General features: G+C 72.0%; 55 protein-coding genes, 1 tRNA gene and 1 other RNA gene. 18 read left to right on the top strand and 39 right to left on the bottom strand.

Annotated elements, in window-relative coordinates:
- The first annotated feature begins 28 nt into the window (after nucleotides 1-28).
- The 3 genes from ABZS77_RS26370 to ABZS77_RS26360 all read left to right on the top strand — a co-directional run bounded on the left by ABZS77_RS26370 (nucleotide 29) and on the right by ABZS77_RS26360 (nucleotide 4,174).
- Nucleotides 29-1,819, top strand: coding sequence for an NAD+ synthase (locus ABZS77_RS26370; RefSeq protein ID WP_354828052.1), 1,791 nt, complete (start codon nucleotides 29-31; stop codon nucleotides 1,817-1,819).
- A gap of 159 nt (nucleotides 1,820-1,978) precedes the next feature.
- The gene (panB, locus tag ABZS77_RS26365) at nucleotides 1,979-2,824 is read left to right on the top strand and encodes a 3-methyl-2-oxobutanoate hydroxymethyltransferase (RefSeq protein WP_354828049.1); all 846 of its coding nucleotides are present in this window, start codon (nucleotides 1,979-1,981) and stop codon (nucleotides 2,822-2,824) included.
- 99 nt (nucleotides 2,825-2,923) lie between these two features.
- The gene (locus ABZS77_RS26360; protein ID WP_354828047.1) at nucleotides 2,924-4,174 is read left to right on the top strand and encodes a DUF222 domain-containing protein; all 1,251 of its coding nucleotides are present in this window, start codon (nucleotides 2,924-2,926) and stop codon (nucleotides 4,172-4,174) included.
- 405 nt (nucleotides 4,175-4,579) lie between these two features.
- Here the strand turns inward: ABZS77_RS26360 and npdG are convergent, their stop codons facing one another.
- The 4 genes from npdG to ABZS77_RS26340 form a co-directional block, all read right to left on the bottom strand.
- Entirely contained in the window at nucleotides 4,580-5,278 is a 699-nt protein-coding gene (gene npdG / locus ABZS77_RS26355) for an NADPH-dependent F420 reductase (protein ID WP_354828044.1), read from the bottom strand.
- Between the two features lie 96 nt (nucleotides 5,279-5,374).
- Nucleotides 5,375-6,805: an RNB domain-containing ribonuclease gene (locus ABZS77_RS26350; RefSeq protein ID WP_354828041.1), complete on the bottom strand. Its 1,431-nt coding sequence runs from the start codon at nucleotides 6,803-6,805 to the stop codon at nucleotides 5,375-5,377.
- 89 nt (nucleotides 6,806-6,894) lie between these two features.
- Nucleotides 6,895-7,776: a histone gene (locus tag ABZS77_RS26345; protein ID WP_354828038.1), complete on the bottom strand. Its 882-nt coding sequence runs from the start codon at nucleotides 7,774-7,776 to the stop codon at nucleotides 6,895-6,897.
- Between the two features lie 82 nt (nucleotides 7,777-7,858).
- Nucleotides 7,859-8,062 (bottom strand): hypothetical protein, encoded by a 204-nt coding sequence (locus ABZS77_RS26340; protein ID WP_139583286.1) that lies wholly within the window; start codon nucleotides 8,060-8,062, stop codon nucleotides 7,859-7,861.
- Between the two features lie 203 nt (nucleotides 8,063-8,265).
- Between ABZS77_RS26340 and ABZS77_RS26335 the strand changes: the two genes are divergently transcribed.
- Complete coding sequence (locus ABZS77_RS26335) at nucleotides 8,266-8,763, top strand: NUDIX domain-containing protein (RefSeq protein WP_354828036.1); 498 nt, start codon at nucleotides 8,266-8,268, stop codon at nucleotides 8,761-8,763.
- 45 nt (nucleotides 8,764-8,808) lie between these two features.
- Nucleotides 8,809-9,447: a GrpB family protein gene (locus ABZS77_RS26330; RefSeq protein WP_354828033.1), complete on the top strand. Its 639-nt coding sequence runs from the start codon at nucleotides 8,809-8,811 to the stop codon at nucleotides 9,445-9,447.
- Here ABZS77_RS26330 and ABZS77_RS26325 read toward each other — a convergent pair.
- Entirely contained in the window at nucleotides 9,444-10,013 is a 570-nt protein-coding gene (locus ABZS77_RS26325; protein WP_354828031.1) for a GNAT family N-acetyltransferase, read from the bottom strand. The two genes, ABZS77_RS26330 and ABZS77_RS26325, sit on opposite strands and share 4 nt — an antisense overlap.
- A 65-nt stretch (nucleotides 10,014-10,078) precedes the next feature.
- On the opposite strand from ABZS77_RS26325, the gene ABZS77_RS26320 reads away from it, so the two are divergent.
- Entirely contained in the window at nucleotides 10,079-10,954 is an 876-nt protein-coding gene (locus ABZS77_RS26320; RefSeq protein ID WP_354828028.1) for a transglutaminase-like domain-containing protein, read from the top strand.
- Nucleotides 10,955-11,002: 48 nt separating this feature from the next.
- Here the strand turns inward: ABZS77_RS26320 and ABZS77_RS26315 are convergent, their stop codons facing one another.
- The 3 genes from ABZS77_RS26315 to ABZS77_RS26305 all read right to left on the bottom strand — a co-directional run bounded on the left by ABZS77_RS26315 (nucleotide 11,003) and on the right by ABZS77_RS26305 (nucleotide 14,183).
- On the bottom strand, nucleotides 11,003-11,944 hold the full coding sequence (locus tag ABZS77_RS26315; RefSeq protein ID WP_354828026.1) for a redoxin family protein: 942 nt from the start codon (nucleotides 11,942-11,944) through the stop codon (nucleotides 11,003-11,005).
- Nucleotides 11,945-13,171: an epoxide hydrolase family protein gene (locus ABZS77_RS26310; RefSeq protein WP_354828023.1), complete on the bottom strand. Its 1,227-nt coding sequence runs from the start codon at nucleotides 13,169-13,171 to the stop codon at nucleotides 11,945-11,947.
- Between the two features lie 232 nt (nucleotides 13,172-13,403).
- Nucleotides 13,404-14,183: an SDR family oxidoreductase gene (locus ABZS77_RS26305; protein WP_354828020.1), complete on the bottom strand. Its 780-nt coding sequence runs from the start codon at nucleotides 14,181-14,183 to the stop codon at nucleotides 13,404-13,406.
- A 145-nt stretch (nucleotides 14,184-14,328) separates the two neighbouring features.
- On the opposite strand from ABZS77_RS26305, the gene ABZS77_RS26300 reads away from it, so the two are divergent.
- Entirely contained in the window at nucleotides 14,329-14,973 is a 645-nt protein-coding gene (locus ABZS77_RS26300) for a TetR/AcrR family transcriptional regulator (protein WP_354828017.1), read from the top strand.
- A 14-nt stretch (nucleotides 14,974-14,987) separates the two neighbouring features.
- On the opposite strand, the gene ABZS77_RS26295 is transcribed toward ABZS77_RS26300, so the two are convergent.
- The gene (locus ABZS77_RS26295) at nucleotides 14,988-15,821 is read right to left on the bottom strand and encodes an SDR family oxidoreductase (protein WP_354828015.1); all 834 of its coding nucleotides are present in this window, start codon (nucleotides 15,819-15,821) and stop codon (nucleotides 14,988-14,990) included.
- Between the two features lie 117 nt (nucleotides 15,822-15,938).
- Between ABZS77_RS26295 and ABZS77_RS26290 the strand changes: the two genes are divergently transcribed.
- Nucleotides 15,939-16,541, top strand: coding sequence for a TetR/AcrR family transcriptional regulator (locus ABZS77_RS26290; protein WP_354828012.1), 603 nt, complete (start codon nucleotides 15,939-15,941; stop codon nucleotides 16,539-16,541).
- A 54-nt stretch (nucleotides 16,542-16,595) separates the two neighbouring features.
- Here ABZS77_RS26290 and ABZS77_RS26285 read toward each other — a convergent pair whose 3' ends face one another.
- A complete protein-coding gene (locus tag ABZS77_RS26285) occupies nucleotides 16,596-17,123 on the bottom strand; it encodes a cupin domain-containing protein (protein WP_354828009.1) in 528 nt (175 codons plus the stop codon).
- Nucleotides 17,124-17,272: 149 nt separating this feature from the next.
- On the opposite strand from ABZS77_RS26285, the gene ABZS77_RS26280 reads away from it, so the two are divergent.
- On the top strand, nucleotides 17,273-18,190 hold the full coding sequence (locus ABZS77_RS26280) for an expansin EXLX1 family cellulose-binding protein (protein WP_354828006.1): 918 nt from the start codon (nucleotides 17,273-17,275) through the stop codon (nucleotides 18,188-18,190).
- Nucleotides 18,191-18,687: 497 nt separating this feature from the next.
- Here ABZS77_RS26280 and ABZS77_RS26275 read toward each other — a convergent pair whose 3' ends face one another.
- A complete protein-coding gene (locus ABZS77_RS26275; RefSeq protein WP_354828003.1) occupies nucleotides 18,688-19,545 on the bottom strand; it encodes an SDR family oxidoreductase in 858 nt (285 codons plus the stop codon).
- A 128-nt stretch (nucleotides 19,546-19,673) separates the two neighbouring features.
- Between ABZS77_RS26275 and ABZS77_RS26270 the strand changes: the two genes are divergently transcribed.
- Entirely contained in the window at nucleotides 19,674-20,078 is a 405-nt protein-coding gene (locus ABZS77_RS26270) for a helix-turn-helix domain-containing protein (protein WP_354828001.1), read from the top strand.
- A gap of 405 nt (nucleotides 20,079-20,483) precedes the next feature.
- Here the strand turns inward: ABZS77_RS26270 and rnpB are convergent.
- An RNA gene (gene rnpB / locus ABZS77_RS26265) (RNase P RNA component class A) lies at nucleotides 20,484-20,899 on the bottom strand.
- A gap of 127 nt (nucleotides 20,900-21,026) precedes the next feature.
- Between rnpB and ABZS77_RS26260 the strand changes: the two genes are divergently transcribed.
- The gene (locus ABZS77_RS26260; RefSeq protein WP_354827999.1) at nucleotides 21,027-21,791 is read left to right on the top strand and encodes a sulfite exporter TauE/SafE family protein; all 765 of its coding nucleotides are present in this window, start codon (nucleotides 21,027-21,029) and stop codon (nucleotides 21,789-21,791) included.
- Nucleotides 21,792-21,804: 13 nt separating this feature from the next.
- On the opposite strand, the gene ABZS77_RS26255 is transcribed toward ABZS77_RS26260, so the two are convergent.
- On the bottom strand, nucleotides 21,805-23,037 hold the full coding sequence (locus tag ABZS77_RS26255) for an MFS transporter (protein WP_354827996.1): 1,233 nt from the start codon (nucleotides 23,035-23,037) through the stop codon (nucleotides 21,805-21,807).
- A gap of 54 nt (nucleotides 23,038-23,091) precedes the next feature.
- On the opposite strand from ABZS77_RS26255, the gene ABZS77_RS26250 reads away from it, so the two are divergent.
- On the top strand, nucleotides 23,092-23,550 hold the full coding sequence (locus tag ABZS77_RS26250; protein WP_354827993.1) for a MarR family transcriptional regulator: 459 nt from the start codon (nucleotides 23,092-23,094) through the stop codon (nucleotides 23,548-23,550).
- Nucleotides 23,551-23,957: 407 nt separating this feature from the next.
- Here ABZS77_RS26250 and mctP read toward each other — a convergent pair whose 3' ends face one another.
- The 7 genes from mctP to ABZS77_RS26215 form a co-directional block, all read right to left on the bottom strand.
- Entirely contained in the window at nucleotides 23,958-25,607 is a 1,650-nt protein-coding gene (gene mctP, locus ABZS77_RS26245) for a monocarboxylate uptake permease MctP (RefSeq protein ID WP_354827990.1), read from the bottom strand.
- The gene (locus ABZS77_RS26240; protein ID WP_354827987.1) at nucleotides 25,607-25,849 is read right to left on the bottom strand and encodes a DUF3311 domain-containing protein; all 243 of its coding nucleotides are present in this window, start codon (nucleotides 25,847-25,849) and stop codon (nucleotides 25,607-25,609) included. Before ABZS77_RS26240 ends, mctP begins: the two co-directional genes overlap by 1 nt.
- A 154-nt stretch (nucleotides 25,850-26,003) precedes the next feature.
- Nucleotides 26,004-27,176 (bottom strand): bifunctional RNase H/acid phosphatase, encoded by a 1,173-nt coding sequence (locus tag ABZS77_RS26235; RefSeq protein ID WP_354827984.1) that lies wholly within the window; start codon nucleotides 27,174-27,176, stop codon nucleotides 26,004-26,006.
- Between the two features lie 3 nt (nucleotides 27,177-27,179).
- Nucleotides 27,180-27,917, bottom strand: a complete 738-nt coding sequence (locus tag ABZS77_RS26230) for a C4-type zinc ribbon domain-containing protein (RefSeq protein ID WP_354827981.1) — start codon at nucleotides 27,915-27,917, stop codon at nucleotides 27,180-27,182.
- The gene (locus ABZS77_RS26225) at nucleotides 27,907-28,779 is read right to left on the bottom strand and encodes a Nif3-like dinuclear metal center hexameric protein (protein WP_354827978.1); all 873 of its coding nucleotides are present in this window, start codon (nucleotides 28,777-28,779) and stop codon (nucleotides 27,907-27,909) included. Before ABZS77_RS26225 ends, ABZS77_RS26230 begins: the two co-directional genes overlap by 11 nt.
- A 95-nt stretch (nucleotides 28,780-28,874) precedes the next feature.
- A complete protein-coding gene (locus ABZS77_RS26220; RefSeq protein ID WP_354827975.1) occupies nucleotides 28,875-29,447 on the bottom strand; it encodes a flavoprotein in 573 nt (190 codons plus the stop codon).
- Nucleotides 29,448-29,463: 16 nt separating this feature from the next.
- Nucleotides 29,464-30,693, bottom strand: coding sequence for a helix-turn-helix domain-containing protein (locus ABZS77_RS26215; protein ID WP_354827972.1), 1,230 nt, complete (start codon nucleotides 30,691-30,693; stop codon nucleotides 29,464-29,466).
- A gap of 250 nt (nucleotides 30,694-30,943) precedes the next feature.
- Here ABZS77_RS26215 and ABZS77_RS26210 point away from each other — a divergent pair, with 250 nt between their 5' ends.
- Nucleotides 30,944-31,615 (top strand): bifunctional DNA primase/polymerase, encoded by a 672-nt coding sequence (locus tag ABZS77_RS26210; RefSeq protein WP_354828098.1) that lies wholly within the window; start codon nucleotides 30,944-30,946, stop codon nucleotides 31,613-31,615.
- A gap of 372 nt (nucleotides 31,616-31,987) precedes the next feature.
- Here the strand turns inward: ABZS77_RS26210 and ABZS77_RS26205 are convergent, their stop codons facing one another.
- Genes ABZS77_RS26205 through ABZS77_RS26185 form a run of 5 tightly spaced genes read right to left on the bottom strand, consistent with a single transcriptional unit; the run spans nucleotide 31,988 to nucleotide 38,274 of the window.
- Nucleotides 31,988-32,710, bottom strand: coding sequence for an FAD:protein FMN transferase (locus tag ABZS77_RS26205; RefSeq protein ID WP_354828095.1), 723 nt, complete (start codon nucleotides 32,708-32,710; stop codon nucleotides 31,988-31,990).
- 49 nt (nucleotides 32,711-32,759) lie between these two features.
- The gene (locus ABZS77_RS26200; protein WP_354827969.1) at nucleotides 32,760-33,371 is read right to left on the bottom strand and encodes an FMN-binding protein; all 612 of its coding nucleotides are present in this window, start codon (nucleotides 33,369-33,371) and stop codon (nucleotides 32,760-32,762) included.
- 12 nt (nucleotides 33,372-33,383) lie between these two features.
- Nucleotides 33,384-34,799 carry a ferredoxin reductase family protein gene (locus tag ABZS77_RS26195; protein WP_354827966.1) on the bottom strand — a complete coding sequence of 472 codons (1,416 nt, stop codon included), beginning with the start codon at nucleotides 34,797-34,799 and terminating at the stop codon, nucleotides 33,384-33,386.
- Nucleotides 34,796-36,178, bottom strand: coding sequence for a DUF1501 domain-containing protein (locus tag ABZS77_RS26190; RefSeq protein WP_354827963.1), 1,383 nt, complete (start codon nucleotides 36,176-36,178; stop codon nucleotides 34,796-34,798). Before ABZS77_RS26190 ends, ABZS77_RS26195 begins: the two co-directional genes overlap by 4 nt.
- 8 nt (nucleotides 36,179-36,186) lie before the next feature.
- Nucleotides 36,187-38,274: a DUF1800 domain-containing protein gene (locus ABZS77_RS26185; protein WP_354827960.1), complete on the bottom strand. Its 2,088-nt coding sequence runs from the start codon at nucleotides 38,272-38,274 to the stop codon at nucleotides 36,187-36,189.
- A gap of 432 nt (nucleotides 38,275-38,706) precedes the next feature.
- On the opposite strand from ABZS77_RS26185, the gene ABZS77_RS26180 reads away from it, so the two are divergent.
- On the top strand, nucleotides 38,707-38,964 hold the full coding sequence (locus ABZS77_RS26180) for a DUF3040 domain-containing protein (RefSeq protein ID WP_139586530.1): 258 nt from the start codon (nucleotides 38,707-38,709) through the stop codon (nucleotides 38,962-38,964).
- A gap of 4 nt (nucleotides 38,965-38,968) precedes the next feature.
- Here ABZS77_RS26180 and ABZS77_RS26175 read toward each other — a convergent pair whose 3' ends face one another.
- Nucleotides 38,969-39,877, bottom strand: coding sequence for an SWIM zinc finger family protein (locus ABZS77_RS26175; RefSeq protein ID WP_354827958.1), 909 nt, complete (start codon nucleotides 39,875-39,877; stop codon nucleotides 38,969-38,971).
- Nucleotides 39,877-42,993, bottom strand: a complete 3,117-nt coding sequence (locus tag ABZS77_RS26170) for a DEAD/DEAH box helicase (protein ID WP_354828092.1) — start codon at nucleotides 42,991-42,993, stop codon at nucleotides 39,877-39,879. The genes ABZS77_RS26175 and ABZS77_RS26170 overlap by 1 nt, the downstream gene beginning before the upstream one ends.
- Before the next feature lie 165 nt (nucleotides 42,994-43,158).
- Between ABZS77_RS26170 and ABZS77_RS26165 the strand changes: the two genes are divergently transcribed.
- Complete coding sequence (locus ABZS77_RS26165) at nucleotides 43,159-44,031, top strand: carbohydrate kinase family protein (RefSeq protein WP_354827955.1); 873 nt, start codon at nucleotides 43,159-43,161, stop codon at nucleotides 44,029-44,031.
- Nucleotides 44,032-44,044: 13 nt separating this feature from the next.
- On the opposite strand, the gene ABZS77_RS26160 is transcribed toward ABZS77_RS26165, so the two are convergent.
- Entirely contained in the window at nucleotides 44,045-44,563 is a 519-nt protein-coding gene (locus ABZS77_RS26160; protein WP_354827952.1) for a DinB family protein, read from the bottom strand.
- 82 nt (nucleotides 44,564-44,645) lie between these two features.
- Here ABZS77_RS26160 and ABZS77_RS26155 point away from each other — a divergent pair, with 82 nt between their 5' ends.
- Nucleotides 44,646-44,852, top strand: coding sequence for a hypothetical protein (locus tag ABZS77_RS26155; protein ID WP_354827949.1), 207 nt, complete (start codon nucleotides 44,646-44,648; stop codon nucleotides 44,850-44,852).
- A gap of 10 nt (nucleotides 44,853-44,862) precedes the next feature.
- Here ABZS77_RS26155 and ABZS77_RS26150 read toward each other — a convergent pair whose 3' ends face one another.
- From ABZS77_RS26150 to ABZS77_RS26140, 3 genes are all read right to left on the bottom strand, one after another.
- Nucleotides 44,863-46,005: a polysaccharide pyruvyl transferase family protein gene (locus ABZS77_RS26150; RefSeq protein WP_354827946.1), complete on the bottom strand. Its 1,143-nt coding sequence runs from the start codon at nucleotides 46,003-46,005 to the stop codon at nucleotides 44,863-44,865.
- A gap of 79 nt (nucleotides 46,006-46,084) precedes the next feature.
- On the bottom strand, nucleotides 46,085-46,573 hold the full coding sequence (locus ABZS77_RS26145) for a GNAT family N-acetyltransferase (RefSeq protein ID WP_354827944.1): 489 nt from the start codon (nucleotides 46,571-46,573) through the stop codon (nucleotides 46,085-46,087).
- 49 nt (nucleotides 46,574-46,622) lie between these two features.
- Complete coding sequence (locus ABZS77_RS26140) at nucleotides 46,623-47,267, bottom strand: HAD-IA family hydrolase (RefSeq protein WP_354827942.1); 645 nt, start codon at nucleotides 47,265-47,267, stop codon at nucleotides 46,623-46,625.
- A gap of 107 nt (nucleotides 47,268-47,374) precedes the next feature.
- Between ABZS77_RS26140 and ABZS77_RS26135 the strand changes: the two genes are divergently transcribed.
- Nucleotides 47,375-48,118 carry an SDR family oxidoreductase gene (locus tag ABZS77_RS26135; RefSeq protein WP_354827939.1) on the top strand — a complete coding sequence of 248 codons (744 nt, stop codon included), beginning with the start codon at nucleotides 47,375-47,377 and terminating at the stop codon, nucleotides 48,116-48,118.
- 54 nt (nucleotides 48,119-48,172) lie between these two features.
- On the opposite strand, the gene ABZS77_RS26130 is transcribed toward ABZS77_RS26135, so the two are convergent.
- Nucleotides 48,173-48,721 carry a hypothetical protein gene (locus tag ABZS77_RS26130; RefSeq protein WP_354827936.1) on the bottom strand — a complete coding sequence of 183 codons (549 nt, stop codon included), beginning with the start codon at nucleotides 48,719-48,721 and terminating at the stop codon, nucleotides 48,173-48,175.
- A 119-nt stretch (nucleotides 48,722-48,840) separates the two neighbouring features.
- On the opposite strand from ABZS77_RS26130, the gene ABZS77_RS26125 reads away from it, so the two are divergent.
- Nucleotides 48,841-49,752 (top strand): hypothetical protein, encoded by a 912-nt coding sequence (locus ABZS77_RS26125; RefSeq protein ID WP_354827934.1) that lies wholly within the window; start codon nucleotides 48,841-48,843, stop codon nucleotides 49,750-49,752.
- 22 nt (nucleotides 49,753-49,774) lie between these two features.
- Here ABZS77_RS26125 and ABZS77_RS26120 read toward each other — a convergent pair whose 3' ends face one another.
- From ABZS77_RS26120 to ABZS77_RS26090, 7 genes are all read right to left on the bottom strand, one after another.
- Complete coding sequence (locus ABZS77_RS26120; protein ID WP_354827931.1) at nucleotides 49,775-49,993, bottom strand: hypothetical protein; 219 nt, start codon at nucleotides 49,991-49,993, stop codon at nucleotides 49,775-49,777.
- 30 nt (nucleotides 49,994-50,023) lie between these two features.
- A complete protein-coding gene (locus ABZS77_RS26115; RefSeq protein ID WP_354827928.1) occupies nucleotides 50,024-50,716 on the bottom strand; it encodes a nucleoside monophosphate kinase in 693 nt (230 codons plus the stop codon).
- 714 nt (nucleotides 50,717-51,430) lie between these two features.
- A complete protein-coding gene (locus ABZS77_RS26110) occupies nucleotides 51,431-51,793 on the bottom strand; it encodes a nuclear transport factor 2 family protein (protein WP_354827925.1) in 363 nt (120 codons plus the stop codon).
- Nucleotides 51,794-51,909: 116 nt separating this feature from the next.
- A tRNA-Val gene (locus ABZS77_RS26105) sits at nucleotides 51,910-51,984 on the bottom strand.
- 77 nt (nucleotides 51,985-52,061) lie between these two features.
- Nucleotides 52,062-52,526 (bottom strand): peroxiredoxin, encoded by a 465-nt coding sequence (locus ABZS77_RS26100; RefSeq protein WP_354827923.1) that lies wholly within the window; start codon nucleotides 52,524-52,526, stop codon nucleotides 52,062-52,064.
- An 86-nt stretch (nucleotides 52,527-52,612) separates the two neighbouring features.
- Complete coding sequence (locus ABZS77_RS26095; protein WP_110565654.1) at nucleotides 52,613-53,050, bottom strand: DUF3052 domain-containing protein; 438 nt, start codon at nucleotides 53,048-53,050, stop codon at nucleotides 52,613-52,615.
- Between the two features lie 112 nt (nucleotides 53,051-53,162).
- The coding region (locus ABZS77_RS26090; protein ID WP_354827920.1) for a thiamine pyrophosphate-dependent enzyme at nucleotides 53,163-55,228 on the bottom strand (2,066 nt) is incomplete at its 5' end.

Raw genomic sequence — 55,228 nt, 5'->3', positions numbered from 1 at the left:
CCCGACGCCGCTGGGGCAAGATGAGGACATGCCCACCCTGCGTCTCGCCCTGTCCCAGGTCAACCCGAGCGTCGGCGACCTCGCCGGCAACGCCGACCTGGTCCGCAGCTGGACTCGCCAGGCCGCCGATGCCGGTGCCCAGCTGGTGCTCTTCCCGGAGATGATGCTGACCGGCTACCCGGTCGAGGACCTGGTGTTCCGGCGGTCCTTCGTCGCCGCGTCCCGGGCCGCCCTGGAGCGGCTCGCCGCCGACCTCGCCGCGGACGGCCTCGGCGAGGTGCCGGTGGTGGTCGGCTACCTCGACGCCGACGGCCCGCCGCAGGTCAGCGGGGACGCGGAGCCCGGCCACGGTGCCCGCAACGCCGCCGCGCTGCTGCACGGGGGCGCGGTGGTCACCCGCTACTTCAAGCACCACCTGCCCAACTACGGCGTGTTCGACGAGGACCGCTACTTCGTCCCCGGCGAGACGCTGACCGTGGTGCGCATCGCCGGGGTTGACGTGGCGCTGACCATCTGCGAGGACCTGTGGCAGGCCGGCGGTCCGTTCGCCGCCGCCCGGGAGGCGGGCGTCGGCCTGGTCGTCAACATCAACGGCTCGCCGTACGAGCTGAACAAGGACGACATCAGGCTGCCGCTGGTCCGCCGCCGGGCCGCCGAGGCGAACGCCACCATCGCGTACGTCAACATGATCGGCGGTCAGGACGAGCTGGTCTTCGAGGGCGACTCGATGATCGTCAGCGCCGACGGGGAGCTGCTCACCCGCGCCCCGCAGTTCGTCGAGCACCTCCTCGTACACGACGTCGACCTGCCGGCCGCGACCGAGCCGCCGGCTGCGACCGACCTGCCGGCCGCGACCGAGCCGCCGGCCGCCCGGACCGCCGCCGGCCTGCGGGTGGTACGCGGCGCCCTGGACGGCGTTCCGCCCACGCCCTCGGGTCCGCCCGCCGTCGGCGGGCTGATCGAGCCGGTGGCCGACGAGGCCGAGGCGTGGCAGGCGCTGGTGCTGGGCCTGCGCGACTACGTCAACAAGAACCGCTTCCCGTCGGTGGTGCTCGGCCTCTCCGGCGGCATCGACTCGGCGGTGGTGGCCGCCCTGGCCGTCGACGCCCTCGGCGGGGACCGGGTCGTCGGTGTGTCGCTGCCCAGCCAGCACTCCTCGGAGCACTCCCGCGAGGACGCCGCCGACCTGGCCAAGCGCACCGGCCTGGACTACCGTGTCGAGCCGATCCAGCCGATGGTGGACGGATTCCTGGCCAACCTGTCGCTGTCCGGGGTGGCGGTGGAAAATCTTCAGGCCCGGGTCCGCGGCGTCATCCTGATGGCGTTGTCGAACCAGGAGGGGCACCTGGTGTTGACCACCGGCAACAAGAGCGAGCTGGCGGTGGGTTACTCCACGCTGTACGGCGACTCGGTGGGCGGCTTCAACCCGATCAAGGACGTGTGGAAGACCCTGGTGTGGCGGCTGGCGAAGTGGCGCAACACGGACGCCACCCGCCGGGGCGAAACCCCGCCGATCCCGGAGAACTCGATCGGCAAGCCACCCAGCGCCGAGCTGAGCCCCGGGCAGTTGGACAGCGACAGCCTGCCCGACTACGACGTCCTCGACCCGATCCTGATCGGCTACGTCGACGGCGACCTGGGCCGGGACGGGCTCGTCGAGTCGGGCCACGACCCGGCGGTGGTGGACAAGGTGCTGCGGCTGGTGGATACCGCCGAGTACAAGCGACGGCAGTCCGCCCCGGGGGCGAAGATCTCCATGAAGGCGTTCGGCCGGGACCGTCGACTGCCGATCACCAACCGGTGGCGCGAGCACGGCTGAGCCGACGCGGTGGACGCCGGACCGGTCCCCCGGTCCGGCGTCCCGCAGCGGAACCCGAGTGACATCTTCCACTGGGCCCTGCCGTCACCCCGTTCTCCGGTGCGACGATCGCGACGGAACCCGGGGACCGCGCAGGCGGCCTCGAGGAAGGAGACAGTCATGGTGGAGTCCACCGCGAACGAGGTGACCGCCCTGTACGGCGGTCCGGTCACCCGGCGGGTCCGTACCCGCGACCTGATCGCCGCCAAGGAACGCGGCGAACGGTGGCCGATGCTCACCTCGTACGACCAGTACACGGCGGGGATCTTCGACCAGGCCGGGGTACCGGTGCTGCTGGTCGGCGACTCGGCCGCGAACAACGTGTACGGCTACGAGACGACCGTTCCGGTCACCGCCGACGAACTGCTCCCGCTGGTGCGGGCGGTGGTGCGGGCCACCCGGCACTCGCTGATCGTCGGCGACCTGCCCTTCGGCTCGTACGAGGAGGGTCCGGTCCAGGCGCTGCGTACCGCCGTCCGGTTCATGAAGGAGGGTGGCTGCCACGCCGTGAAGTTGGAGGGCGGCCGCCGCTGCGCCGCGCAGATCGCCGCGATCGTCGGCGCGGGCATCCCGGTGATGGCCCACATCGGCTTCACCCCGCAGAGCGAGCACACCCTGGGCGGCTACCGGGTGCAGGGCCGGGGCGACGCGGCCGACGAGGTGCTCGCCGACGCGCGGGCGGTCGCCGAGGCGGGCGCGTTCGCGGTGGTCCTGGAGATGGTGCCCGGCGAGGTGGCCAAGCAAATCACCCACGAGCTGCCCATTCCGACCGTGGGTATCGGTGCCGGCCCGGACACCGACGCGCAGGTCCTGGTCTGGCAGGACATGGCCGGCCTGCGCACCGGCAAGGCGCCCCGCTTCGTCAAGCGGTACGCGGACCTGGCTGGCGCCCTCACCGACGCCACCCGCCGCTTCGCCGACGAGGTCCGCGGTGGCGAGTTCCCGGCCGCCGAACACACCTTCTAGGGCGGGCGCTCAGGTGGTCGGTCGTCGGCGGACCCTCCACCTCGGCCACCATCGATCTTGGTAAGTGAAGTTGTCGTACACCTGTTCTACTGTCGGGTCATGAGGGAGGCGTTGGCGCAGGCGGAGGAGGCGATCGCCGCCTGCGCCGACGCACCCACCTGGGCCGCGGCAGAGCCTGACCTGATCGCGGCACTCGACGCCGCACACCGCATCGAGCAGCGCCTCGCCGCCGCCAAGCTGGCGGTGATCCGCGAGCTCGACGGTCGTGGCACGCCGATCGCCCAGGGCGCAACCTCCACCGCCGTCTGGCTCCGCGAACGGCTGCGCCTCACCGTCCCGGCCGCCCGCCGGCTGGTCGACCTCGCCGCCGCCCTCGACACCGGCAATCCGGGGGTACGGCAGGCCCTGGCCGACGCGGACATCACCGTCGACCAGGCCCGGGTCATCGCCGACACCGTCGCCACCGTGCAGGGCGTCGCCGGCACGCAGGCCGCCGACAAGGCCGTCGGGGTGCTCGTCGACTGGGCAGGGCGGTTCGACCCCAATCTGCTGCGCACACTCGGCACCCGGATCCTCGACCACGTCGCCCCCGACATCGCCGACGCCGCCGCCAAGGCCGCGCTGGCCGCCGAAGCCCGCCGCGCCACCCGCGACCGACACCTCACCCTCTCCGAGCAGACCGACGGCCGGCTGCGGCTCAGCGGCACACTCGACACCGAGGCCGCCGCCCTGCTGCGCGCCGCCATCGACCCGTTGACGGCCCCGTCCAGCCCCGACGACGAGCGCAGCCCCGGGCAGCGCCGCCACGACGCCCTCGCCGACATCTGCCGACTCGCCCTGCGCACCGGCGAGCTACCCGAGCACGGCGGCGACCCCGCCCAGCTCGTGATCACCACCGGCTACGACGCGTTGACCCGCCAGCTGGGCGCCGGCGCCCTCGACACCGGCCTCCACCTCACCCCGGAGGTCGTGCGGCGGCTCGCCTGCGACGCCGCCGTCCTGCCCACCGTCCTCGGCGGCGCCGGCCAGGTCCTCGACGTCGGCCGGCAACGCCGCCTCGTCACCGGCCCGCTCCGACGCGCCCTCGTCCTGCGCGACCGCGGCTGCGCCTTCCCCGGCTGTGACCGCCCACCCCGGTGGTGCGACGCCCACCACATCCGGCACTGGGCCGACGGTGGCGACACCAGCCTCGCCAACGCGGTCCTGCTCTGCGGCCACCACCACCGCCACCTCCACCACAGCGAGTGGACGGTGCGACTCGCGGGCGACGGCCATCCGGAGTTCATCCCGCCCGCCTGGCTCGACCCGGAGCAGATCCCCCGCCGAAACCACTACCACCGGCGCACGTAGGCCACAGCCCGCGGCCCGATCGGACAGACGATCCGAGCCCTCGCCGCAACCACTACCACCGACAGACGTAGGCCACAGCCTGCGGCCCGATCGGGCAAATGATCCGAGCCCGGCTGCCACTCACGCCATCGAGCGGTGATCCGCCCGCGAGCGCACGCGCCGGCGGGACTGCGCCGGGGCAATCGACTGCGCCCACGCGGCCCACCAGCACAGGGACAGGTCGGCGCGGACCGCACAACGACGGCCGGTCAGCACACGACAGCGGACCAGCGCACGACGGCCGGCCAGCGCACGACAGCAGGTCAGCGCACGACGGCCGGCCAGCGCACGACAGCGGGCCAGCGCACGACGGCCGGCCAGCGCACGACAGCGGGTCAGCGCGCGAACCGCAAAGCCCAGCGTGGGTCAGAGGTCGGTGACGCGGATGCCGGCGTGTGCCTTGTAGCGCTTGTTGATGGCGATCAGGTTGGCGGTGAACGCCTCGATCTGGTGGGCGTTGCGGAGCCGACCGGCGTAGATGCCGCGCATCCCGGGGATCCGGGCGGCGAGCGCCCCGACCACGTCGACCAGTTCGCGGTCCTCCGTGCAGATCAGCACGTCCAGGTCGATGCGGTCGACGTCGGGGTCGGCGAGCAGCGGGGCGCTGACGTGGTTGAACGCGGCGCAGACCCGGGAGTCCGGCAGGAGCGCGGCGGCCTGCTGAACGGCGCTGCCCTCGGTGACGGTGAGGGCGTACGGGCCCTGCTTGTCGAAGCCGAGCGGGTTGACGCAGTCGACGACGATCCGGCCGGCGAGCGGCTCGGCGAGGGAGGCGACCGTGGCGGCGTGACCGTCCCACGGCACCGCGATGATCACGACGTCGCTGCGCCGGGCCACCTCCTCGTTGGCCGCGCCGGTGATGCTGGCGTCGGCCGGCATTCCTGGCAGGGCGGCGATCTCGGCGGCGGACTCGGCGGCCCGTTCCGCGGACCGGGAACCGATCAGCACCGTCTGCCCGGCCCGCGCGAACCGGTAGGCGAGGCCGCGCCCCTGGTCGCCGGTGCCACCGATGATGCCGACGGTCAGCCCGGACACGTCGGGCAGCGTGCTCGCGTCGTATGCCATGCGCTCATCCTTCCAAACCACCGGCGCGGCAGCAGCGCCGCGTGCTGTGACAATCCCCGCTGCCGGCCCGGACCAGCGCCAGCGTCGGCGCCAGCGTCAGGCCACCTCGAACAGAACCGTGCGGGCCGCCGGGTCGGCGGTGACCAGGCGCACCCGGACCCGTTCGCCGAGCGGCAGGTCGCCGAGGCAGCGGGCGCGTACCGGTGGGGTGTCCAGGGCGACGGTGCCACCCTGCGGCCGCGGGCGGGACTTGCCGTTGGGCGGGGCGTCGACGTCCAGGACCGCCGCGTCGAAGGTCTCGCCGACCCGGTGCGCCAGCAGCACCGCCTCGGCCAGCTCGACGGCGCCCCGGCTGGCCGCCGAGGCGGTCCGGTCGGTGCTGGCCATCACCTCGGGCAGCCGGGACAGGGCGGCGCGGGCCCAGTCCGGCACCGGCCGGCCCGCGTGCAGGGCCAGGCAGACCTCGGTGGCGTACCGGTCGGCGAGGCGCCGCAGCGGCGCGGTGACGTGGGCGTACGCGGCGGCGACCCCGCCGTGCTGCGGCTGCTCGGGCAGCGTGCCGTCGAAGGCGGTGTACGCGGCGCCGCGCATCAGCTCGGCCGCCTGGTCGATGAACGCGGCGGCACGCGGCTGGGCGGGGTCCAGCCCGGCGATGACCTCGCCCGGGTCGGCGCCCTCCGGCCAGTGCACGCCCAGCGGCGCGGCGGCGGCGCGCAACCGCTGCACCGCCTCCGGTTTCGGCGCCGGCATGGTGCGCAGCAGGCCGACCTGGCCGGCCAGCATGATGTCGGCGGCGGCCATCCCGGTCAGCAGTGAGATCTGCGCGTTGTACTCCTCCATGGGCGCCGGGCCGCGCAGCACCAGCCGCCAACCGTCGCCGTCGGGTTCGACGTCCTGCTCGGGCAGCGGCAGGTTGATGGCGCCGCGGCGCAGCCCGCGTGCGGTCAGCCGGTCGCCGATCTCGGGCAGCAGCGCGATCGGGTCGGGCAGCCGCCCGGCGTCGGCGGCGGACTGCACCCCGGTGTAGTCGAGTTTGGCCCGGCTGCGCACCAGGGCCCGTTCGAGTTCGACGGCCACGGTGCCACCGTCGGCGTCCAGGTCGATGGTCCACACCACGGCGGCCCGGTCGTCGTCGGGCAGCAGACTGGCCGCGCCCTCGCTGAGAGTCAGCGGGTGCAGCGGCACGTGGCCGTCGGGCAGGTAGACGGTCTGTCCACGCCGCCACGTCTCCGTCTCCAAGGCGCCGCCCGGGGCGACGTGCGCGGCGACGTCCGCGATCGCGTACCGCACCCGGTAGCCGCCGCCCGCGCGCCGGGCGAGGTGCATCGCCTGGTCCAGGTCACGGGAGCTGGCCGGGTCGACCGTGACGAACGGTACGTCGGTGCGGTCGACGGACGGCCGCGGTGGTGCCGCGGCCGCCTCGTCGGCCTCCCGCTGCGCGTCGGCCGGGAAGCCCTCGGGCAGGCCGAGTTCGCGGCGCAGCGCGCCGAAGTCGATGCGGGGCGCGAGTACGCGTCGGATGACCACGGGTCAATCCTGACAGCGCCGCCGGTGATCCGCTTCCGGTGACCGGCCGAGATCTTCCGACAGCCCGCGGTCGACGGGCTGACGTGCGCTCAGCCGGTCGCCTTCCGGGCGGTGCTGCGCGTACCCCGGGAGGTGGCGCTGCGGGCGGTGGTGGCCCGCGCGGCGGCCGGGCGGGCCGGCGACTTGCGGGCGGTCACCTTGCGGGCCGGGGCCTTCGCCGCGACGGTCTTCTTCGCGGGTGCCTTCTTCGCCGCCGACTTGCGGGCCGCCGCCGACGAGGTGCCCGTCGACTTCGCGGCCGGAGCCTTCTTCGCCGGTGCCTTGCGGGCACCGCCGCTGGGGCGGGTGGAGGCCGTCTTCTTCGCTGTCGTCTTCTTCGCCGGAGCCTTCTTGGCGGGCGCCTTCTTCGCGGCGGTCTTCTTCACGGCGGCCGCCGTGGTCGCGGCCTTACGCGCCGGAGCCTTCTTCGCGGCGGTGGTCTTCTTCGCCGCCGACGAGGTGGTCTTCTTCGCGGCGCTCACGGTCTTCTTCGCGGCGCCGGAGGTCTTCCTCGCCGCACCCGTGCTCTTCGCCGCACCCGTGCTCTTCGCCGCACCCGTGCTCTTCGCCGCACCGGTGGTCTTCGTCGCGGCGGTGGTGCTCTTGCGCGTCGCGGACGCCGGGGTCCGCTTCGCGGCGGTGGTCGTCTTGCGGGTGGTGGTCTTCTTCGCGGGGGCCTTCTTGGCCGCCGTCGTGGTCCTGGTGGTGGTCTTCTTCGCGGGGGCCTTCTTCGCCGCCGTGGTGGTCTTCTTCGCCGGGGCGCGCCCCGCGCCGCCGGCCGCCTTGCGGGCCGGCGCCTTCGCGGCGCCCGTGGTGGACTTGCGCACGGGGGTGGTCCGACTCGCCGCCGTGTTGCGCTCCGCCGCGGCGGTCTTCTTCGCGGTGGTACGTCGGGCGGGCGGGCGGGTGGTGGCCTGCTGTGCTTCGGCCATCGTGGTTCCCTCCTTGGGGGCGTGCTCTCGCGTGCGTCCTCGCGGAGCACGAAATGCCTCGGCGCGGGCCGTCCCGCGCCGCCTACCTGTCCTCCCCGGCCCAACGGGCGTCCTCGGCATCCCACGCTTCGTTGCGCTCCTGCACGCGTTGCAGGGCGTTCTCCGCGTCGGCCGCCGAGTCGTACGGACCGAGGACGTGCTTCGCCGGGCACACGTCGGCGTCCGTCTCGACCCGGTGGTGCCGGGTGCACCAGTAGTACTTCCCACCACGCTCACTGTCCGTCATGGGAATCACTGTGCACCGACTACCGGCCGGCCGCCACCGGATCACGCAAGTCACCGACCCTCTCCACAGTAGATATGCTTTCCGTCTGCGGGAGCAAAACACCAGAAAACGGCCAAGACTGTCAGCCGGTACCCGCGTTCACCCGGGCTGGAGCACGGCGGCGGCGTGGTTCTGGCGGCCGGATCGCGGCCTATGATCGCCCGGTGGCGATACCGGACTACATCGTGGGGATGCGCAGACACGTCGGGCACGACCTGCTCTGGCTGCCCAGTGTCAGCGCGGTGATCCGCAACGACGCCGGTGAACTGCTGCTGGGTCAGCGCGCCGACGACGGACGCTGGTCGGTGATCAGCGGATTCGTCGAGCCCGGCGAGCAGCCGGCCACCGCGCTGGTGCGTGAGGTCCACGAGGAGACCGGCCTCGACGTGGCGCCGGTGCGGATGTCGAGCGCCGTCACGCACCCGCACACCTACCCCAACGGCGACCGTTGCGAATACCTCAACCTGGGCTTCCTGTGCCGGGTGGTGGCCGGCACGGCACGGGTCAACGACGACGAGTCGCTGGCGGTCCGGTGGTTCGCGATGGATCGGCTGCCCGAGCTGGACAAGCACGCCCTGCTGGTCCTCGCCTACGCCCTGCGGGACAACCCGGCTGCCGGCTACCTGCCGCCGGGCACCGGCTGGGACGACGTTCCGGACTGAGTCCGCGTACGCTGGCGGACTTTGCTTCTCCGGGAGGGGTCTGCCGTGGCCGAACATCCGCAGGACGTCGTACGCCGATTCCACGCCACCCCGGATCAGGTGGACGCGGGCCTGGTTGGCGAGCCGCCCCGGACGTGGCGCTCGGTCGTCGTCGAGGACCACGACCCGGCGTGGGCGCTGCGGTACGCGAGCGTCCGTGCGCTGCTCACCGAGGCGCTCGGCGACGTGGCGCTCGGTGTGGAGCACGTCGGGTCGACTGCCGTGCCGGGCCTCGCGGCCAAGCCCGTCATCGACATCGACCTGCTCGTCGAGGACACCGACGACGAGTCCGGCTACCTTCCCGCCCTGGAACGGCTCGGCTTCCGACTGGTGCTGCGCGAGCCGTGGTGGCACGGGCACCGGATGCTCCTGAGCGCGGCGGAGGACGTCAACCTGCACGTCTGGCCGAGGGGCGCGCCCGAGCCCGTCCGGCACCGGCTGTTCCGCGACTGGTTGCGGGCGAATCCGGACGACCGTGAGCGGTACGCCACGGCCAAGCGACGCCTCGCTCGGGAGACCGCGCACCGGCCCCGCGACTACAGCCTGGCGAAGAACCACGTCATCGACTCCATCTACGCGCGCATCTTCGCGGCCGCGCCGGCGACCGGGCAGGCGGGCGGAGGGTCCGCGCCGACGGACGGCTAGTGCTGGAGCATGATCCAGGTGGGCACCGGCTCGGCCATCGAGCCCAGCACCTCCCAGCCGGCGCGGCGGTACAGGTCGACGTTCACCGGGTTGCTGGTCTCCAGGATCGCCGGCAGGCCGTCGGCGGCCGCCCGGTCCAGCCCGGCCCTCATCACGGCGCGGCCCCAACCCCGTCCGGCGCTGTCGGGGTGGGTGCCCAGGACGCCGAGATACCAGAACGGGAAGGTCGGCAGTGCGGCGTGCACGGCGTTGTCGTAGCCCTCGACGCGGGCCAGCACGTCGTCCGGGTACTGGACGGCGGAGAACCCGTCGCCGGACGACACGTGCCCGACTGCCGGCGGTTCCCAGATCGCCACTGACGCCCCGCCGTCGATCGTCCAGATGGACGACCGGTGCACCCGCTTGTCGAAGAGGTGCCCGAAGAAGGCTGCGGCGTACCGGGGGTAGGTGTCCTCGTCGGGGAACAGCCACCGCAGGACCGGGTCCTTGACGAAGGCGGCAACCAGGGAACCGACGACCGCGTCGCGGTCTGCCGGGGTGGCGATGGTGATCTCAGGATTCGTCATGGCAGTCGACGAGATTGTAGGCCCGCAGCCCTCACCGCCCCACAGCAGGAAGGCAGACTCGTCGCATGACCCTCGATGACTACCGGCAACACTCTCCGTACAGCGATCCCGGTCGGCACGCCGCGCTGCTCGACGCTGTCCCGGCCGACATCGCCTCGGTGGCGGCGACCGTCCGCAACGTGATCGTCCACTACCGCGCCGGCGGCGTCGAGTTGCCTCCCGACCGGCTGGAGGAGGTGAACTGCCGCTGGGTGGACCGCATCCTCGACGCCGACCAGTCCCGATTTCCGCTGCCCCTGGCCGCCGAGCGTCCGGCCGTGGACCGGGTGGCCGGCTGCTGCCGGGACCACACGCTGCTCTCGGTGGCGATGCTGCGACAGCACGGCGTTCCCAGCCGCAGCCGGGTCGGTTTCGCCTCGTACTTCGTGCCCGGCTGGCACCACGACCACGTCCTGGTGGAGTACTGGGACGGCCACCGGTGGGTCTGGGCCGACCCGGAGCTCGACCTGGCCGGCGACTGGGGTTTCGACGGCTACGACATCGACCCGAAGGCCGGCCTCTTCGACTCGGCGGCACGGGTGTGGTCGGCGTACCGGGCCGGGACGATCGACCCCGAGGTGTACGGCGTCAGCCCGGAGCTGCCGATCCGTGGCGACTGTTTCATCCACGACTTTGTCCTGATCGAACTGGCCCACCGGCAGAAGGACGAGTTGCTGCTCTGGGACGGCTTCGGCGCGATGACCGACGACCTCAGCACCGCCGACCTCACCCTCGTGGACGAGATCGCCGCGCTGCTGCTCGCCGCCGACGAGGGCGACGAGGCCGCGGAGAAGGCGCTCGCCGACAGGTACGCCGGCGACGCCCGGCTCCGCCCCGGCTCGCGGGTGCGCAGCATCTCACCGGTCTCCGACACCGTCAGCGTGGTCGACCTGCGCCGCTGAGCGGACCCAGGGCATGTGCCGACACCGCCGACGACCTGCGCACCCGCGCTATCCGAACGTGAAGGCGTACGCCGCCGCGCCCGGCTCGTCGAACGTGATCTCCAGGGTCCGCTCCCGGACCGCGCCGTCCTGGCGGATCAGCTGGTAGAGCCGGCCGTCCTGGACTACGCCGTTGCCGTCCTCGTCGACGTCGACGCCGTGTGACAGGCCGGGTGCGTCACCGTCGAGCAGCACGCGGAACGGGATGGACCGCCCCGCCCCGGGGGCCAGCACGAGATGGGCGTCGCGGGCGTGGAACCGGACGGCGATGCCGCCGCCGGCCCCCTCCAGCACGACGTTCTCCGACCCGATCGTCCACTCCCCCGCCAGTGCCCACTGGTTGAGGCCGAGGCTCGCCGGCACCTGGTAGGCGCGGCGTTCGTCGAGCGCCGGGCCGTCGGGCGACGCGAAATGTTCGCCGCGACTGAAGCCGAGGTACGTCTCGGGTGTGCGCAGGTCGCCCCAGTCGGCTTCCGCCTCCGGGCCGAGACCCCGCACGTGTACGGGATCCCGCTCGATGCCGAGCAACTGCTGGAGCGTCCGCTCGGACTGTTCGTAGCGCCCCTCGCCGAAGTGCTCGTCACGGATGACGCCGTCGGTGTCGACGAAGTACAGCGCCGGCCAGTACTGGTTGTCGAAGGCGCGCCAGATCGCGTAGTCGTTGTCGACCGCCACCGGGTAGTCGATCGATCGCGCCGCGACCGCCCGCCGCACCTGGTCGACCTCGTGCTCGAATCCGAACTCCGGCGTGTGCACCCCGACGACGACCAGCCCGTCGTCGCGGTACGCCTGCGACCAGGCCCGGACGTACGGCTCCTGACGCAGCCAGTTGATGCAGGTGAGCGTCCAGAAGTTCACCAGGACGACGCGCCCGCGCAGGTCGGCGGGGCCGAGTGGCTCGGAGTTGAGCCACTCGGCCGCCCCGTTCAGCGGGGGCAGGTGCACGGCCATCTAGCGCAGCGACCGGAAGGCGGTCCGCAGCTCCTCGGAGAAGAGCTTCGGCTGCTCCCAGGCCGCGAAGTGCCCGCCCACGTCGAGCTTGTTGTAGTAGATGAGGTTCGAGTACGCCTGTTCGGCCCAACTCTGCGGCGCCTCGTACAGCTCGTCGGGGAAGACGCTGACGGCGACCGGGACGTCGACACCCTTGGCGGCGAAGAACGAGAGCTTGTTCTCCGCGTACAGGCGGGACGCGGAGACCGCGGTGTTCGTCAGCCAGTAGAGCGAGATGTTGTCCAGGATGTCGTCGCGGGTGAGGCCGGCTTTCGCCCCGTCGAAGACCTGCGCGATCAGGGCCAGACTCTTCGCGTCGTGGTCGAGCAGGAAGGACGCCAGACCGACCGGTGAATCCGCGAGCCCGGTCAGTGTCTGCGGACGCGTCGCCATCATGAGGGCGTACGCGACGTGCTTCCAGACGTAGTTGGCTTCCTCGGCGGCCCGCATCTCGTCGTCGGAGAGACCGGACGGCAGCGAGCCCATGGCGTTGTTCGCGCCCGTGGTGTCGCCCTGGAACAACAGGTCGATCTCGGGTGGGATCGCACCTGGCATGTTGGTGTGGATGCCGAGCAGTTCCGGGGGCGCCTGGATGCCCATCTGGTCCACGATGACCGCACCCCAGTCGCCGCCCTGGGCGACGAACCGCGAGTAGCCGAGACGTTTCATCAACTCGGTCCAGGCTGTCGCGATTTTCTGCGGATTCCAGCCCGACTCGGTCGGCTTGCCGGAGAAGCCGTGGCCGGGCAGCGACGGGATCACCAGGTGGAAGGCGTCCGACGCGCTGCCGCCGTGTGCGGTGGGATCGGTGAGCGGCTCGATGATCTTCATCTGCTCGATCACCGACCCGGGCCAGCCGTGGGTGACGATGAGCGGCAGCGCGTCCTCGTGCTTCGAGCGCACGTGGATGAAGTGGATGTCCACGCCGTCGATGGTGGTCATGAACTGCGGTACGGCATTCAGTCGCGCCTCGACCTTTCGCCAGTCGTACTCCTTTTCCCAGTAGCGGGCGACGGCCTGGATCGTCGCGAGTGGCACGCCCTGCGACTGGTCGTCAACCGTTTCCTTGTCCGGCCAGCGGGTGGCCTTGATGCGCCTCTTCAGGTCATCGAGGTCGGCCTGGGGAATGTCGACCGAGAAGGGCCGAATCTCCGTGGTGCCCGGACGGGTCTTGGTTTTGACAGCCATGCGTTTTTCCTCTCCGTCTAGGTTTGCGCCTCGCGAGGAGAAATAGGCTCTGCCCGGACTTATGTGCCAACGATGGGCACGCCGCCGCCATATCTCGGAGCCTAGTGTTGGCCGACCGCGATGGTCGGCGAAGTTGACACTTGCTCGGCGGCCCTGCGGACATCGGTCGTCGTGGTCCGAACACCGTCGGTCTCGAGCAGGTTTCCGCGGTGCGGTGGAGAGTCGAGGGTGCTCATGCGGGCTGGGCCTGAAGGGCGGGGCCGAGGAGGAGTCCACCGTCGATGACGTACTCCGACCCCGTGATGAACGACGCCTCCGATGACGTGAGGAACAAAAGGAGGCGGCTGACGTCGGTCGGCTCCCCGAGCCGGGGGATGGCGAACGGCTCGGGTGAGTAGAAGTCCGCGATCGGCGCGACTGCGCCAGCTGCCGGTTCGTGGATGAAGGGGGTCGATATCACTCCAGGGCTGATGGTGTTCACCCGGATGTGGTCGCGGCCGAGCTCGAGTGCCGCCGTTCGGGTGAGGCCTCGCACGGCCCACTTGCTCGCGACGTACGGCGCGTAGTGAGCCGTGCCGCCCAGGCCCATGGTCGAGGCGACGTTGACGATCGCTCCCCCTGCCGCACGGCGCAGGGCGGGGGCTGCGACCTTGATGCCGAGGAAGGTCCCCGTGAGGTTGACGTCGAGGATGCGCGACCACGTGGCCTGCTCCGTGTTTTCGATCGTCGCGGGCGGATTCTGCACGCCCGCGTTGTTGACGAGCACGTTCAGGGCGCCGAAGGCGTTCTCGGCGGTCAGCACAGCGGCGGACCACAAGCTCTCGTCGGTGACGTCGAGGTGGGCGAAGCGAGCGCGGGCGCCGAGTTCGTCGGCGAGGGCGGCGCCGCGGTCCGCGTCGATTCCGCCGATCACCACGTTCGCTCCCTCGGCGTGGAAGGCGCGGACGTGGCTCGCGCCCTGGCCGCCGGTCCCACCGGTCACGAGCACTGTCTGGTTGTCGAAGCGGGGCATTGGATGGCCCTTCGGTACGGGGGTGAATGACCGGGATCACCAGTGGTGAGCGGGCGGCCAGTGGTGAGCCGGACGACTCACCACTGCCCCGACACTAGGGTGGCGGCAGTGGTGAGTCAAGCCACTCACCTCGTATGCTCGGCCCGTGAGCAGGTTCGTGACGACGTATCACCAGCGCGTCGCCCAGGAGAAACGCGCGCTGATCGTGGCGGCCGCGACCGCACTGTTTCTCGAGTTGGGCTACGACCGGACGTCGCTGGCGCGGATCGCCGAGTGCTCGGGCGTCTCGCGGGCCACCCTGTTCAAGCAGTTCCCGAGCAAAGCCGCCCTGTTCGACGCCATCGTGGCCGAGTCCTGGTCGACCGCCGACGAGGAGGATCCCCCGCCGGCAGGCAACGTCGTCGACGGACTCACCATCATCGGTCGGCGTTACGCCGAACTGCTGGGCCGCGCCCAGATGACCGACCTGTTCCGGATCGTCATCGCCGAGCTGCCGCGGTTCCCTGAGCTGGCCCACGCGCAGTTCTCACACGGCAAGATGCCCTACTTCGAGTCCGTACGCAGCTACCTCCTGGCTGAACACGAGGCGGGAACGGTGCGGGTCGAGGACGTGGAGCTCGCGGCCACCCAGTTCCTGGGCATGATCTCCAACTACGTCTTCTGGCCGACGCTCCTGGTGCCGGGCTGGGAGGTGAGTGCCGAACGCGTCGCCCAGGTGGTCGACGAGGCCGTCCGCACCACCGCCGCCCGGTACGCCACGACCGGACCAGGGGCATCCACCAACGACTGACCCCCAGCGACCGGTCACGACGGCTCGGGGGCCGCGACCGCGTGCTCGGCGGCACGGCTGACCTGCTCCCAGCTCGCCCAGGTGTCCATCCGTCGGCGAGAGATGTCGAACGCCAGGTCGTAGACCATGCTCCCGAGCAGGAGCCGCAGCGGCGGGTCGTCGCTGTCGACCAGGCGCAGCAGCGCCTCGGCGGCCAGCCGTGGTTCGCTGTCGATCGAGCCCTCCGCCCACTGTCGCTCCAGCTCCGCGCGCAGTGGCGCGTACGCGTCGAGCGGGGTGGTGGCGCTCAGACTCGTGTAGAGGTCGGTCCAGTATCCGCCGGGCTGCACGATGCTGACCGTGATGCCGAAGGCCGCCGCCTCCATCGCCAGCGCCTCGCTCATGCCCTCCAGGGCGAACTTGCTCGCGCTGTACAGGCCGGTGCTCGGGAAGCCGCCGAGCGCGGCGATGCTGGAGATCTGCACGATGTGGCCGGAGCGTTGGGCGCGCAGGTGCGGCAGCACTGCCTGACTGACCCAGAGCGCGCCGAAGAGGTTGACCTCGAAGGCCGCGCGCGCCTCACCCTCGGTGAACTCCTCGATCATGCCCATGGACAGGGTGCCGGCGTTGTTGACGACGATGTCGAGCCGGCCGAAGTGCGCGACGGCGGTGTCCACGGCGGCGATGACGGCAGCCCGGTCGGTCACGTCGAGGGTCAGTGCCAGCAGCCGGTCGGTGTACCTCTCGTCGAAGTCGCCCTGGGCGATGGTCCGGGCGGCGGCGACCACCCGGTCGCCCCGGTCGAGTGCGGCGTCGGCGAAGGCGCGGCCCAGGCCACGGCTGGCGCCGGTGATGAACCAGGTACGCATGCGCTTCTCCCCACTTCGAGACGAGACGGTTCGTCTCGTAGTGGCCCGAGACTAGGGCGCGACGACGCCAGCGTCAAGACGAGACGGTTCGTCTCGTCGGCTGGTACCGTGCTGCCCATGACGCCCAACACGGCCCGCCGGCGCGAGACCTCCCGACGCGCCATCCTCACCGCGGCCTTCGACCTGCTCCAGGAGATGGGGTACGCGAAGCTCAGCATCGAGGGCATCGCCGCGCGGGCCGGCGTCGGCAAACAGACCATCTACCGCTGGTGGCCGTCGAAGGGCGCTGTCGTCTTCGACGCGTTCCTCATGCTCAGCGAGGCCACCGAGGGTGGACCGCCGACCCTGCCGGACACCGGCGATCTCGCGGCGGACCTGACAGTGGTGCTGCGTGCGACAGTCGAGGAGATGAACGACCCCCGGTACGAGCAACCGATGCGCGCGCTGGCCACCGAGATCGCGCTCGACCCCGAGCTGGCCGAGGCGTACGCCGAACGGTTGGACGGGCCGTTGAAGGAGGCCAAGCGGCAGCGCCTGCGCAGCGCCCAGCGGGCGGGTCAGATCGCCGACGACGTCGACCTCGACGTGGCTGTGGACCTGATCTGGGGTCCGTTGTTCAGCCGCTGGCTGCAACGCAGCGGCCCCCTCACCGCCGGGTACGCCGACATGGTCGTCGCCACCGCCCTCAACGGACTGCGCCCCCGCCGATCTGCCGATTGACCAGCCCGGCCGACCCGGAAGGCCGGAGCCGCCGGGTCGGCACTCGCCGAACTGTCAGAGCATTTCGGTGCGGTAGGCGGGAGCCAGCTCGGCTGCGCGCTGCCGGCGCTCCGCCCTCTCCTCGTCAGTGAGCCGCGGCGGCGGCGCGTCCCTGCTCGCGACCTCGTCGCCGACGCGCAGGAAGTATTCGTCCTGACCCGCCGGGGTGCACATGCACAGCATGCGCGCGGGAGCGCCGGAGACGTTGCGAAAGTTGTGCGGGGCGTTGGCCGGGATGTTCACTGTCGAGCCGGCCCGCACGGTGCGCTTCTCGTCGCGGAAAGAGAACTCGATCTCGCCCTCGAGGAGGGTGAACATCTCCTCGAAGTCGTGCCGGTGTGGTGGCGGGCCGCCGCCGTCGGGCACGCGCATGTCGATGAGGCAGTACTGCCCGTTGGTCTGCTTGCCCGTGATCAGAAGGGCGTAGGTGCCCCCGGCGAGGGAGATGCAGGTGGTCGCGGGGTCGTCGGGGTTGGCCACCGTCAGCGTTCGGGTCGGGTCGTCGTCCGGGATGCCAGCGGCGGCACCATTGAAGTCGGTCATGCTGCTTGTCCCCTTGGCGCTGCAGTCATGACTCGCATCCTAGGGACTCCGTTACGGCGAGGTACCGCAACCGGACCGACCGGAGCGGTCCGCGTGGCCGTTGTTGCGTTGTTGCGTTGCTGCGAGGTGCTGCGGCAACATCAGCCGCCGTGACGGCACCAGGCACGGCCCCCGACACCGACACCCCGGCCAGCACGCCTCGGTCGAGCAGACGGGTCCGGCACTGGTTGGCCGGCGCCGGAGTCACCGCCCTGGCCGCCGTCCTCGGCCTCACCCTCGCCGTACGCGGCGGCGCCACCCCGGCCTGCGCCGCGCCGCCGACCGGCAACGCCGTGCACAAGGTGGAAGCCAGCTTCTACGACGCCGGCCGCTCGGGCGGCAACTGCTCCTTCCCAGGCCCGCCGGCGGACCGGCTCTACGTGGCCCTCGGTTCCGCCCCGTACTCCGGATCGGCGGCCTGCGGCAGCTACCTGGAGGTGAGCGGCCCGAAGGGCACGGTCCGGGTCATGGTGATGGACCGGTGCGGCGGCTGCGGAACCAGCAAGATCGACCTTTCCACCGAGGCGTTCAGCAGGATCGCCGACCGGTCCCAGGGCATCGCGTCAGTGACGTACCGGGCGGTGGTGAACCCGCCACTCGACGGCGGCCTCACCTTCCGGATGAAGGGCGGCGCCTCGAAGTACTGGTTCGCGGTGCAGGTCGGCAACCACGGCAATCCACTCCACTCGGTCGAGGCGAAGGGGCCGGCGGGCGGCTTCCGCACGGCCGCCCGGCAGAGCGACAACCACTGGACCATCGAGGGCGGGCTCGGCCCCGGGCCATACAGCATCAGGGTCACCGACGTGTACGGACGCCAGGCGACCGCCACCGGCATCCGTATGGTCACCAAGCAGGTGCAACGCAGCACGGCCACCCTCGCCAGCGCCTCCCCCACGCCCAGCAGCTCACCGTCGACCCCGCCGAGCCCCACCGTCGCGCCCGCACCGACACCGACGGAGTCGGTCGCGCCGACGGCGACAGTCGAAGCGCTCGCCGGTGCCGCTCGACTCGACCGCCCCCGCTGCTGACCGATGGCGGTCGTCCAAGAGCCGGCTCCACAGCCGCTCAGGGTCAGGTCACCGCTCACCTGGGACGGGGAGGGGTGGCCGCCGGTGGCCAGCTCCGACGCCGGGAGCCGGGTCCGTGCGGGGCGAGGTTGGGCCAACTGCTCCACTGTGGCGGTGTCCGCCAGGGCCGCGGTCCGTGACACGAGAGCCGACTCAGGCTGTTCCGGCAGCGTCCGTACGTGCGTCAAGGCCCGCTTGACGTGGCGGACCGGGCGGCGCGGCGCGACGCCGACCGGGCCGAGGCCCGACGTGTCCAGCGGCGTGCCCGAGCTTCTGCTGCCGAGGTGACCGTCGGCTTGCGCGACGGGCTGCGGTCCGGCGACGGACCGCAGCCCGGATCACGCCGGTATGCCGATCCGGCGTCGTTCCGGCTCACGCCCGAGGCGTGGGCGCTGCAGAAGGTGGAGTTCGGTCACCTGGTCGGCAAGGCCGGTGACACTTTGAGACGGCTGTCCGGTTCAGGCTGTCTTGACCGCGGCGGCGACGGCGTCGGCGAGCGGCGTGCTCGGGCGTCCGATGAGTCGCTGCAGGTCGGTGCTGGGGGTGAACTGTTCACCGCGGCTGATGCCGAGGTCGGAGTCGACCAGCAGGGCGGCGAACGGCGCGGGCACGCCGGCGCCGACCAGCATCTCGGTGTACGCGTCGGCGGGCAGGTTCTGGTAGGTCACCGGCTTGCCGCTCTGGATGGCGACCTCGGCGGCGAGTTCGGTCATGGTGTAGGGCGTGCCGCCGAGTTCGTACACGGCGCCGTCATGACCGTCGCTGGTCAGGACGACGGCCGCGGCGGCGGCGAGGTCGGCGCGGGTGGCGCCGGAGATCTGACCGTCGCCCGCGGAGCCGGCGATCGTTCCGTACTGCAACGCGGTGGCGAGGTTGTCGGTGGTGTTCTCGATGTACCAGCCGTTGCGCAGGAAGACGTACGGCACGCCGGACTCGCGGATCATCGCCTCGGTGGTCCTGTGGTCCTCGGCGAGAATCGTGCTGTTGGTCTCGGCGCGCAGGGTGCTGGTGTACGCGATCAACTGGACACCGGCGGCCGCCGCGGCCTGCACGACGTTCGTATGCTGCTGCAGCCGCTGGCCGACCTCGTTGCCGGAGATCAGCAGAAGTTTGTCGGTGCCGGCGAACGCCGCGGCGAGGGTCTCGGGTCGGGAATAGTCGGCTTCGCGCACCTGAACGCCACGCTCGGCGAGGTCCGCGGCCTTGGCCGGGTTGCGCGCGGCGGCCACGATCTGGCCGGCGGGTATGCCGCGCTGCAGCAGATCCTCGACGACGAGGCGACCCAGGTGGCCGGTGGCGGCGGTAACAGTGATCATGTTCGGTTCTCCCGATGTCGGATGGCGAAACTATGCCTGCTCCCAGCATGCACTAACTTTCAGAAAGCGCCAACCAGCAGAGAGCGCTGTCATTGTTGGGGTACGTTCCAGCAGCTACCGTCGTAGGTATGTCCAGCACTGCATCGCGAGACACCGCAGCCGATCCGATCGACGACCTGATCGTCGACGTGTTCAACCGTGCCTGCCCGTCTCGGCAGACGATGGAGACCGTTGTCGGCAAGTGGGGGACGCTGGCCCTGGTCGCCCTCACCGAGGGCTCCTACCGGTTCAACGCCCTGCGTCGTCGGGTCGACGGGGTGAGCGAGAAGATGCTCGCGCAGACCCTGCACGCCCTGGAACGCGACGGCCTGGTGACCCGCGACGTGCAAGCCACCATCCCTCCCCGGGTGGAATACACGCTCACCGCCCCGGGTGCCCGCATCGCCGATACGCTGCGCGCTCTCCTCGACGCGCTCGAAGCCGAGATCCCCGCGATCATGGCCGCACGCGAGGACTACGACCGGCGGCGCTGACCCCCCTCGGCGAGCAACGCGCCCACCCGCGGAGGCCGACTAGCGCCAGCGATGAACGACGGGCCGAGGCCAGACACGGGACGGACGCGCCAGTCCAACCCCAGGACTGGCTTGCCATCGAGTCACCGAGTCGCGGCGCCAGCTCCACCGCCAGGACGTGCCCCCCCCCCCCGCAGCCGCCAGCTTGGCTTCCGGGACCATCGAACGCCGGCCGAGGGATGGCCACGACTAAACAGCGACCGGACCGAAGCCGAGGTCAACTGAGCCAGCACTCAGGCCGCCTCCAGGCCGTTTCAGGCCGTGGCCAGGCCGTCAAACGCCAACCAACGATGACCAAGGTCAACCAACGGCACCAGGTGAACAACCAGCTCAGAGCCTTGACCAGGTCTCCGAGCTGGTGGGCGACGGACGAGTCGACCTGTACGCCGGATTCTGTGCCCAGCGCGTACCCCGAGGGGTTTGCGCCAGCGGCGGCCATCCATCTCGGCCTGCCGTTGCCGGCAGGCTCCAGCGGCCTACCCGCAGACATCGGGCGGGCAACCCTCAAGCGTCTGCGCCGGGTCGTCATCTTGCGGTGACGGCCCTTGCTTGGCCTTGCTCCGGGTGGGGTTTACCGAGCCACCCCGGTCACCCGGGGTGCTGGTGGGCTCTTACCCCACCGTTTCACCCTTACCGTCCCCGTTGGGGTCGGCGGTCTGTTTTCTGTGGCACTGTCCCGCGGGTCGCCCCGGGTTGCCGTTAACAACCACCCTGCCCTGTGGAGTCCGGACGTTCCTCGGCGGCGGGCCGAAGCCCGCCGACGCGACCGCCCGGTCGACTCGTCCGTCGCGCTCCCATCCTAACGACGGGCGCGCCGCCGGCATTGCCGCCCCGCCTGGGCAAGATCGCGCAGCTCATGGGCGATCCGGCGAAGCCGGCTCAAAAGGGGGCGACTAGCCTCGTGTTGCTATGGATCTCTCCCACGCCGCGCTGCTGCTCGCCGCCGGTCTCGCCGCTGGCACGGTCAACGCGGTGGCCGGTGGCGGTTCACTGATCACGTTTCCGGCGATGATCGCGGCTGGTCTGCCGCCGGTGCCGGCGAACGTGAGCAATTCCGTCGCCGTGTTCCCCGGGTACGTGGCGAGCGTGGCGGGCAGCCGTCAGGACCTGCCGCGCCCCCGGGCTCTGGCCACGCTGGTGCCCACCACGATCGTCGGCACGATCCTCGGGGCGTTGCTGCTGCTGGCCACGCCGGCCCGCGCGTTCGAGCTGGTCGTACCGTTTCTGGTGCTCGGCGCGACCGCGGTGCTGGCCTTTCAGGATCCGCTGCGTCGGCTGGTCGGCCATCCCCGGGATCTGTCGCCACGGCAGCGGACCGTCGCTGTGCAGACGATGGTCGCGCTGGGCGCGGTGTACGGCGGGTATTTCGGCGCGGCGCTCGGGGTGATGCTGGTCGCCGGGCTGGCCCTGGTGCTGGACGCGACGCTGGTGCGGGTGAGCGCGATCAAGAATCTGCTCTCCGCGCTGGTGGGGGTGACCACGCTCGTGGTGTTCGCCCTGTTCGGCCCGGTCAACTGGGCGGCCGTCGCGGTGGTCGCGCCGGCCACCCTGATCGGGGGGTACGCGGGTGCCCGGCTGGTCCGCCGGCTGCCGCCGGTGGTGCTCAAGACGCTGATCGTGGTGTTCGGTACGGCGATCGGCCTCTACCTGCTCTGGCGCGCCCTGAACGGGTAGCGGCCGCCCCCGGTCAGTACGCCTCGCCCACCGGCTCTTCCGGGGCGTGTTCGGTGTCGGCGGCGGCGCGGTTCCAGCGGGACCAGAGGACCCGTTCGCCGTAGCCGGCGGCCATCAGGTGCGCGAAGGCCAGGTAGACCAGCACGCCGACGGCGAGCACCCCAAAGCCGACCCAGAAGGGCAGCGACAGCGACTGCTCGGCGAGCTTGCCGGAGATGATCGGCGCCGGTGCGGCGGCGCCCCAGCGGACCAGGTTGAACGCGCCGGTGGCGACGCGCCGGTCGCTGGAGCCGAGGCCGAGCGCCAAGTCGGTGAGGTTGGCGTTGGCCAGGCCCATGCAGAGGCCGGCGAGCACGAGCACGACGAGCGCTTCGGCAGTGCTGGTGGAGGTGGCGAAGAGGACCATGCAGACCAGCAGGCCGGCGATGGCCACGCCGACTGTCTGCACGGCGCCGATCCGGTGGGCCAGCCGGTGGCCGATCACCATGATGCCGGCGGCCAGGCCGAGCCCCCACCCGGTGAACGCCAGCCCCAGCGGAATGACATCGAGGCCGAGGAAGAGCGGCGTGTAGCCGAGCACCACGAAGAACACGAAGTTGTACGCGGCGGTCACCGCGCAGAGGGCGATGAACGCCGGCCGGCGATAGGTGGCGAAGATCTGGCCGACGCGTACCGGGGCCTGGCGGTTGGTGGGCTCGCGGAGCTTGCGGGAGGCCACGCCCAGGGCGAGGACCATGAAGACACCGCAGACGAAGAACGGCAACCGCCAGCTGATCTCACCGAGCAGTCCGCCGATCAGCGGGCCGACCGCGAAACCCATTCCCAGGGCGGTCTCGAAGAGGCCGACCACCCATTCCCGGTCGAGGGCCAGGTTGACCAGCACCACCATGGCGGTGGCGAAGAACATCGCGTTGCCCAGACCCCAGACGCCGCGCAGCACGGAGAGCTGCACGATGTTGTCGCTGAACGAGGCGAGGATCGCGGCGAGGCCGACCACGGAGACGCCGGTGATGAGCACCGGCTTGAAGCCGAAGCGGCCGCTGGCCAGGGTCGCCGGGATCATGCCCAGGGCCATGACCGCGATGTACGCGGTGAAGAGCAGCTCGACCTGCCAGGCGGTGACGCCGATGGCCTCGCCGATGGCGGGCAGGATCGGGTCGACGACGGCGATGCCGGCGATGGCGAGGAAGGCCACCAGCGTGGTGGCGTAGATGGCACTGCGGTTCGGTTCGGAACGCCGATCCACTCCGACTCCTCAATTAGCTGTATGATACAGGTACTTATTCTGTATCATACAGCTATGAGTGACGACGACGAGATCACCCTCGGCCGCATCGAGACGGAGGTTGCCCTGCTGATGCGCTTCGGCGAGGCGACCCGCCGCGCCACCGGCACCGCCGAGCACCGGGTGCTCGACCGGGCGGCGTACGTGATCCTGCGCCACCTGGCCGAGGCCGGCCCGCAGAACGTCTCCGCGCTCGCCGCCCGGCTCAACCTGGACGGCTCCACCGTCACCCGGCAGGTGTCCGCGCTGCAACGCGACGGCCTCATCGTCCGCGCCCCCGACCCGACCGACGGCCGCGGCACGGTCATCTCCCCCACCGCGGCCGGCCTGCAACGGATGGCCGCCGTGCAGTCCGCCCGCACCCGGCTCTACGGCGACATGCTGTCCGACTGGAGCGCCGAGGACCGCACCGCCCTGGCAACCCTCCTCGGTCGCCTCAACCAGGCCCTGGTGTCCCGCAACCGCACCCGCTGACCGGCGGCACCCCGCACGAGCACCCGCCAGACTCCCCGCGACGCACACCCGCGCTCGTGCCAGACCGCGGCTCGTGCCAGAGCGCGGCTCGTACCAGAACAACTCACCGACGCCGCACACCTCCAAGATCGCGCACGAACACTGTTGTAGTGGTGTCGGACGCACGGGATGCCACTACAACCATGTTCGTGCGCGATCTTGGGCGTGACGCGGGGCAGGCACCGCACGCAGGGCCGGCGCCGCAACACAGGGCCGGCACCGCAACGCAGGGCCGGCACCGCAACGCAACGCAGGGCAGACGCCGCAACGCAGGGCACGGTCACCGCAGGCGGGCAGCGCAACGCAGGGCGGACGCGGGGCGTCCTCCCGGGCGCCGGCCCTGGTGGCGGGCGCCCGGGAGGGGGTTGTCAGGCGACCGGTTCGCGGGCCGACTCGGCGTCGCGGTCGGGGCCCGGGGTGACGCGGGGGTCGCCCTCGTCGGCGAAGTAGTCGTCCGGCTCGGTGCCGTCGACGCCCTCGTCGACCTTCGCGGCCCGCAGCGCCAGCGTGACCAGTGCCGCGACGGCCAGGTTGACCGCCACCGCCACGATGCCGACGTAGATCGTCCTGGTGGTGTCGAAGCCGAACTCCGACAGGGGGAACGCGGACCCGCCGAAGTGCTTCTTCGTCGGGCTGGCCACCTGGTAGAGCATCCACATGCCCAGCCCCATGCCGACCGCCCAGCCGACGATCAGGCCGGTGCGGTGGAACCAGCGGGTGTAGAGGCCCAGCGCGACCGCCGGCAGCGTCTGGAGGATGATCACGCCGCCGATGAGCTGGAGGTCGATGGAGAACTGCGGGTCGAGGAAGACGATGCAGGCCACCGCGCCGACCTTCACCACCAGCGAGGTGATCTTCGAGACGGTGGCCTCCTGGGCCGGGGAGGCGTCCCGCTTCAGGTATTCCTTGTAGATGTTGCGGGTGAAGAGGTTCGCCGCCGCGATCGACATGATCGCCGCGGGCACCAGCGCGCCGATGCCGATCGCCGCGTACGCGACACCGGCGAACCAGTCCGGGAACTGCTGGTCGAACAGCAGCGGCACGACCGTGTTGTTGTCCACGCTGCCGGCGGAGGCCCCGGGCAGCGGCTTGACGCCGGCCGCGATGGCCATGTAGCCGAGCAGCGCGATCAGCCCGAGCAGCAGGCTGTACGCGGGCAGCGCCGACATGTTCCGCTTGATCACGTCGCGGTTCCGGCTGGCCAGCACACCGGTGATGCTGTGCGGGTAGAGGAAGAGCGCCAACGCCGAGCCGAGCGCCAGCGTCACGTACTGGAGCTGGTTGTTGCCGTTGAGCAGGATGCCGTCGTTCGGGTTGGGTGAGGCGTCGAACTTTGCGTCGGCGGCGGCGAAGATGTCGCCCCAGCCGCCCAGCTTGTACGGCAGGTAGACGACCGCCACCAGGATGACGATGTAGATCAGGCTGTCCTTGACGAACGCGATGAGCGCCGGCGCGCGCAGCCCCGACTGGTAGGTGTACGCGGCCAGGATGGCGAACGCGATGATGATCGGCAGGTGCCGGGCCAGCGCGTTGTCGCCGGTGACGCCCATCGTCTTGAGTACGGCCTCGATGCCGACCAGCTGCAACGCGATGTACGGCATGGTGGCGACGATGCCGGTGATCGCGATCAGCAGCGCCAGCACCGGCGAGTCGAACCGGTTGCGGACGAAGTCGGCGGGCGTGACGAACCCGTGCCGGTGCGACACCGACCAGAGCCGCACCAGCACCAGGAAGACAAGCGGATAGATGACGATGGTGTACGGCACGGCGAAGAACCCGGCCGCTCCGGCACCGAACATCAGCGCCGGCACCGCCACGAAGGTGTACGCCGTGTAGAGGTCACCGCCGACCAGGAACCAGGTGATCCAGCCGCCGAAGCTGCGCCCGCCCAGACCCCACTCGTCCAGGTGCGCCATGTCCTTCGGTGCCCGCCAGCGGGCGGCCACGAAGCCCATCACGCTGACCAGCAGGAACAGGAACGAGAAGACGATGATCTCGGTGAGATGGTCGCGCCACATCAGGAATCACCCCGCTTCTTGGTCATCTGGTACACCAGGGTCGTGGTGCTGACGCCGAGCAGGATGAACGCCAGTTGCAGCCAGTAGAAGCGCGGGAAGCCGAACACCCGGGGCGAGTCGCCATTGAAGAAGACCGGGATCAGCGGCACCACGATCGGGATGAAGAGCAACCAGTTCCAGGGGCTGTGGTCCTTCGCCCTGGTTGGCGCCGCGCGCGGCGCCTCCGGTTCCGGTGCAGCCATCTGACACACCTCCGGGGAGTCGTGGCTCTCGATGTAACGGCCGGAGGCTACGACTCTGTGACGGCGGTCACCCGACCTGATCAGAGGGTGCTGCGCCGAGCGGCCGGCCGGCTGCGCCGAACGGCGCGACCGACCGGCCGGAGGGTGAATCGACTCAGAGGGCGGCGAGGTGGGCGGTGTCGTTGACCGTGCGGACCGCGACGCCACCGTCGGGCCACATGTCGACGAGTGAGATGCCGGCCGCGTCCAGGAAGAGCCGGTGCAGGAAGCCGTCGCCGGCGGCGAGGGCGTCGCGCAGCACCAGCTTGATCGGCGAGACGTGCGAGACGACCACCACGGTCTCCCCGGGGTACGACGTGACCAGCCCGGCGATCACGCGGTGCGCGCGTTCGGCGACCTGGGTGAACGACTCACCGCCGGGCGGGGCGACCCGCGGCGAGGCGAGCCAGGCGTCCATCTCCCCCGCCCACCGCTCGCGTACCTCGGTGAAGGTGCGCCCCTCCCACTCGCCGAAGTCGCACTCGATCAGGTCGTCCTCCGTGCGCACCGGCACGTCGCCGAGCGCACCGGCGATCGCCGTGGCGGTGGCCGTACACCGGGACAGCGGTGAGCTGAGCACGGCCGCGACGGACGGGGCCAGCGCGGCCACCCGGGTGGCGGTGGCCGCGACCTGGGCCCGACCGCGCTCGGAGAGCGGCACGTCGCCGCGCCCGGAGTAGCGCCGCTGCTCGGTGTACGGGGTCTCGCCGTGCCGGACCAGGATGAGACGGGTGGCGGTGAAGCTCGGCCGTGGCTCCCAGGAGGCCGGCGCGGTCGCCGGGTCGCTGCCGATCGGGGTGACGGGCGCCGCCGAGGGCTGGTTGGTGGCGGCCGTCGTCGCAGCACGGGCGGGGGCGGCAGTCGCCGGGGGACGACCCGCTGCGGCGTCCATGGCGGCGTTGGCGAGCGCGTCGGCGTGCCGGTTCTGCTCGCGGGGGATCCACGCGAACCGCACCGCCGTGAACCGGCCCACCAGCCCGGCGGCCTGGGCGGCGAGCGGACGCAGGCCGGGGTGCTTGATCTGCCAGCGGCCGCACATCTGCTCGACCACCAGCTTGGAGTCCATCCGGACGTCCACCTCGGCGGCGCCCAGCTCGGCGGCGGCGCTCAACCCGGCGATCAGACCCTGGTACTCGGCGACGTTGTTGGTCGCCGTGCCGAGCGACTCGGAACGCTCGGCGAGCACCTCGCCGGTCTCCTGGTCGCGGACCACGGCGCCGTAGCCGGCCGGCCCCGGATTGCCTCGGGACCCGCCGTCGGCCTCGACGACGACCGCGCGCGGCGCCACGACCTACAGGCCCGACTCGTTGGTACGGACCATGATCCGTCGGCAGTCCTCGCAGCGGACCACGTCGTCCGGGGCTGCCTTGCGGATCCGGGCCAGGTCGGCGCCGGACAGCTCCAACCGGCACCCGCCGCAGCGGCCCGTGGTGAGCAGCGCGGCACCGAGCCCGGTGTCCGCGCGGATCTTGTCGTAGAGGTTGACCAGCTCGGCCGGGAGGTCAGCGGCGAGGGGCTGACGGGCCCCGCGCTTGAACTCCTCCTCCTTGGCGATCTCGGCCAGGGCGTCGTCGCGGCGCTGCTCGGTGACGGCCCGCTTGTCCCGGGTGTCGGCCAGTCGCTGCTCAACGCCGTCCAGTACGCCCTGGGCGGTCTCCCGCTGCTCCATCAGCTCCAGCTCGGCGTCCTCCAGGTCGCCCTGGCGCCGGTTCAGCGAGACCAGCTCGTGCTGGAGCGCCTCCAGCTCCCGCGCCGGGCCGGTGCCGGCGGCCAGCCGGTTCTGGTCCTTCTCCTTGCGGGCACGGACCTGCTCGACGTCCTTCTCCAGCCGGGCGATGTCCCGGTCCAGGTCGTCGACCGCCACCTGGGCGCGGACCCGCTCGTCCTCCAGCGACGACAGCTCCCGGGCCAGCGCCTCCAACTCGGCCCGCTCCGGCAGGGAACGCCGGCGGTGGGCGAGCTGGGCGAGGTTGGTGTCGATGGCCTGGAGGTCGAGCAGGCGGCGCTGCACCTGGGGGTCAGCCTTCACGGTCGGGCTCCTTGTCGTCCACAACGGGTGCGGCGGCGTGTACGGTCCACGGGTCGGTGTCCAGGTCGGACACCAGCGTCTCGACGTCCAGCGCTTCCCGCAGGAGAGCGGCCAGGTCGTCCAGCCACGGTCGTTCGGTCGCCCAGTGGGCGGCGTCGATCAGGGCGGGACCATCGGCGGCGAGGTGCTCGCCGGCCGGATGGTGCCGCAGGTCGGCGGTGAGGAACGCGTCCACCCCGGCGGCGGTCGCGGCGCCGAGGAAGCTGTCCCCCGACCCGCCGCTGACGGCGAGGGTACGAACCATACGCCCGGGATCCCCCGCGGCGCGAACTCCCCAGGACGTGACGGGGAGCACGGCGGCGGCGTGCCGGGTCAGCTCGGCGAGGGTCATCGGGTGGGGCAGCTCGCCGATCCGCCCGAAGCCCCGGTCGTCGCCGGTCGCGGGTGAGCCGGGCGCCGGCCGTTGCAGCGGGCGTAGCCCGGTCAGGCCGAACCGGGCGGCGAGGGCGTCGGAGACCCCCGGGGACGCCACGTCGGCGTTCGTGTGCGCCACGTGCAGCGCCACCCCGGCGCGGATCAACTGGTGGACGATGCGCCCCTTGAACGTCGTCGGCGCCACCGAGGAGACCCCGCGCAGCAGCAGCGGGTGGTGCGCGACGATCATGTCGGCGCCGGCGGCGAGGGCCTCGGCGACCGTCTCGGGCACCACGTCGACCACGCAGAGCACCCGGTGGACCGGGGCGGCCGGCTCACCGAGCACCAGGCCCACGCGGTCCCAGTCCTCCGCCCAGGCCGGCGGGTAGCGCTGTTCCAGCTCGGCCACCACGTCGGACACCGTGGGGGTGGTTCCGATTGTGCTCACGGCGGGCCAGCTTACCGGCGTACGGGCCGTGGGCGGCGACGCCCGGCCCGGCCGCGCCGGGTGGGCCGACGCGCGGGGCACCCCGCCGGGGGCGGTCAGGCGACGCGGCAGGAGACGGTGCGCAGCGCGGTCAACGGCAACTGCCACGGGAACGCGTGCAGGTGCTGCTCACCGGTCCCCGGCGGGTGCAGGGCGACCACGTGGTCACCGAAGAGCACCGTCACACCCCAGTCGGCCAGCCGGGCCACGCCGGCCCGGAACGCCGGGTGGGCGGCCATCGCGGCGTTGGTGTACGGGACCGCCACGATGGGGGTGCCCTTGCCCTGCGCCTCGACCAGCAACCCGAGGGCGAGCGTGTCGGCGATCCCGGCGGCCCACTTGTTGACCGTGTTGACGGTGGCCGGGCAGACGATCATGGCGTCGGCGGGCGGCAGGACGTCCGGGTCGCCGGGGTTCTTGTAGTGCGTTCGGACCGGGTGGCCGGTCTGCCGGACCAGGGCGGCCTGGTCGACGAACTTGGCCCCGTCCGGCGTGACGACGACACAGACGTCCCAGCCGTCCCGCTGGGCCAGGTCGACCAGGTGCCCGACCCTGCTGGCGAGCGGCGAACCGCAGGCGATGACATAGAGCACCTCGCGGTGCCCGCTGGTGTGCGCTGAACCGGCCATCAGACCGGCTCCGCGCTCATACCCCTACTCCCATGTGCTCAGCCAACTCCGCAATCGGAGAAGGCGGCGCACCGCGTGTGCGACGAAGGATGTCCGACATCACCTCGTGCGCGATGGGCCGGCAGCGGATCTCCGACGCGGCGAGCCGGTCACCGCGCAGCAGCGCCTCGCCCGCGTTCGCGACGTCGCCGATCTGGGCGTACCCGCGGGCGATGTCGAGCAGGTGGTGCGCGCGGCGTTCGGGGAGCAACGCGTTGAAGGCGGGATCGGGGATGCGCAACTGGTGCACCTCCACCGCCCGACCCCCGTCGCCGAGTTCCACAGCGGCGGCGGCCCGGTGCAGTTCCACGTTGGTCGGGCCGAACGAGGTCCAGTAGTGGTTGTGGTCGCCGCCGAGCCGGGCGGCGGCCTCCGCCGCGCCGCTGATCAGGTCGTCGACGCTCGCCGAGTCGCCGATGCGGGAGGCCGCCATCGCGCCCTGGAGCAGCAGCATCCCGTAGACGGAGAGCTGGGCCGGGGACACCCCGCCGCTGCCAGTGGGCGCCAGCCGGTTGGCGATCTGGACGTTCAGCTCCAGCGCCGGCCGGGCCCGACCCATCGCGACGAGCGCGTTGCAGACCCGGGTGGTGGCGATGCCGGCCAACAGCGGATCGTCGGCCCGCTGCGCCACCGCCATCGACCGGTCGGCGGCCAACCAGGCCAGCTCGCACTCGCCGAGCTTGCGCAGCACCGACGACGCGATCTGATAGACCTGCCCGAGCAGGTGGGCCGCCTCTGCGGCGTGTTCACCGCCGTACGCGGCGTCGGCCGCCTGGGCGTCGCGCAGCAGCTTGGGCAGCGCGCGGGTGAGCATGCCGTAGCGGCCGTACTGGTAGGTGAGCCAGGCGTGGTTGACGGCCTTGCGCATGTCGTCCAGCGGCGGCGGGTACGGCGCCGCGTCGAAGTACGCGCTCATCGAGTCGTAGCGTTCCAGCGCCGCCCGGATCTCCTGCACCTCGATCTGGTCGATGCAGTTCAGCGCGTCGGCGCGGCGCTCCGGGTCCTTGCCCAGGAGCAGTTGCACGTCCATCTGGAGGATGTCGGCGATCTCGTAGAGGACGGAGAACTTGTCGAGCCGGCGGACGCCCCGCTCGACCTTGTCCACCCAGCTCTTCGACTTGCCCAGCCGATCGGCGAAGACCTGCTGCGACATCTTGCGCCGACCCCGCCAGTAGGCCACTCGCCGTCCTATGGGTAGCTCGTCCATCTCCCCATCCCTCCCCTGCCGTCACCGACCCCGTCGGGCCGGGACGATGTCCGCGGGTGCGGCGATCAGTCGTCCGTCTTCAGGTTTCGCCGATCGCACAGCGTGTGCGTCAGCCATACAGCCAGTCCTCGTACTTTTCGTGCAAGTTGCACGAGCCGTTCGTCAACCTCAACGATCGTGGGTTACGGCAGTGACGGTGCTCGAACTGCGTCCTGGCGTCCGCCGGGCCCGACGAGGGGAGATGGCACACATGTGGGGGAACGTCGGACCGCGCGTCGCCGAACTGTCGCCGCTGGAACGCGTCCGGCTGCGCCGGGTCGCCATCCGGTACGCCGTGCACGGCTGGGAGGTGACGCCCGGCGCGTGTCTGGCCCGCAGCCGCTTCGTGTGCGGCCGGGCCGGCTGTCCCACAGTGGGCTGCCACCCCGCCCTGGAGAACTGGGAGCTGGCCGCCAGCGCCGACCCGGCCCGGGTGGCGACCTGGTGGCGTGACCGCCCGCACGGCGTGCTGCTGCCCACCGGTCGCGCGTTCGACGTGCTGGAGGTGCCCGCGAACCTCGGCCGGCACGTGCTCGACGCGGTGCAGGTCCACCCGGCCGGCACCGGCGTGCGCGGGCCCGTGCTGGTCACCCCCACCGGGCGGTGGATGTTCCTGGTCCGCCCCGGCGACCCCCTGCGCCCGGAGCTGGAGCACTGCTTCCACGTGGTCCGGCACGGGCCGGGCTCCTGGATTCCCGCACCACCCACCCGGCTGCCGGAGGGGACGGTCCGCTGGGCGGTCGCCCCGGAGCAGGCCCGCTGGCAGCTTCCCGACTCGTACCTCGTGCAGAACACGCTGATCGAGGCGTTGCGGGCCAGCGGCGTGACGCTCGCGCCCGACCTGTTCCCCGGTCACCTGCCACTGCCCCGGCGCGGCATGTGACGCCACCGGGGCCTCCGATCGATCCGGTGGCCGACAGCGTCGCCGGAGCGCCGGTCCTCGTTGACAGGGGGACGGCGCGTACGAGCGCCAGGAACGGGGGAACGATGTCCATCAACGACAGAGCGTCTCATCCCGGCGGTACCGAACCGCCCCGGCGCAGTTACCCGCGGCCCCGCTGGGCGGGCACCCGGCCGACCGGCTCCCGCCCCGGCCGCCCGCGTCCCACCGGCTCCCGCCCGGCCGGCACCCACCGCCCGCTGCGCTAGACCCCGGCACCTCATCCCCGCCGATCGTGCACTTCGTGTAGCGATGATCCGGGCGGAGAACGGCGAGCCAACCACCGGAGTGCACGATCGTCGGGGCGGGTGGGGGCTAGTCCGTCGCGGGCAGGTTGGCGGAGTGGTACTGCCGGGCGTCGTCGGTGACCACCGCGTGGGTGTGGCCGTTCAGGCGGTCCAGCCATCCGATGCCGGTGACCCCCATGGCCAGGGCTGCGGTGGCGTACGCGTCGGCGAGCCCCAGGTCCGTCCCGACCACGGTCACCGACCGCAGCCCGCCGGCCGGTGTTCCCCGACGCGGATCCAGCACGTGCCGTCCCCGCTCGTAGACGCCGGAGGTGGCCACGGCCAGGTCGGTCCCGGTGAGCACCAGGCAGGCCGCCATCGCGTCCCAGGGGTGCCGGATGCCGATCCGCCACGGCTCCCCGGACGGCGACAGGCCCCGCACCCGCACGTCGCCGCCGGCGTTCACGCAGTGGTTGCCCGCCCCGGCGGCGAGCAGCCGGTCGGAGGCGACCTGCGCCGCCCAGCCCTTCACGAAGCCGGACGGGTCGAGCCGCCCGGTGGCGTACGCGTCGAAGAACCCGTCGGTGTCGCCCCACAGGTCGGCGCACGCCTCCAGCACGAACCGCAGGTCCGCCGACGCCTCGGAGAGCAGCACCTCACCCCTGTCGAACCGGCACACCTCGCTGTCCGACCGGTACGTGCTGAACCGGGCGTCCACCTCGCGCATCCAGGCGAAGACGTCGTCGGCCAACCCGCGCAGACGCTCCGGCGGCAGGTCGTCGGCGAGGTCGAGGGTGATCGTCGTACCCATGATCTGCTCGACCCGGCACAGGCCCGGTCGGGTCAGCGCGGCCCGCACGTCAGAACGCCTGCTCGATGGCGGCCCGCAGGGACTGCTTGTAGGCGTTGCTGGTCGAGGTGGCTCCGGAGACGGTGTTGAGGTTGGCGTTCTGCTTCTTGACCACCTCGCCACCGCTGCCGTCGTAGCTGCTCCGGACGTCGGCGCTGTGGATGTCCGACTCGTCCCCGCTGGGCAGGGAGAGCGCGATGGCATCCACGATGCGGGTGCCGGAGATGACGATCTGGACCTGGACGGCCCCGTACCGTCCGGACGTGTCGACAGGTGGCCCGGTGACCCGCCGGGTGGTCGGCTGCGGCGCCTTGGTGGTGGTCTTCGGCGCGGAGGGGGCCTTCGCGGTGGTTTTGGTGCCCGAGGGCCGGGCGGTGGTCCTGCCCGGCTTCGGCGAGGTGGACACCTCGGCGCTTCCCGACGGCTTCGGTGCCGCACCCGCCGGGTCGACTCCCGGGGCGTCCGGGGCGAGGCTCGGGTCGGTGCCCGGCCCGGAGGGGTTGACGGGCTGAGCGGTCGGCAGATTCTGGGCGACCTGGGTGGCGTCCGGTGAGCCCTTGAGCACCACAAGCGCGGTGGTGCTGGCCGCCAGGCCGGTGATCGCGAGGAACGCGCGGCGCATGGAATGCCCTTCCTACAGCTCGAACGTGGCCAGGTGGATCTGCCGGCGGGGCACACCGGCGCGGCGCAGCGCGCGCACCGACTGCTCGACCAGCCCGGGTGGCCCGCACAGGTAGACGTCCCGCCGGGCCACGTCGGGCACGAGCTGGCGAATGCCGTCGGGGCTCATGAGCTGGCGGGGGCCGGGGTCGTCGCGGGAGCCGATGACGTACCAGAGGGACGTGTCGCGCTCCTGGGCCAGCCAGTCCAGTTCGCGGCTGAGCAGCACGTCGGCGGGTGTGCGGGCCCGGTAGATGAGCGCGGCGCCCGGCGGCAGTTCTTCCAGCATCGCCCGGATCGGCGTGATCCCGCTGCCGCCGGCGATCAGCAGCGCCCGCTCCCGGGTCCGGTGCGCGGCCGTGAACGTGCCGGACGGGCCGGACGCCCAGACCCGGGTGCCCGGTTCCAGGTCACGCAGGTCCGCGGTGTGCGTACCGACCACCTTGACGGTGAGCCGCAGCCAGCGGCCGTTCGCGGCGGCGGAGACGGAGAACGGGTGCGACTGCCACCAGCAGCCCCGGGTGAGGAACCGCCAGCGGAAGTACTGGCCGCCGAGCATCGCCAGCCGGCCCAGCCGCTCGCCGGTCAGGTAGATGGAGATGGTGTCCGGGCTCTCCGCGACCACGTCGGCGACCCGCAGCTTGTAGCGCATGTTGAACGCCAGCGGCGCGATCACCCGACCCCAGAGCAGGGCGGCGACGACAAGCAGGTAGAGGGCGATCCAGCCGGTGCGTACCGGGCCGGGCCGGTAGAGCTGCGCGCCGTGGGTGAACTGGTGCCCGTACCCGAGCAGCAGGATCAGGTAGCTGGAGCGGTGCAGCAGGTGCCACGCCTCGTAGGGCAGTGCCCGCCGGATGGCCCGGATGCTGCTGAACCCGACAGCCAGCATGATGGCGGCGGCGGCGAACGCGGACAGCATGTCCTCGTACTCGCCGAGCAGCAGGCCAACCTCGGCGAGGATCGAGTGGTTCCGCAGGTCGGCGTAGCCGACGAGGATCAGCGACAGGTGCGCGAGCACCGCGACCAGCAGGGTGGCGCCGATGTCGCGGTGCCAGCGGGCCATCTGCTCGCCGCCGATCCACCGCTCCAGCACCGGCAGCCGGCTCATCATGAGCACCTGCACGAGCAGCAGGTAGCCGGCGACCAGGCCGGTGATCCGGCCCGCCGCGGTGAGGGTCGCCGCGGTGCTGCGCAGCGACCCGGCGGGGGTGCCCAGCCACCACGGCAGCACCGCGGCGAGCAGGCCGACCACGAGCAGAGCGGCCAGCAGCCGCCGGCCGCCGGGTCCGCGTCGGTCCGGGATCTGAGGTACGGGCGCAGCCGACCGGCCGCCGTGCCGGGACGAGGTCCCGGTGCGGCGGCCGGCGGCGTGGGTGTGCGGGTACGTCACGCGTACAGCTTCATCGGGGCGTACTTCATGCGGGGGAACACCTTCTGCACCTCGGCATTGGTGAGCCCGAACCGGCCCTGTGCCAGGGAGCCGTAGACGTTGAACATGTTGTTGTATTCCGGCACGTCGCCGGAGTCCAGCTTGCTCAGGCCGTTCCAGGTGCCCAGCAGCGAGCTGGCCAGCTTCTTGCCGGAGAGCACCGTGACCACGCCGCCGTGGCCGTGGTCGGTGCCGCCGCCGTTGGAGCCGACCCGCCGGCCGAACTCGCTGGACACCATGACCGTCACGTCGGCGGCCTGCGGGCCGAGGTCGGTGAAGAACGCCGCCATCGCGCTGGCCAACTCGTTCAGCCGGCGGTGCAGCTGGCCACCATTCTGGGTGCCCTGGTTCTCGTGGGTGTCGTAGCCGCCCATGCCGACGGTCGCGACCCGGACGTTGGCGCCGCCCTTGATCAGTTGGGCGAGCTGCTGGAACGCCCGGCCGACGCCCTCGTACGTGACGCCCTCGGCGGGCTGGTACGGCTTGGCGGCGAGCTTCTGCGCCGTGGCCAGCGCGCCCATGCCCTCCTGCACGGCCTCCTCGACCGGGTGGTTGATCCCGGTGAAGAGCCCCTTGATGGCCTTCTCGGTGGCCGCCCGGAACCGGTCGTCACCGTTGAGCCGCAGCGACCCGACGTTGTTCAGGGAGATCGCGCCGTTGTTGCCAACGAGCGAGCGGGGCAGCGTGCTGCCGATGCCGACGCTGCGGAACGCGGTGCCCTTGCCAAGGTTGTCGACCAGGCCGTCGAGCCAGCCCCGGCCGCCGGTCTCGTTGGGCAGCCCGCCCAGGTTGCAGGCGTCCGCGGCCTGGAAGTGGCTGCGCGACAGCCGCTCGTCGGAGACGGCCGGGATGAAGCCCAACTGGCCGGCCTTGAGCCACTGCTCCAGCGGCTTGAAGGCACTGGTCAGCTTGAAGCCCCGGCTCAGGGCGAGCGAGTCACTGCCGAGCAGCAGGTCGGGGCGGGCCTTGGCGAGCACCGGGTCGTTGTCCGGAGCCACCAGGCTCAGCCCGTCCAGCCCGCCGTAGAGGAAGACGTGGATCAGGGTGCCGGTCTTGGTCGCCGCGAACGACGCCGAGGTGGTGACGAACTGGGCGGTGGCCAGGGCGGTGGCGGTGGCGGCGGCACCGGCGACGAAGGTCCGCCGGGTCACGCCGCGACCGTCCTGCTGGGCCTCCTCCAGGTCCTCCAGGGTGCGGTACCTGTCGGCCTCGGCGGCGTTCTCGGCGGCGACGATGTCCGCCTCGGCACGCAGCAGCGCCTCGGTCGGGTTGTCGGCCAACCGCCGCAGGTCCGGGCATTCGGGGTGCAGGGGGAAAGAGTTGTACACAGTCTTCTCCATCGGGTGCCTCACCGGAGGTGGTGCTGGGGGGAAGCGAGGATCGCCCGCGCGACGGCGGTGATGGCCCCGTTGAACGTGGCGTCGACCTTGGCGGTCGCCGACACACCGGCCACGCCGAGGATCAGGTTCTTCTCCCGGGTGCTCAGCTTCTGGTTCACCAGCCGCTGGGACAGGGCGTCCACGTACGCGCCGGCCGTCGCCGGCGGCTTGGCGACCAGCTTCTCCGGCGCCGTGTACGTGAACACGGTGCGGTAGCCGGCGAGCAGCTCACCCGCCTCGTTCCAGCCGTTGAGCATGGTGCCGGCCGACGTCCACGCGACGTAGACGTCCGGGTAGCCGTCCGGGGTGGGCTGGCCCATCGGGAACTGGCCCAGCTCGCGCATCTTGTCGTGGATCTGCCGCAGGCCCCGGGCGTACGGGGTGCGCTTGTTGTCGCCGTTGTTGTGCTTCGGCGACGCCTCCGGCGACACGCCGAGGGTGCGGTACGTGGCGACCAGGTACTCCATCGGCCGGCGCACCTTCTGACCGACGGCGGCCCAGAACTCCGAGGAGCTGAACAGCGCCATCAACACCGGCTTGATCATGCCGTTGTTCGTGGTGTACGTCTTGGCGAGCCGGTCCACCAGGGACTTCGGCGGGGTGTCCGAGACGAACCGGGTGGCCAGGCTCTGCGCCACGTACTTCGCGGTCGACGGGTGCAGCGCGATGTACGTGATGTACGCGTCGATCGCCGCTTCGGCCTTCTTCGGCTCCGACGAGTTGTTGGCGTGGGTGAAGCCGAGGATCTTCACCTTGCCGACGTAGTGCTGCTCGGGCCGGAAGACGTACTTGCCGTCCTGGACACCACGGCCGGTCTGGAGCATGGCCGCCTGCCGGACGTCCGGCTCCTTGTAGCCGCCGTCGACGCCCACCGAGTACAGCTCCAGGTTCTCCCGGGCGAGGTTCTCGTTGATGGCGTCCTTGCGGGAGTCCTTCTGGTTCAGGTAGATCAGCAGCGCGGGGTGCTTGTTCGCGGCGACAAGCATCTCCGGGTAGCTGCCCAGGGCGTGCTTGCGCACCACGTCCTTGTCGAACGAGTTGCGGTACACCTCACCGCCGTCGAAGTCGGCGGCGACGTGCAGGAAGTCGTTCCAGAAGTCGACCATCACCTCGAACAGCTGGCGCTTGGACCAGATCTGCCGGGCGATGGTGGCGTCGACCATCTCCCGCTCCGGCTGGGCGCCCTGGTCGTTGAGCTGGTCCCGCTGGGCGCGCAACTGCTGCACGTCGAGCTTCTGGGTGGGCAGCTCGGCGAGCTTCAACTCGGCCTTGCTCGGCTCGAGCTTGTCCGGCTCCAGCTGGGCGCGGATCCAGCCGTCGATGCCCATCTTCTTGATGTCCGAGACCACGGCGGGCGTGGCACCGAAGGTGGCCCGCCGGGCCAGGTGCAGGATCGGGTCCTTGGCCAGCACCGTCTTGACGGTCACCGTGGTCGCCGCCGCCGCGGCGGCGGGGCCTGAGAAGCTCCGGCCGCCGGTGGGTGCGTTCTTCTTCAGCGCCTCACCGGCGCGCGAGCCCATGTAGCTCTCGTTCTGCTCGGTGTACGTGCGCACCGTGCTGGGCTGCTGGCCGCTGGGCCGCGCCGCGGTGCCGTCGGTCACCGTGCTGCCGGTCGCGTCGCCGGCCGCCGCGTCGCCGCCGAAGAGGCTGCGGATCTGCGGGGTCATGGCGAGCGCCGCGCCACCGGCCACCACGGCGGCGGTCCCGCCGAGCGCGACCATCGCCTTGCGCCGGCCGACCTTGCGACCCGGCTCGTCGTCATCGTCCAGGGTGGGCAGTCCGGTGCCGGCCGTACGGGCGGGGGCCGGACGGCCGAGTCCCTCCGGGCCGACCCACTGCGGTCCGCGTGGGGCGGGAGCGGGCTGCGCGTAGCCGTCGACGTACTGGTCACGCGGGTCGCCCTGGGCGGGGTAGCCGCCCTGGTGGGGGTGGGGCGAGTCGTACCCGTACGGCGCGGACGAGGTGTTCTCGGCGTACCCGTCCGCGGTGTGGTGCTGGCGTCCGTCCCAACCGCGGTCGTCCCGCGGTCGACGCGGTGGCACATTCTGGTCGGCCATGTACCAATCCCGATTTCTGATGAGCGCCGGAAGCTGCGACCGGGCAGGTGCGGCAGGTGCGGCGACTGTTGCCTGAGGGGGGTTGCTACGGCAAGGTAACCAAGCCCTCAGGTGCCTTCAAGGCAGCCCGAACGCCCTCGTGGGGGCACTTAAGACAGCCCTCACCACGATGGTCGCCGCGCACGGTTGGCCACGCTGGGCCGCGCACCTTCTCAGCAGGGCGTACGTGTGGCAGCCGGGCACGGATCGGACCGTGGGGGCGTACCCGGCACTTTCCGCGCCGTTCACCACCACAGGCAAACTTAAGGTTCGGATAAGCCAGACGTGAGACGCCCTCGTGCGAGGCAAAAGTAGCAGCAGCGGGTGAGCGTGAGCCGCCGCCGCAGCGGGTATGCCGCCGGACCGCTGAACGCGTGAGGGGAAGGCAGCGCCATGCTCAGCAAAGAGGATCAGCGCAGGTTCGACCAGATCACCCGTCAGCTCCGGGAGAGTGACCCGGCCTTCTTCGCCCGGCTGGACCACCGGGTCCGGGCCCGGCGGGGCCGTTACCTGATGTTGTTGACCATCGTGCTGTGGGCGTCGCTGCCGGCGATGACCGTGTTCGCCGGCCGGCTCGCCGGGGCGATCTGCGCGGTGGTGCTGGTGGCGAACGCCGCGATCATGTGGCGGTTCCGTCGCCGGTGGACGTGACGACTCACCTGTCGGCCGGGCCGAACGCCCGGTAGGCGCGGCGCAGCCGTTCGAGCAACCCCGGCCCGCCGATGCCCGGCGCCGGTGGGCCGAGCTGACGCAGCAGCAGGTCGGGGCCGGTCGCCAGTCGTGGCGGCCGGTCGGGCAGCGGCACGGGCGGCGACCAGAACCGGTCCGGCGCCTCGGCCATCGGCGTCGCCGACAGGCCGACGAGCGCTCGGGCCGCGCCGGCCGGCGACGCCGGTACGTCCACAGCGGACGGATCGTCGTCCGGTGTGGATGGATGGACCGCTTCGGGTGGCGCCGGTGTGCCGGTGGCCTCGGCACGACGGGCGCGCAGCTCGTCGAGCAGGTCAGCCCGGGACCGGCCGCGCCAGTGCAGCAGCTCGAACGGGTCCGCGTCGAACGCCTCGGCCAGCAGATAGAACGTGGCCGCGAGGTGCTTGCACGGCACCGCGAAGTCGGGGCAGTTGCACCGCTGGGTCAGCTCGTCGACGCCGGTCGGGAAGAGCGGCGCCCCGGCGGCGACGAACAGCTCCTCCAACTCGTCGGGGAGGTCCCCGGCGAGCAGCCGCGCGCTGAAGAACGCCTGCCCGGCCAGTTCCGTCTCGATCCGGGACCAGAGCGCGGCCGGGAACGGTGTCAGCGCGATCGAGACCTGGTACGGCTGCGGCCGCGAGCCCTGCACCTCGGCGCTGACCCGCCCCGGCGCGACGTCGAGGCGCAGCACCTGCCCCGCCCGCGCGTACGACCGGCCCCGGGTCAGCCGGGTGCCGAGCGCGAACGACTCCAGCACCTCCAGGAAGCGCCGCGACCACCAGGATCGGCCGATGGCGCCCCGGGCGCTGCGTGCCCGCAACCCACCCTGGACCCGGCGGGGCCGGCCGTAGTCGGCGAACCGGTCGGTGCTCATCACTCCACCACCGCCCCGGCCTCCAGGGCGAACAGGTCCCGTAGCTGCCCGGTGGACAGCTCGGTGATCCACTGCTCGCCGGTGCCGACCACCCGTTCGGCGAGGTTGCGTTTGTCGGCGATCAGCGCGGCCACCTTCTCCTCCACGGTGCCGGCGCAGACGAACTTGCGCACCTGCACCCGCCGTCGCTGCCCGATCCGGAACGCCCGGTCGGTGGCCTGGTCCTCCACCGCCGGGTTCCACCACCGGTCCACGTGCACCACGTGGTTGGCGGCGGTCAGGGTGAGCCCGGTACCGCCGGCCTTGAGCGACAGGACGAACAGCGGGGGGCCGTCGGCGGACTGGAAGCGCTGCACCATCGCGTCCCGCTCGGCCTTGCCGAGCCCGCCGTGCAGGAACAGCACCTCCCGGCCGAACCGCGCCGACAGGTGCCCGCGCAGCATCGCGCCGAACTCGGCGTACTGCGTGAACAGCAGCGCCCGCTCCCCCGCCGCGAGGACCTCCTCCAGGATCTCGGTGAGCCGGGCCAGTTTGCCCGAGCGCCCCTCCAGGGCCGAGCCGTCGCGCAGCAGTTGCGCCGGGTGGTTGCAGACCTGCTTGAGCCGGGTCATGGTGGCCAGCACCAGCCCTCGTCGTTCGATGCCGTCGCTGGTCTCGATCCGGTTGAGCATGTCGTCGACCACCACCCGGTACAGGGCGGCCTGCTCGGCGGTGAGGTTGCAGAGCACCTCCATCTCCAGCTTCTCCGGCAGGTCGGAGATGATCGACGAGTCGGTCTTGAGTCGGCGCAGCACGAACGGGCCGGTGATCCGGCGCAGCCGCTCGGCGGCGTCGGTGTCACCGTTGCGCTCGATCGGCTCGGCGAACCGCTTGCGGAACGTCGCGGCCGGCCCGAGCAGGCCCGGGTTGGCGAACTGCATGATCGACCAGAGGTCGGCGAGCCGGTTCTCCACAGGCGTACCGGTCACCGCCACCCGCTGCCGCGCGGGCAGCGCACGGACCGCCTCGGCCTGCCGGGTCGAGGCGTTCTTGATGGCCTGCGCCTCGTCCACCACCACCCGGTGCCAGTCGATGCCGGCCAGGTCGACGGCGTCGCGGGCGGCCACCGCGTAGGTGGTGAGGACCAGGTCCGCGCCGTGCGCGGCCGCGGTGAACTCCGCCCCCCGCGCCCGGTCCGCCCCATGGTGTACGTGCACACGCAGCCCTGGCGTGAACTTCGCCGCCTCGCGCTGCCAGTTGCCGACCAGCGACATCGGACACACCAGCAGGGTCGGCCCGGCGTCCGGCGGGTCACCGGCGAGCAGCGCGAGCAGTTGCACGGTCTTGCCGAGGCCCATGTCGTCGGCGAGGACGCCGCCCAGCCCGAGCGAGCGCAGGAACGCCAGCCAGGCCAACCCGCGCCGCTGGTACGGCCGCAGCGTCCCCACGAAGCCCGGCGGCGGGTCCAGCGGGGTGAGTCGACGCTCGACCGCGCCGGCGAGCAGATCGCCCAGCGCCCCGTCGGCGGTCACCTCCAGCACCGGCAACGCCCCGCTGTCCTCGCCGTCGGTCAGCCCGAGGCGGAGCAGGTCGGCGACGGTCAGCTCCCCCGCCGAGCGGAGCAGCCGCAGACCCGCCGCGAGGCGACCCGGGTCCAGTTCGACCCACCGGCCCCGCAACCGCACCAGCGGGGTCTTCACCTCGGCCAGCGCCGCCAGCTCGTCGGCGGTCAGCGGCTGGTCGCCGAGCGCCACCTCCCAGCGGTAGTCGACAAGGGCGTCCAGGCCGACACCGGCGTCGACGCTGGCCACCGTGCCGGGCGCGGTACGGCTGCGGGCGCGCAACCGGGCGCCGAGCCGCGCCGAGCGGCGCTGCCACCAGGACGGCAGCAGCACACCGAACCCGGCGGCGTGCAGGACCGGGGCGCCCTCGCTGAGGAAGCGGTGCGCGCCGTCGACGTCCAGCTCCATCGCCTCGGGAGCGGCGGTCCGCAGCGCGGCGTCCAGGTCGGGCCAGAGCCGGCTGGCCCGGCCCAACTCGGCGAGCAGCGTCTCCTGTGGGCTGTTCGTGCGGCCGGCCAGGTTGCCGAGGGTCTGCGGCGCCCGCCAGACCTGCCCGGCGTCGACGTGCAGGCCCGGTTCGTCGGCCGGCTGCAGTCCGAACTCCAGCCGCCACCGCCCGCCGCCCGCGGAGCCCACCGGCGTCGGCGTGTCGCCGGTCGGGCGGGTGGCCAGGACCGGTTCGGTGACCTCCTCGGGAGCCGGCTCCACCAGCCGGAAGCTGGCCCGCACCGGTCCGCCTGCGGCGTCGCGCTGCCAGGCGTCCAGCTCGGTACGCAGCGTGCCCAGCGCCGCCGGGTCGACGGTGAAGTCGCGGTGCGGGCCGGCGAGCGCCGCCAGCCAGGCCGGTGCCGGCCCGCCCGGACGCAGCCCCCGCGCCAGCGTGGTGGTGGCGAGAGCGGCCCGCGCGGCGGCGTCGGTCAACGCGTCGAGGGCGTCCGCGACGAGCGTCCCGGCGGTCAGTTCGGTGCCGCCGGCGACGGCTCGGGCGGCGGGTGGCAGGGCCAACGCCAGTGACCGCGCCCAGCCGGCGTCGGTGCCGGTCAGCAGCGGACGCCAGACCGCCCGGGCGGTGACCTGGTCGAGGGCGTCGAGCTGTTCCGCAGTGCCGACGCCCGGTAGGACGCGGCCCCGGGTCACCAGGTCGGCGGCGAAGTCGGCAATCTCGGCGAGGTGGCGCAGGGCGGCCCCGCACACCACGGGAAGCTCGTCCAGGGCGCGCAGCAGAACGAGGGCGTCGTCCGGGGCGTACACCAGGACGGGCACCCGCCACGCGGCCAGGGTGAGCCGGCCGCGGGCCGGGGGTGCGACGGCGGTCCGGATCAGCTCGGGTGAGTCGCTCGGCGCGCCCGCCCGGGTGGGCAGGGTGACGAGCGCGGTGTCCGGGCGGGCCGGCGGGGCGGCGTCGGCGAGGACGGCGGCCAGGTCGGTGTGCCCGGCGGCGAAAGGATGCGGGCGTTCCCGGGGTGGCCGGCCGGAGCGGGCCGCAGGGGGCGGCGCGGCGCTGTCCTCGCCCCAGAGCGCGAGACCGCCCGTCGAACCGTCGCTGGGCAACCACAGCCCGTGGATGACCAGCACGTACTCCCCCTCGTCGCCGTCCACGCCCAGGATAGGCGGACACGCGGGGCGAGGCACCGCCGCCCGTCTGCGCGAGCGGGCGTTCCGGTCGACGCCGTGTGTGGGTGCGTGCCGAGGTCGACCATGCAAGATCGCGACGGTGCGACCCCGGGTAGCGTCGATGCCATGGTCGATCTGCTGGTCCTCGGCGGGCTCGGGGTGGATGTGCGGGTCCGGGTGCCCGCGCTGCCGCTACCGGCCGCCGATTCGCACACCGTCGAGCCGATCGAGCTGCGGATCGGCAACACCGGCGCCGGGGTGGCGCTGGCCGCCCGGGCACTCGGCCTGCGGGTGCTTGTGGTCGACAGCCTCGGCGCGGACCCGGCCGGCGACGTCGTCCGGGCGGCGCTGAGCCGGGCCGGGGTGCCGGCGTTGCTGGCCGAGAGCCCGGGCGGCACCCGCCGGTCGGTGAACCTGGTGGACCCGGACGGGCGGCGCACCTCGCTGTACGACCCGCGCCCGTGGCGGGGTGATCCGCCCTTCTCCGCCGCGCAGGTGGGCGACCTGGTCCGCGACGCCCGGCACGTCCACATTTCGATTATGGATTGGATGGTGCCGCTGCTGCCCGCCGTGCGGGCCGCAGTTCCGGCCGGCGTGGCGCTCACCACCGACCTGCACGACTGGGACGGCGAGAACCCCTACCACCTGCCGTTCGCCGAGGTCGCCGACCTGATCCTGGTGAGCGGGGTACGGCTGGACGGAAGAGTCACGGCTGTCGCCGACACGCTGGCGCCCCGGCCGGTGGTGGTGACCCGGGGCGCGGACGGCGCCGACCTGTACCCGGGCGACGGCTCGTCGCTGCCGGTGCCACCGGCCGCCCCGCCGGGGCCGGTGGTGGACAGCAACGGTGCCGGCGACGCGTTCGTGGCCGGGCTGGTCGCCGGCCGGCTGCGGGACCGGCCGCTGCCGGAGGCGGCCCGGTACGCGGCGCGGGTCGCCGCCGCGGCCTGCACCCACGACGGGATGGAGTACCCGGCGGGCCTGCTGCCCACCGGTTGACAGCCGGCTCGACTCAGAGCGCGCCCGTCGACCCGTCGGTCAGCTCACGCAGGATGTCGGCGTGGCCGGCGTGCCGGGCCGTCTCCTCGATCATGTGCACCAGGATCCAGCGCACCGACACCTCGCCGAGCTGCGGGTGCGGCACCACGTGGTCGAGGTCGAAACGCGCGACGACCTGCCGGGACCGGGCGCACGCCCCTTCGTACGCCTCGACGAGCGCGGCGACGGTGTCCTCGTCGCCGATCGTGAAGTGCGCGACCGCGTCCTCGGTCGCGGTCAGGTAGACATCGCCGGCCTCGGGGGCCAGCAGGGTCGGGAACCAGTTCCGCTCGACCATGGTCAGGTGCTTGACCAGACCGGCGAGCGTGGTCGCCGAGGGCACCAGCCGGCGGCCGGCGTCGGCATCGGAGAGACCGCGCACCTTGCGCAGCAGCACGGCGCGGTGGAAGTCGAGGAAGGAGTCCAGTACGGCGCGCTCGTCGCCGGTGCGGGCCAGCACCGGGCCGAGCGTCGGATCGATCGGCTGCTCCATCCACCGACCCTAGGCCGCGACGCGGGCCCGCGCTGCCCCGCTATCCGCTGCGGGCGGGCGGTACGGCAGGCAGGATGGGCGCATGGCTTCATCCGTGCAGATCCTGCTCGTCGGCGGCACGGCGGACGGGCAGACCGTCACCGTCGAGTTGGACCCCAATGGTCGCCCGCCGCTGACCCACCACCACATCGGGTCCGGTGGCCTGGCCCACGCCGAGATCTACGAGCTGGAGAACGCCCGGGAGGAATCCCGTGACTGGCGCTACCGGTGGACCGGCCCGGCCATGTGACGGGGCCGGATCAGACCCGGGTCAGGGTCTGGCTACGCAGGCTGTCCAGCACGCCGCGGGTGACGTCCGACGTGCCCCGGGCCTGCTCGCAGACGTCCGCGACCCGACGTGCGGTGGCCTCGGCGCGCTGCTCCCGCTCGTCCCACAGCCGGTCGACCTCGGCCAGCAGCGGCCCCTCGACCTCCCGCTCCACGCCGCGCAGGGCCGGCACGCCGAGGCGCTGAGCCAGGTCGAAGACCTTGCCGGCGTACGGCAGCGGCAGGAACGGCGTGCCCACCATCGCCGCGAAGATCAGGAAGTGCAGGCGCATGCCGACGGCCAGGTCGAAGTGGCGCATCAACCCGAGCACCTGCTGCGGCGAGTACGTGCCGTGCAGGATCCGCCCCCGCTCGGCTGCCACCATGTGCGACAGCACCCCGTGGGAGTGCCGGATGTCGTCGCGTTCCATCGGCACGAACAACACGTACGCGTCGATCCGGTGCACCAGGAAGTCACCGATCTGGGCCAGCAACCGGTGGTAGCCGTCCACGTCGAGGCGCTCGGCCGCCCGTCCCGGCTCCCGCACGCTGATGCCGACCAGCCGCTTGCCCGCCGGCACACCCTCCTCGCTCAGCAGGTGAGCCGGGAAGTCCTCCGGTTCGAGGAGGAAGGCCGGGTCGGCGGTGACGGTGATCGGGTTGAGCAGCCCGGCCTCCTCCAGCACCATCCGGGACTCCTGGTCGCGCACGGTGACCTGGGTGGCGCCGGCCAGGGTCTCCCGGACCATGCCGGTGTCCACCGAGTCGCTGAGCGGCCCGACCCCCACCGCGTACGTGATCAGGGGCAGGCCACGTTCCTGGGCGACCCGGACGACCCGCAGGTAGCGGCGGGCCTCCCGGTCGTAGAGGATCCCGCCGCCGCCCAGGATGAGCAGGTCGAGCTGGGCCAGCACCAGGGCGGAGTCGGTGCGGCTGACGCCCTCCCAGGGCACCGCCTCGACATCGGGATGGGCGGCCCGGGTGTGCTCCGGGTTACGAGAGAAGACGATGATCCGGGCATTTGGCTCCTGCGTCCGCAGGTCGGCGAGCAGGCCGGTGAGGATCGCCTCGTCGCCGAGGTTCCGGCCTCCGTACGAGCCGAGCACACCGATGGTCAGTCCGGCGCCGTGCGTCATCCGTCGCTCCTCCCCAGGTGCGGTCCGCGCGGGTTTCCCGCTGGGCAGGTGAACAGTCCTGCCGGGGAGACCGACGGGCTCAGCCCGCCGGGTCGATCCGCTTGGCCATCTGCTGGGCGGTGACCTCGAAGCCCAGGCTGCGGTACAGCCCGATCGCCACGGTGTTCGTCCCGAAGACGTTGAGCCCCAGCTCGGAGACGCCGAGTTGGGCCAGTTCGACCTCGATGAGCTGGATCATCCGCCGTGCGTGGCCACGGCCCTGGTGCGCCGGATCGACCTCGATGTTGTGGATCCAGGCCCGGCGGGCGTCGGTCGCGCCGGCGGCACCGGGCAGGGTCACCCAGATCCAGCCGACCTCGGTGTCGTCGACCCGCGCCACGCGCAGCAGCGCCCCCTCGGTGGCGACGCCGCCGGGCAGCAGCTCCCCCATCCGGTGTACGGAGTGCTCCAGGGCGGCCTGCGGGGTGAACCCCCGCTGCTCCACCATCTTCTCGGCGTACGCCTGTTGCAGCGGCCCGCGCAGCCGGGCGAGTTCCTGCTCGGTCATCGGCGTCAACGTCAGCGTCACCCGACCAACCCTTCCAGTCGTCGTACCCCGCCGGCGCCCCTGCCGCTTCTCACGGTGACGCCGGCGCCGACTCCAGCTGGTAAGCCAGGTGCGCCAGGTCGTCGAGGCGCAGGTCGCCGTCGAGCCCCTTCAGCGCGGCCGTCATCGCGCCGGCCGCGCGACCGGCCTCCAACCCCACCTCGGCGTCCTCGACGACCAGGCAGCGCGCCGGCGACACGTCGAGCAGCGCGGCGGCGCGCAGGTACCCCTCCGGGGCCGGCTTGCCCACGCTGACGTCCTCGACCGTGACCAGCAGGGCGGGCTCGATGCCCGCGGCACCGAGTCGCGCCCTGGCCAGCCGGGCGTCGGCGCTTGTCACCACCGCCCAGGGCATCCCCAGCCGGGCCAGCGTCCGCAGCAGCTCGTGGGCGCCGGGGGTGGCCGTCACGTCGGACAGGTCGTCGTACTGCAACGCCAGCTGGCGTGCCGACGCGACGGCGACCGCGGTGTCGTCGAGGCCGGGCAGCAGGCGGCGGACGGTCCGGTCGGCGGGGCTGCCGTGCGCGATGGCGAGCGCCGCCTCCGGGTCGACGCCGTACTCGGCGGCCCACCGCTGCCAGGCCCGCTCGACGGCGGCGTCGGAGTCGACGAGGGTGCCGTCCATGTCGAACAGAACGGCCTCGATGCCGGACAGGTCCACGGTCTTCCTCCCCACCTGCGCTGATCCCGAGCATAGGCCGAGCGGATTTCGGACCTGGCGGTGCGAACGAGGGGTCCGATGACCGCCAGACGGCAGGCCGGCGTCCTCAGATGATCGTCTGCATGACGACGACACTCGACAACAGGGTCGCCCTGGTGACCGGCGGTTCCCGGGGCATCGGGGCCGGAATCGCGCTGCGCCTGGCCCAGGACGGCGCCGACGTGGTGCTCACCTACCGGCAGGACACGGAGCGGGCCGCGCTGGTGGTGAAGAGGATCGAGGCGCTGGGCCGCCGCGCCCTGGCGATCCGGGCCGACGGTGCGGACCCGACGGCCGTGGCGGACGCGGTCGACCGGGCCGCCGCCGAGATGGGCCAGCTGGACATCGTGGTGAACAACGCGGCGGTGTTCCCGTTCGGCGCCACCGCGGACCTCGACATGGTGGAGGTGGAGCGGACGATCGCGGTGAACGTCCGGGCGCCGTACGTGGCCGTGCGGGCGGCGCTGCGACACCTGGGCGACGGCGGACGGGTCATCAGCATCGGCAGCAACGTCGGTGAACGGGCGGTCTTCCCCGGGCTGGCGCTCTACGCGATGAGCAAGACCGCCCTGGTCGGGCTGACCCGGGGCCTGGCCCGCGAGCTGGGCCCCCGCGGCATCACCGTCAACCTGGTCAACCCAGGCCCCACGGACACCGACGCCAACCCGGCGGACGGACCGAACGCTGCGGCCATCGCCGGGTTCACCGCTCTCGGCCGTTTCGCCCACCCCGCCGACATCGCGGCGACCGTCGCGCACCTCGCCAGTCCGGAGGCGGGCTACGTGACCGGCGCGGTGATCAATGTGGACGGTGGCTTCACCAGCTGAGGACACCGGTCGGCGCCGGGTGGTGAACCGGCGCCGACCGCCCGCTCGTCCGCGTCACCCGTCCCGACCCAGCACCGGACGGACGACGTCGACGAAGGAGATCCGGCGGCTGGTCCGTTGCTCGATCGCGGCGAGCCAGCGTTCCCGGTGCCTGTCCCGCAGCGGCGTCGCGGAGCCGTCCGGCCCGTCCCCGAACCGGCGCTGGTCGGCGTACTCCGTCGTGAGGCTCGCCAGCACCGACCGGGCCGCCGCCGCCACGTCCGCCGGCCCCTCCAGCAACACCAGGTTGTACGCCTCGTCCACGCCGCGCATCGCCGAGTACGCCTCGTCGTAGCCGGACCCCTGCCCGTCCGCGCCGGTCTCCAGCCATCGCCTGTCCAACTGCCGGTACGCCCGGTCACAGGCGCTCAGGAACCCGACGTACGCGTCGCGGCGCAGCTCCTCCCGGCGCGTCGCCCGCGCGTCGGCGCTCTCCAGCCGGGCGACGGCGAGCTGGTGGGCCAGTTGGCGGCGGGTGCTGAACGCGCCGATCAGCCCGGTGAGGGCGGCGGCGGCCAACGTGGACAGCGCGGTGATCAGCGCGACGGCGACGGTGTCCTGCACGCGCCCATCATCGCGTCCACGCTGTCAGCGCCGGCAGGGGGACGACCGAAAACGGGGTCACGTTCCGTACGTGGCCTTGATACAGTCACGGCTCCCCTTGATCAACAAAGGACGTCGCCATGACCGGTGCCGAACCTGCCGAAGGTCCGTCGCCGGACCCCACCCCGTCCGCGGAGCCGACTCCGACGCCGGACCCGTCGCCGGACCCGTCGCCCGCCGCGGAGACTCCGACGGCCGTCGAGGCGGCGCCGGCCGTGGCCGCCGCGAACCCCGAGGCCCCCGGCTGGGCCGCCGCGCCGCCGCCCACCGGCTCGAACCAGACGACCATCGTCGCCGCCGTCGTCGGGGGCGCAGTGGTCCTCCTGCTCGTGGCCTGCCTCGGCCTGGTCGGCGGCATCTTCCTGCTGCGCGGCGACGACACCACCGCGTCCGGCCCGGAGACCACCGCGCCCGTGCGACCCCGCAGCAGCGGCGGCGGTGGCCCGACCGCGAGCATTCCCGCCGAGGAACCCGTCGTGCAGGGCCCGCAGGCCAGCGCGTACCCGGCGGAGAAGATCGAGGACCTGAACCGGGTGTGCGACGAGGACATCTACTACCCGGAGCTGCCCAAACGGGCCGGCAAGGCGCCGCACCCGGTCGTCCTGCTCCTGTCGGACACCCCGGGGATGCGCTACAAGGACGACGGCTACTACTACGACCTGGGTCTGTCCAAGAAGGTCGAACAGACGTGGGCGTCGGAGGACCCCCGCTCGGTGCAGATGGTCGCCTGCCTCGATCGGGTCAGCGCCGGCTCCACGATCCGCACCTGCAAGTTCGACGACCCGAAACCGCAGACCCTGACGCTGGTGCGGACGAGCTGGCGTCTGCGCGTGTACGAGGCGGCGACAGGCCGCAAGCTGCTGGAGAAGACGATGCCCGGCGACGACCAGAAGTGCCCGTACGTCGTCATGGTCGGCGCCGACAAGAAGATCTACGCCGAGGTCAGCGACCGGGCGGCCATCGCGGCGCTGCGCAACCTCGTCACTAAGTAGCCCCGTTCAGCGCGGCGGGTCGTCACCGGTGAGCCCGTCCACCGACTCCCCGGATCAGATCGGCGTGCCCGACGTGCCGGGCGTACTCCGGGCCGAGCGTCTCCCGAAGACCGGCGGCGTCCAGCCCGCCGGTCTTCCACGCCAGGGTGGCCCGCTGGCGGTCCAGGGAGTCCAGCAGGGTGGCCGTCTCGTCGCCCGCGATCGGCGGCTCGCGATGAGCGTTCTCGTCCGCGTACGTCATGGGGTCCGAGGCTAGCGGTCCCGCTTGTGCTCAACCACCCTCAAGCCGACTGGTCAGCTCGGTCACGATCTCCTCTGTCGGACGGGTGGCGTCGACGCTGATCAGGAGACCTGCGGCGCGGTAACGGGCCAGAACGGGGGTGCAGTGCGTGTGGTAGACGCTCAACCGGTGGGCGACGGCGGCAGGAGCGTCGTCGTCACGATGGAACAACCCGCCACCGCACCTGTCGCAGACACCTTCGACGAGGGGCGGTGACGAGTCGATGTGCCAGATCATCCCGCAGCCCCGGCACGTGCGGCGTCCAGTCAGACGCCGCGTTGCCTCGGCATCGGCCAGGACCAGCTCGACCGTGTGGATCCCCAAGGTCTCCAGCGACCGCATCACCGACAGCGTGGGGAACTCCGTCCAGTACACGAAGCCGTCGACCACGTCGGGTTCGCCGAGGCGGCGCCGCACGATCGCGGCGAGAAGCTCGGGCGGTGGCAACCGCTCCGCGTTCATGAACCGGCGCAGATCGTCGCCGAGTTCCGTTCCCGCGCGCACCGCTGACTGAATCGCGTCCCGGATGGCGATCGAGGGAAGTCCGAGCCGGGCGGCGAGATGATCGGCCACCGCAGCCGTCTCCGCACCAGGTGACCCCATCAAGACCAGCCTGGTCTCCGCCAATGCCACGACTCGATCGTATTCCGCTGGAGTCGATGGCACTCGATCCTCGGCGGTCATGCCCGGGGCGAGCGCCGTTGCGCAGTCAGCCCAGGATCGCTCGGATGACCGCCTTGTCCCCGTTCAGTTCCAGCAGGTGCACGACCCACCCTCCCGGTTTGGGCTCGGCTCCGGGTTGGTCGCACCCGACTCGCCCGCCGCCGTCCGCGTGGATCGCCACACTGCACCCGGGGCCTGCCATGAAGCCGCCACCGCCGCCCCTGCCATTGGCGTTGGTCAGTCGCACCCTGACACCGCCATCCTCCACGGAGGACGACACCGTCCAGCTGCCGAGTGGGAATGTGACCGAACCGGAGAAGGACACCTTGCAGTCGCCGTCGGCACACGCCGCGTACTTGGTGCCGGCCCCGCTCGGTGCCTGCGTCCTCTGTGCCGCTTTGGGCTCCTGGGACTTGTTTGCGGTGGGGGCGGGAGATGCGGAAGGTTCGGCGTCACGGGGACTGGAGGGGGAAGCAGCGCGGGAGGAGGTCGCGGTAGCGGCGGGGTCAGGGCTCGACCACCTGGCACCGGAGGACGATTCCGCCGTGGAGTTGCAGCCGGCTACCGCCAAGACCAGCAGCACCGCCCCGATCGCTGTGCGTTTGGCGGAGGACAGTCGGCAATGCTGCATGCGCGGAGTTTAATGGCCCGACTCTCTGCCGGAGCCCTGACGGGGCTGTGCTGCCCGTCGGCAACGGGAACCCAACAGCTCCTGCGGCATGAGAGGACGTTGCGTCAGTCTCGGATTTCCATCTCTGTCACCAGTCCCTTGTCCAGGCGGTAGACATGCGTGGCGGTGTGGTCGGCGAGCTTCACGCCGCTTTTGTCGTGGACCGTCTGATGAACGGTGACCGCAATGCGGCCGTCGGCCTCCGTGGTGAACGCGGTCGGCGTGACAGTGGGCTCGATCTGGTCCCACTGTCGGCGCCAGTAGGCGCTCACCTCCTCGCGGCCGCGAACGACGCCTCCTTCCCAACCGTTGGGCCACGAGACATCCGGCGTCATGGCGGCCAGCAGCGTGGGAATGTCACGCTCGTTGAAGGCCGCGTAGAGGCTTGTGAGCAGGGCCTGGGACGTAAGGCCTCTTGGCGAATCCATCGAGCCAGCATGACCGGCGGACGAAGCCGCTGAAAGTCCTCTTCGCGGCCAGCAGAACGCGCGAGAGTCTCACCACGCCGAGGAACGATCTCCCCGGGGCGGTTTCTGCTGCCCGATGGTGGGCGCGGCAGGTTTCGAACCTGCGACCCCCCGCTTGTAAGGCGGGTGCTCTCCCACTGAGCTACGCGCCCGGAACGCCCCGTGTGGCGGGCCGGTGGCTGGCAAGCTTACCTGCTTGCCGCCGGCCCGGACGCACGGCGTACCCCGGTCAGACGGCCGCCTCGGCGATGGCCTTGCGCCAGCCCTGCTGGTCGCGGGCCTCGCCCGGGCCGTTCATCTCGGCGAAGCGGACCACGCCGTCGCGGTCGATGACGAAGGTGCCCCGGTTGGCCATGCCGGCGACGTCGTTGAAGACCCCGTACGCCTGGGCGACGGCGCCGTGCGGCCAGAAGTCGGCCAGCAGGGGGAACTGGTAGCCCTCCCGGTCGGCCCAGACCTTGTGGCTGAACACCGAGTCGACGCTGACCGTCAGCACCTGGACGTCGTCGTTCACGTACTGGTCGAGGTTGTCCCGCACCTCGGCCAGCTCACCCTGGCAGGTGCCGGTGAAGGCGAAGGGGTAGAAGACCAGCAGCACGGTACGCCGACCGCGGAAATCGGAGAGCCGGACCTGCTGGTTGTTCTGGTCCTTCAACACGAAGTCCGGTGCCTCGGCACCCACCTCGATGGGCATGTGAACTCCTCGGTCGGTTCGGGGGTGGCACCAACCTGCCACACCCCGGCGGTACCGACCGCCGGGCGTGTGGAGCGGCTGGAGGGCTACTTCTTGGCCTTGGCCCCGCGGCGCAGCACCAGGCGGGCACCGCTCCAGTCCCGGCCGGCGTTGACGGTCGAGGTCTGCTGGAGGCCGGCGGTGGGCGCGGACTCCGCGACCTCGCTCGGCTCGACGTGCCCGTCACGCCCCGCCTTCGGCGTGAGCAGCCACACGACCCCGTTGTCGGCCAGCGGGCCAAGGGCGTCGACGAGAAGTTCGAAGAGATCACCGTCGCCGTCTCGGTACCACACCAGCACCGCGTCGACCACCTCGTCGGTGTCCTCGTCGACAAGCTCTCCACAGCGGTCGGTCAGGGCGTCGCGGAGATCCTGGTCGACGTCGTCGTCGTACCCCATCTCCATGACGACCATCCCCGGTTCGATTCCGAACCGGTCCGCCAGGCTGCGTACCCCGTCGGCGGCCTGACCAGCGGTCGCGCTCACTGTCGCGTGCCTCCTCATCTCGTCCCTGCTCGCGGCGTCGGACCGACGCCGTCAGGCAAAGTCCACACACTTGTGCCTCTGCGCGCAAGTGGCGCACCGGGTGGAACGGAATTTACCGTGCCAGCAGCGTACGGGCACCGTCGGTAATGGCTTCCGCGGAGACCAGAACCTGACGTGCTGCCGGACCTAATGGTACAAACGAGTCAACTCCGGCTACTCGACGTGCGGCGCCGACATATCCGGCGTCGACGAGCGCGGCGATGACCCCCTCGCCGACCCCGCCGGAGCGGCGCGTCTCGTCCACCACCAGCACCCGACCCGTCGCCGAGGACTCCCGGATGATGTCCGCCACCGGCAGCGGCGCCAACCAGCGCAGGTCCACCACGCGGGTGCCCACCCCCTCCTCGGCGAGGACCGCAGCCGCGCGCAACGACATCCGCACCCCGTTACCGAAGGTGATGATGGTCAGGTCGTCGGCCGAGCCCACCTGGTAGACCCGGGCGCGGCCCACCGGCACGTGCCCGGCCACCCACGCCCCCGGCTCCGGATAACCGGCCAGCCACTCACCGTCACCGTCCGCGTACAGGTCGCGGGTGTGGTACAGCGCGATCGGCTCCAGGAACACGCAGACACTGCCGTCCACCGCCGCGCTCGCCAGGCAGGTCCGCAGCATCGGCGCGGCGTCGTCCGGCCGCGCCGGCACCGCGACCACCAGACCCGGCACATCCCGGAGTACGGCCACCGAGTTGTCGTTGTGGAAGTGCCCGCCGAACCCCTCCTGGTACGCCAACCCGGCCACCCGCACCACCATCGGGTTGCGGAACGCCCCCCGGGAGAAGAACTGCATGGTGGCCGCCTCGCCGCGCAGCTGGTCCTCGGCGTTGTGCAGGTACGCCAGGTACTGGATCTCCGGCACCGGCAGCATCCCGGCCAGCCCTGCGCCCAACCCGAGCCCCAGCACCGACGTCTCGTCGAGCAGGGTGTCGAAGACCCGGGCCGCCCCGAACCGGTCCCGCAACCCCTTGGTCACCCCGTACACGCCGCCCTTGGCGGCCACGTCCTCGCCGAAGACGGCCATCTGCGGATGGTCGAGCATCCCGTCGGCGAGCGCCGCGTTGATGCTCTGCGCGAGGGTCAACGGGCCGGCCAGCTCCGGCGGCCTACCCCCGAACGACTCCTCGCGCGCCGCCGCGCCCGGCCCACTGGCCCGCGCCGCCGCGTCGGCCACCGCCCGCGCCACCCGCACCGGACGCCGGGGCGCCAGCGCGGCCACCACGTCGGCCGCGGACGCCAGCTTCGGCTCGCCCAGCACCTCCTCGGCCAGCCGGCGTACCTGCCAGCCGGTCTCGTCGTACCGGCCCAGCAGCTCCTCGCCGCTTGCCACACCGGCCTCGGCGAGCAGCCGCGCGGTGGCGACCACCGGATCCCGGGCCAGGTCCTCGGCCAGCTCGGCGGGGCTGCGGTACGCCGACTCCGCGTCGGCGCCGGCGTGCCCCATCAACCGGACGGTGCGCAGGTGCAGCACGGCCGGCCGCCGATGCCGGCGCACCCAGGCCGCCGCCTCGGTCGCCACCGCGTACGTCTGCACCGGGTCGGCCCCGTCGGCGCTGAAGTAGCGGATGCCCGGCCTGGCCCGCAACGTCGCCTCCACCCAACCCTGCGGGGAGCGCACGCTGATGCCCAGCCCGTTGTCCTCGCAGACGAAGAGCACCGGGATGCGCAGCCCGGCATGGTCGTACCAGCCGGCGGTGTTGAACGCGGCGGTGGCGCTCGCGTGGTTGACCGAGGCGTCGCCGAAGGAACAGACCACGATGGCGTCCGACGGCCACGGGGCGTGCGCGGCACCGCCGCCGCTGCCGATCCGCGCCTCGGTGCCGGTGCGCCGTCCGGCGCTGTCGAGGCGGCGCAGCCGCTCCACGGCGAGCCCCATCCCGACCGCCCGGGGCAGGTGCGAGGCGATGGTGGAGGTGGTCGGTACGACGTTCAGGTCGGCACGGCCGAACACCTTGTGCCGGCCGCCGGCGATCGGCTCCTGACTGGAGGCGACCATGCCGCGCAGCACGTCCCGGGCCGCCTCGGCGTACGGCCCGAACCCGCCGGCACCAGGTGGAAGCCGTCCAGGGCGAGCAGCAGGCCGGCCGCGCAGCCCAGCACCGTCGAGCGGAACATCCGCCGGCC

The sequence above is a fragment of the Micromonospora sp. NPDC005298 genome, assembly GCF_040607375.1.
Lineage (GTDB): Bacteria > Actinomycetota > Actinomycetes > Mycobacteriales > Micromonosporaceae > Micromonospora.
This window is presented reverse-complemented; position numbering and strand designations above follow the sequence as displayed.

Coding starts and splice junctions, on each gene's coding strand:
- ABZS77_RS26210 (WP_354828098.1), top strand. CDS start 30,944: ATGTGGGGGAACGTCGGACCGCGCGTCGCCGAACTGTCGCCGCTGGAA.
- ABZS77_RS26215 (WP_354827972.1), bottom strand. CDS start 30,693: ATGGACGAGCTACCCATAGGACGGCGAGTGGCCTACTGGCGGGGTCGG.
- ABZS77_RS26125 (WP_354827934.1), top strand. CDS start 48,841: ATGACCGGTGCCGAACCTGCCGAAGGTCCGTCGCCGGACCCCACCCCG.
- ABZS77_RS26120 (WP_354827931.1), bottom strand. CDS start 49,993: ATGACGTACGCGGACGAGAACGCTCATCGCGAGCCGCCGATCGCGGGC.
- ABZS77_RS26310 (WP_354828023.1), bottom strand. CDS start 13,171: ATGGCTGTCAAAACCAAGACCCGTCCGGGCACCACGGAGATTCGGCCC.
- ABZS77_RS26345 (WP_354828038.1), bottom strand. CDS start 7,776: ATGGCCGAAGCACAGCAGGCCACCACCCGCCCGCCCGCCCGACGTACC.
- ABZS77_RS26290 (WP_354828012.1), top strand. CDS start 15,939: ATGACGCCCAACACGGCCCGCCGGCGCGAGACCTCCCGACGCGCCATC.
- ABZS77_RS26325 (WP_354828031.1), bottom strand. CDS start 10,013: ATGACGAATCCTGAGATCACCATCGCCACCCCGGCAGACCGCGACGCG.
- mctP (WP_354827990.1), bottom strand. CDS start 25,607: ATGTGGCGCGACCATCTCACCGAGATCATCGTCTTCTCGTTCCTGTTC.
- ABZS77_RS26360 (WP_354828047.1), top strand. CDS start 2,924: ATGAGGGAGGCGTTGGCGCAGGCGGAGGAGGCGATCGCCGCCTGCGCC.
- ABZS77_RS26185 (WP_354827960.1), bottom strand. CDS start 38,274: ATGGCCGACCAGAATGTGCCACCGCGTCGACCGCGGGACGACCGCGGT.
- ABZS77_RS26295 (WP_354828015.1), bottom strand. CDS start 15,821: ATGCGTACCTGGTTCATCACCGGCGCCAGCCGTGGCCTGGGCCGCGCC.
- ABZS77_RS26340 (WP_139583286.1), bottom strand. CDS start 8,062: ATGACGGACAGTGAGCGTGGTGGGAAGTACTACTGGTGCACCCGGCAC.
- ABZS77_RS26320 (WP_354828028.1), top strand. CDS start 10,079: ATGACCCTCGATGACTACCGGCAACACTCTCCGTACAGCGATCCCGGT.
- npdG (WP_354828044.1), bottom strand. CDS start 5,278: ATGGCATACGACGCGAGCACGCTGCCCGACGTGTCCGGGCTGACCGTC.
- ABZS77_RS26110 (WP_354827925.1), bottom strand. CDS start 51,793: ATGGATTCGCCAAGAGGCCTTACGTCCCAGGCCCTGCTCACAAGCCTC.
- ABZS77_RS26160 (WP_354827952.1), bottom strand. CDS start 44,563: ATGGAGCAGCCGATCGATCCGACGCTCGGCCCGGTGCTGGCCCGCACC.
- ABZS77_RS26260 (WP_354827999.1), top strand. CDS start 21,027: ATGGATCTCTCCCACGCCGCGCTGCTGCTCGCCGCCGGTCTCGCCGCT.
- ABZS77_RS26200 (WP_354827969.1), bottom strand. CDS start 33,371: ATGCGCCGCGCGTTCCTCGCGATCACCGGCCTGGCGGCCAGCACCACC.
- ABZS77_RS26315 (WP_354828026.1), bottom strand. CDS start 11,944: ATGGCCGTGCACCTGCCCCCGCTGAACGGGGCGGCCGAGTGGCTCAAC.
- ABZS77_RS26285 (WP_354828009.1), bottom strand. CDS start 17,123: ATGACCGACTTCAATGGTGCCGCCGCTGGCATCCCGGACGACGACCCG.
- ABZS77_RS26190 (WP_354827963.1), bottom strand. CDS start 36,178: ATGGAGAAGACTGTGTACAACTCTTTCCCCCTGCACCCCGAATGCCCG.
- ABZS77_RS26305 (WP_354828020.1), bottom strand. CDS start 14,183: ATGCCCCGCTTCGACAACCAGACAGTGCTCGTGACCGGTGGGACCGGC.
- ABZS77_RS26155 (WP_354827949.1), top strand. CDS start 44,646: ATGGCTTCATCCGTGCAGATCCTGCTCGTCGGCGGCACGGCGGACGGG.
- ABZS77_RS26175 (WP_354827958.1), bottom strand. CDS start 39,877: ATGAGCACCGACCGGTTCGCCGACTACGGCCGGCCCCGCCGGGTCCAG.
- ABZS77_RS26100 (WP_354827923.1), bottom strand. CDS start 52,526: ATGCCCATCGAGGTGGGTGCCGAGGCACCGGACTTCGTGTTGAAGGAC.
- ABZS77_RS26150 (WP_354827946.1), bottom strand. CDS start 46,005: ATGACGCACGGCGCCGGACTGACCATCGGTGTGCTCGGCTCGTACGGA.
- ABZS77_RS26180 (WP_139586530.1), top strand. CDS start 38,707: ATGCTCAGCAAAGAGGATCAGCGCAGGTTCGACCAGATCACCCGTCAG.
- ABZS77_RS26270 (WP_354828001.1), top strand. CDS start 19,674: ATGTCCAGCACTGCATCGCGAGACACCGCAGCCGATCCGATCGACGAC.
- ABZS77_RS26135 (WP_354827939.1), top strand. CDS start 47,375: ATGACGACGACACTCGACAACAGGGTCGCCCTGGTGACCGGCGGTTCC.
- ABZS77_RS26115 (WP_354827928.1), bottom strand. CDS start 50,716: ATGACCGCCGAGGATCGAGTGCCATCGACTCCAGCGGAATACGATCGA.
- ABZS77_RS26205 (WP_354828095.1), bottom strand. CDS start 32,710: ATGGGTACGACGATCACCCTCGACCTCGCCGACGACCTGCCGCCGGAG.
- ABZS77_RS26165 (WP_354827955.1), top strand. CDS start 43,159: ATGGTCGATCTGCTGGTCCTCGGCGGGCTCGGGGTGGATGTGCGGGTC.
- panB (WP_354828049.1), top strand. CDS start 1,979: ATGGTGGAGTCCACCGCGAACGAGGTGACCGCCCTGTACGGCGGTCCG.
- ABZS77_RS26275 (WP_354828003.1), bottom strand. CDS start 19,545: ATGATCACTGTTACCGCCGCCACCGGCCACCTGGGTCGCCTCGTCGTC.
- ABZS77_RS26220 (WP_354827975.1), bottom strand. CDS start 29,447: ATGGCCGGTTCAGCGCACACCAGCGGGCACCGCGAGGTGCTCTATGTC.
- ABZS77_RS26240 (WP_354827987.1), bottom strand. CDS start 25,849: ATGGCTGCACCGGAACCGGAGGCGCCGCGCGCGGCGCCAACCAGGGCG.
- ABZS77_RS26370 (WP_354828052.1), top strand. CDS start 29: ATGCCCACCCTGCGTCTCGCCCTGTCCCAGGTCAACCCGAGCGTCGGC.
- ABZS77_RS26250 (WP_354827993.1), top strand. CDS start 23,092: ATGAGTGACGACGACGAGATCACCCTCGGCCGCATCGAGACGGAGGTT.